Below are 56,322 nucleotides of genomic sequence, written 5' to 3' on the forward strand. Positions count from 1 at the left end.
GGGGTCTCCTCGCGAAGCCTGAATCAGATCGCGACACTCACATCAATGGGTCCTGACCCTAAAAAGTGCCAAGAACGGTGCTGCATAGACGGCGTCCGGCGAGTCTGCTGGCGGCAGCAGGTTTTGAAGAGCTGGCGGCCATTCGTTCTGGTGCGCCAGCCACTGCACAAACCATTTGTGCATCGCCGGAGAAATCTCGGCGCGCAGCAGATCCTCGAACCCGGCATAGGGCTGCTCGAAGGCCCGGTCGGATGCTAGCTGGATCACCGCCGCCGCTTCTGGCGTCTGCTGGTCGAAGATTGTCGCGACCGTTTTGCCGACGCTGCGGAAGAAACCGGCGAAGGAGGCGACATTGGTCTCACCGCCCGCGTCGAACGGCACCCAGCCGAGCGAGTCGAGCCTTTTGTACTGGCCAGGCGCGAGTTCGGCGGCGCGCCTCGCTACGGTGCTATAAGCGACGAACTCGGTCTTGCCCTTAACCACGAGGACGCGGCGAGCAAGCAACGCCTCGCAGAAGCGGGTGCGAAAGCCGTCCCGGAAGATCTTGAGGCGCAGGCTCGGCGGCAGGACCACCGCGGATGCCTGAAGCAGCGCCGTCGGATCGCGCTGCAACACCGTCATCTGCTCGGGCTGGAATTGCTCGATCACGTAGGGCGAATGCGAGGTGAAGAGCGCCTGGGATGCCAGTCCGCGCACTTTGTCGACGACACGCTGCTGAACATGCGGCGGAAGCGACAGCTCCGGTTCTTCCATCGCGAAGATGACCCGGCCCTTGCGTCGCTCCGCAATCAACCCGAGCATCGCGAGGACGAGCGCGTTGATCGTGCCAGAGCCTTGGTGCTGGAAGGGCGCGGCATAGCCCGGCACGCCGGTCGCCAGAAACGACTTGAGCACGCGGCGCAGATCCTCTCGGGTCAGCTCGGACACGCGCAGATGCGGCGCGTCCGCCCATTCGCCGGGCACGATCTCGCGCATCGCATCCTGGATCGCGGTCAGGATCTTGCCGAACTCGGGATCGCTCGCACCGACAACATCGAGGTTGCGCAGCTGGTGGAGCAGCGTCTCCCACATGCGCGTGCGCACCTCATAGGTCTTGAGGATCACATCGAGCAGCGAGCCGCGCTCCATGGACAACGCACGGCTGCCGGTGCGCAGCGCGCGCAGGTGCAGGAAACCGAATTCGCGCTTGTCGCTCGACCGGCACTCGCTCGTTGGCGTACCGTCGTCTGTCCGCGGCACCGCAAACCAGGTCTTAGCTGTGAACTCGTCACCATCCGGGTCATAGGCGCCTTCGAAGCGAATGCGGACCGCCGGCTCGACGTCGGGCGTTGTAATGTAGTTCGCGCCGCCTGGGCCGATCAACGTGCGGTCGGCGTGGCGCCAGAACTCAATATTGTTTCGAAAGCGGTCACAAAGCTGCTGGTCGAGCCCGGCGACAACCACCTCGGCCACGATTTTTGGCGCGGGCTGATCCTCTGCGGCAAGGTAGCGGCCGCCGTGGAAATCATGCTCATCAATCGCCTGTGCGCGCGCCAGCCGATCGGCGCCGATGGCGAGCTCAATTGCCTCAAAAACAGTCGATTTGCCGGTATTATTATCACCCAGGAGGACGGTTGTTCCATCGAAATGCAGATCGGCGAGCCTTATTCCCCGGAAATTCTCGATATGGACACGAACAATTCGCACGAACCCCATCCCCCGGCTCTGTCGTCTTCAAGGTACGTCCCATATCATCCACTCATGCTTAAGCCGAGCGGGCTTAGATCGTTGGTCAAAATGAGTCGGTCCGCTTTGGTGGCGGGGTGAGCGTCGCTGTCATCTACAAAGTTTTATTTCTGCATCGGCAACAGCGGTTCGCGTTCATCTTCTTAGAGCGGAAAGACTCGCTTTGCGGACAGGCTGTATATGAGAAATAACTATCTGGCGCGCATGATCAGGCGCATCGTCGTCGCGTCGGTCCCGAAAGGCTGGGTGCACGGCAATTTGTTGGTTGTTGCATCGACCCAGCCATGATCAATGAGGACCGCTAGACACCAGCGAGCGCCATCAAGAGATTAGCCCATCCCACTCGTCCTGCCCGATCTGCGCCGCCTGCCAATGCTGCACCTCGGTCGAGACCCAGAATCGCCTGCTGGGACTTTCGCGATAGGCATGAGGCGCCGGGAACGTGCCAAGGCGTATCAAGCGGTATATCTCCGACTTTGATAAGCCAGTAACCTCTATCACGCGAGGTAGGCGCCAGAACTCCATGGCAGCGGCGGGTGCAACATCAGTCATTTGGAGTGCTCAGCAATGATCTCGCACGAACTATAGCACAGGGCGGAGATCAGGCTAAGGGAATACAATCTAAGGCGTAGAAGCAAAATCACTAGATTGTTGAATCTGATTGAACCGCCGATCTTTTGAGCCGTTTGTTACTCGCCGATCGTAATACCCAGCCGGTCCGATATCATGTTTTTAGCAACCGCTTTTCCGATTTCCCAGATCAGCGCGACGCTGGCGGTTCCTGCCTTTTCCGCGCCCTGCTTCGTCGCCTGCCAAACGGCACTATCTCGCACGGTTTCTAGGAACTCGTGCCCACGATAGGTAAGCGCCTGTGGCTGCCACTCAAAGCCATCCGGTCCAAGCGTGCTTAGATCCTCGGCTTCAAGAAAACCGGCGTCGTCTAAAATCTTCACATGGTAGGAAAGCTCGGCTCTTGTCCGGCCTTCGATCTCGAGTTCCATGAAGCCGCGTGGGTCGTGATCACTGGCTTCGACCGCCAGCAGAATATCGCGAATCAGGTCCTTATCGAGCTTCATACGGCCTCCACGGAACGGTGGATCTAGTCAGCTCATGCGGCGACTACATTCAGCGCGCAATTGCGGTGGCGACTCTGTGGCGACTCGTCATGCAAGCCGTAACGATGGGCGCACGCAAGGCCACCGTAAGTCGTTGAAGATGTTGGTTTTCTCTGGTCGGGGCGACAGGATTCGAACCTGCGACCCCCACACCCCCAGTGTGATGCGCTACCAGGCTGCGCTACGCCCCGACCGAGACGCGCGGCCCTACGCGGGCCGCGCGGCTTATGCAAGCCGCGTCAGATCAGCTTGCGCCAATGCTGCCCGTCCCACGCATCGATCGACATGGCGGAGGGCGAATGCGCGCGCAGGTTGCGACCGAACGCCTTCTGATGCTCGGCCTGGCCGTGCGCGCCCAGCGCTTCGGGGCTCGCCCAGCGCTCGGCAACGCGGACGAGATCGGGATCGCCGGCGTCGAACGCGAAGCTGTACTCCTCGCACCCCTCTTCGGTCTTCACCACCTTGGCATGCTCGGCGAACAGCGAAGCGGCCTTCGCGCCCTCGCCCTCGCCCAGCTTGATCGTGCCCATCACCAGGATCGTCATCGCTCTGTCTCCTCTCGCGCGCCCCGCGCGGGCGGCCTCGCGCGGCGAGACGTACCCGCGCGCGCCCGTTGCGCCAAGGGCGCAGCGATGGTAGCGGCACGCGCTTCACGCAGGGTGTGGTTTCGCGCCCCGCGCCCCCTGTGCACGCAAGGACGGCATGTTCATTTCCCCAGCTTACGCCCAGACGGCGAACGGCGCCGCGGCGCAGGGCGGGCTCGGCGGCTTTCTCAGCCTCGCCCCGCTCGTTCTCGTCTTCATCGTCTTCTACTTCCTGATGATCCGCCCGCAGCAGCGCCGCATGAAGGCGCTGCAGAATGCGGTCGCGGCGGTGAAGAAGGGCGACAGCGTGGTCACCGCCGGCGGGCTCGTCGGCAAGGTGACCAAGGTTGAGGAGCAGTTCGTCGAGGTCGAGATCGCGCCGAACACGCGCGTGCGCGTGGTCAAGGCGACGCTCGCCGAAGTGACGCCGCTCGGCGCCAAGCCCGCTAACGACTGAGCCCGCCATGCTCGATTTCCCGCGCTGGAAGGTCGTTTCGATCTGGTTGACGATCGCGGTGCTGTGCGCGCTCGCGGTCCCCAGCCTGCTCCCGCAGCGCATCACCGACAGCTGGGGCAGCTTCCCCCATCCGCGCATCAACCTTGGCCTCGATCTCGCCGGCGGCAGCTATCTGCTGCTCGAGGCGGACGTGAACGACGTCGCCACCACGCGGCTCGAGACGATGCGCGAGCAGGTGCAGACCGAGATGCGCCGCCAAGACCCGCGGATCGAGATTGGTGACATCTCGACGCGCGGCGGCCGGCTATCCTTCCTGCTGCGCAACCCGGCACAGGTCGATGCGGCGCGCGAGCGGCTGCTGGCCATCACCGGCGGCGGCGTCGGCATGACGGGGCAGCGTGAATGGGACATCCAGGTGGTCGATTCGAGCCGCCTCGTCCTCACCCCGACCCAGGCCGGGCTGACGCAGGCGGTCGATACCGCGATGGGCGACGCGACCGAAGTCGTCCGGCGCCGCATCGACGAGCTCGGCACGCGCGAGCCGACGATCATCCGCCAGGGCACCAACCGCATCGTCGTCCAGGTTCCCGGTCTGCAGAACCCGCAAGCGCTGAAGGATCTGCTCGGCAAGACCGCGAAGCTCGAGTTCAAGCTAGTCGACGAGACCGCCTCGCCGCAGCAGCTCGCCGCCAAGCAGGCGCCCGCCGGCAGCCAGGTGCTCGCCTATCCGACCAATCCCGCCGGCATTCCGTTGATCGCGGTGAAGCGCTCGGCGATCCTGACCGGCGATCAGCTCACCGACGCGCGGCAGGAATTCAGCCAGCAGACCAACGAGCCGCAGGTCGCGATCACGTTCGACAGCCAGGGCGGGCGAAAGTTCGCGCAGGTAACGCGCGAGAACGTGAACAAGCCGTTCGCGATCATCCTCGACAATCAGGTGATCTCGGCGCCAAACATCAACGAGCCGATCCTGGGCGGCCGCGCGCAGATCTCGGGCAGCTTCACCACCGAAAGCGCAAACGCGCTGGCGATCGCGCTGCGCTCGGGCAAGCTGCCGGTGGCGCTGAAGGTGGTGGAGGAATCGACCGTCGGCCCCGATCTCGGCGCCGAATCGATCCGCGCCGGCATCCTCGCCTCGGCCGTCGCTGTGGCGCTGGTCGTCGCCTTCATGCTCGTCACCTACGGCCGCTTCGGCGTCTATGCGAACCTCGCGGTCGTCATCAACGTGTTCGTCATCGTCGGCGTGCTCGCGCTGATCGGCGGCACGCTGACGCTGCCGGGCATCGCTGGCTTCGTGCTGACGATCGGCACCGCGGTCGACGCCAACGTGCTGATCAACGAGCGTATCCGCGAGGAGCGGCGCCGCGGGCGTACCGTGTCGCAGGCGATCGAGCTCGGCTATTCCGAAGCCAGCCGGACGATCTTCGAGGCGAACATGACGCACGCTATCTCGGGCATCATCATGTTCATCCTCGGCTCGGGCCCGGTGAAGGGCTTCGCGGTCGTGCTGCTGATCGGCATCGCCACCAGCGTGTTCACCGCCGTGTTGTTCACCCGCATGCTGACGGTGCAGTGGCTGCGCCGCACCAAGCCGAAGACGATCAACATATGATCGCTCACATGCTGTTTAATCGTCGCGACCGCGCTGCGGGACCGACGGAGGTCGTCGCATGAAACTGCTCAAGCTCGTTCCCGATCATACGAACATCGATTTCGTCCGGCTGCGCGGCTGGGCGTTCGGGCTCACGCTGCTGCTGTCGGTACTCGCCGTCGGCGTCACCTTCTACAAAGGGCTCAATTTCGGCGTCGATTTCGAAGGCGGCCTGATGATCGAGGAGCGGTTCGCTACGCCGCCCGATCTCGATCGGCTGCGCGACGTCGTCGATGCGCAGGGCCTGGGTGAGGCCTCGCTCCAGCAGTTCGGCGATCCGCGCACGCTCACCATCCGGCTGCCGGTGCAGGAGGGCGCCGACGAGGGCGCCACCAACGCCGCGGTGAAGAAGGTCGAGACCGCGATCGGCCAGGCGTTTCCTGGCGCGACGTTCAGCCGCTATTCGACCATCTCGGGCAAGGTGTCGGGCGAGCTGATCCGCAACGGCGTCCTCGCCGTCGTCCTCGCGGTGCTCGGCATCGGGCTGTTCGCGATCGTGCGGTTCGAATGGCAGTTCGGCGTGTCGACGATTGCGGCGATCGTCCACGATCTTGTCATGACGTTGGGCTTCTTCGCGCTGACGCAGTTCGAGTTCGACCTCAACATCGTCGCCGCGGTGCTCACCATCATCGGCTATTCGATCAACGACAAGATCGTGATCGACGACCGTATCCGCGAGAACATGCGCCGCTATCGCAAGATGGACATGCGTGAGATCGTCAATCTATCGGTCAACGAGACGCTGCCGCGCACGGTGATGACGTCGGTGACAATCCTGCTTGCGCTCGCCGCCTTGCTGTTCCTCGGCGGCCACGTGCTGCGCGGCTTCACCGCGGCGATGATCCTCGGCATCGTCGTCGGCACCTATTCGTCGATCTACGTCTCGTCCTCGCTGCTCATCACGCTCGGCCTGCGCGCCGATCCGGCACTCGAGAAGGTGAAGGCGAGCGCGATCGACAATGCCGAGCGGGTCGCCCCGCGCACGCCGCGCTCCTGATGCGCCGCCCGCCACAGGCCGATCCGGCGTGAGGATGGATCGCGCGCGCGACGGCGGCGGGCCCATCGTCCGCGCGCTGGGCCCGGGTGGCTTCCGGCTCGACGATACGACGGTCCTTGCCGCCGCGCTGCTGACGGTGAACGAGGCGCGCGCCTGGAACCCCCCGCCGCTCCCCGAGCTCGACGAGGCGGCGCTGGCTGCGATCCTCGATCCCGCGCCCGAGTTCGTGCTGGTCGGCACCGGCGACACGCTCGTCCGGCCACCGCGCGTACTGGTGGAGGCGCTCGAGGCGCGCGGCATCGGCCTCGAGCCGATGGACAGCCGCGCCGCGGCGCGCGCCTGGGGCGTCTTGCGCAGCGAAGGGCGCCAGATCGCTGCCGCCCTCTATCCTCTCGACGCCTGAAGACGCGAACCGCTTCGGCCTAAGTCAGCACGCGGCGTTGGTCAGGACGGCCGCGAGTAGCCCTGGAAAACGACGGTCGAATGCGTCGCGCCGCAGCGTGTTGATCATCTCGCGCCCCGACTGCGTCGTCTCGATCAGCCCCGCCGCGCGCAGGACCCTGAGATGGTTCGACAAGGTGCTCTTGGGTATCGAATCGCACGGCGCGGCACCGGCGCAGGTCAGCCGCTCGTTCGCCGCAAGCCTCGCCACCATACCCAGCCGATTGGGATCGGCGAGCGCATGCAGTGCCAGCGCGAGCGGAACGTCGTCGAGCCGGGGGGTGGGTGAAGCGCGACATGCAGCCAACATAGGATCACTTAGTCGATTTAATAGTTCGGGAATATTGAACTATTGAAGCGGGGCCCCATCTGCCGTTCTGGCCGACGGCGCACGATGGCGTGATCGCGGGCCGCCTTTTTGGAGTTTTCCCCCATGTCCCTACAGGCAACTCTCCAGGGCAAGAAAGCGCTCGTCACCGGCGGGTCGCGCGGTATCGGCGCCGCGATCGCCAAGCGCCTCGCCGCCGATGGCGCGACCCTTGCGATTACCTATGCAGGCAACAAGGCGGCGGCGGACGCCACCGTCACCGCGATCGAGCAGGCCGGCGGCACCGCCTTCGCGTTTCAGGCTGACGCCGCCGATCCCGCCGCGCAGCGCGCCGGGATCGAGCAGGCTGCCGCTGCGCTCGGCGGGATCGACATTCTCGTCCACAATGCCGGCGTCGCGGCGTTCGCCTCGCTGGGTGAGGACAGCGACGCGCTGTTCGATCAGCAGTTCGGCGTTAACGTGAAGGGCCTGCACGTCGGCACGCGCGCAGCGCTGCCACATCTGGCCGACGGCGGACGCATCATCCTGATTGGCAGCGTCTCGGGCGAACTGGCGTTCCCGTCGACCGCGACCTACAGCGCGACCAAGGCGGCGGTGGCGGCGCTTGCGCGCGGCTGGGCAAAGGATCTCGCCGCGCGCAACATCCTCGTCAACACCGTCCAGCCGGGCCCTGTAGATACCGACATGAATCCCGCGAACGGCGATTTCGCGCAGCAGATGATCGCCGCGATCCCGCTGCGCCGCTACGGCACCGCCGACGAGATCGCCGGCGCGGTCGCCTTCCTCGCCGGTCCCGACGCAAGCTACATCACCGGCACGACGCTCAACGTCGACGGCGGCGTCGCCGCCTGATGGCAGGGCGCGCGGCGGACGATCCGCCGCGCGCTCACCCTGCCCGGCGCGCGAACAAGCCGTATCCGGCGATCACCAGGTAGCAGATCACCGGCAGCACCAGTGCGAGCGATAGGCTGCCCGACACGTCGGCCAGCGTACCGTAGAGCGGCGGGACCACCGCGCCGCCGACGATCGCGGTAGCGATCACGCCCGACCCTTCCGCCGCGCGCTTGCCGAGCCCTGCCGACGCGATGCTGAAAATCGTCGGGAACATGATCGAGTTGGTCAGGCCAACGGCGATCAGCAGCCACCCCGCGACGACGCCGCTCGCGTTGGCGGAGAGGGCGATCAGCGCGATCGCCGCGGCACCGGCGACCGCCAGCACCTTGCCCGGCGAGACGACGCGCAGGATTGCCGAGCCGGCGAAGCGCCCGATCAGCGCGCCGCCCCAGTAGAAGGGCACGTAATTGCCCGCCACCTGATGCGGCACGTTCCACACGGCTGGCTGCGACAGATAGGCGACGAGGTTCGATCCGATCGTCACCTCCGCCCCGACATAGAGGAAGATGCACAGCACGCCGAGTGCGAAGCGCGGCTGCCCAAGCAGCGTCAGCGCGTGGAAGATCGATCCTGTCTGCTCCTGCTCCTCCTGCAGGCGATTGCGCCGGGTCCACACGACGCCGGCGATCACCAGCAGCGCGATGGCGAGCGCGATGTAGGTGTGGACGATCGCGCGCGACGCTTCCACGCGATAGGCGTCGAGCGCAGGGCCGCTCAGCGCTGACGCGCTGACGCCTGCCAGCCCGCCGAGGATCAGCGTCGAGCCGACGCGCGGAAAGATCGTCGTGCCCAGCGAGTTGAATGCCTGCGCGAAGGTCAACCGGCTGCTCGCCGTCGCCGGCGGCCCGAGCAGCGAGATCAGCGGATTGGCGACGACCTGGACGATCGTGATCCCCGCACCGAGCACGAACAGCGCACCAAGGAACATCCCGAACGTCGCCGAATTAGCCGCCGGAATGAACAGCAGGCACCCCGCCGTCATCGTCACCAGGCCGATCGACGCGGTGCGCATATATCCCATCCGCCGCACGATCCCCGCGGCAGGAAGCGAGAAGAGCAGATAGGCGAGAAAGAACGCCGAATTGACGAGGTTCGCCTGCGCGTGGCTGAGCGTGAACAGCTCCTGCAGCTTCGGCATGACGATGTCGTTGAGGCTGGTGATCCCGCCGAAGATGAAGAACAGCGCGAAGACGAACCAGCGCAGGTCGGGGGCATCGACATAGACGGCATCGTCGTGGTCCGATCCCGGACTAGATCCGTCCGCCCTCGCCGGCCCCTGCGCAAACGCCATTCCCCCGTCCCCCTCATGCCCGTCGTTCGCCGCGTCGACGGCGCCGGACCATCGCCTACTCGTAGCGCGGAAACCACCACATTATCGTGACCGGCAGCGGCGTCCACGCGCCGACGCGTATGCCCGCGAAGCGCAGCGCGTCGCCAACCCATGCGTTGCACGTGTCCACGGCGTCGTAGCGCCCGCGCGCAGCGTAGAAGGCATCATAGGCGAAGTAGCCGCGATACCGCTCGCCGCCCTCGACCAGCGATGCGCGGACGTACGCGGCGAGCCGGCGATATTGCGCGGGCGTGACGACCAGCCGCCGCACCGACCCGTCGCGTGCGGGCCGCGGCAGGTGATCGACGTGGATTAGCGTGCGATCGCTGCCGAGCGCTGCCGCGAGCACCGTTAACGGCTTCACATCGGCCCAGGTCGGGGTTTCCAGATAGAAGGCGCGCTCCCCCCATCCGACCGACACGTGATCGTACGCGCCGTAGCGCGGATCGGCGAGGTCATGCGCTGGAAAGCTTTGCCGCCAGTCCACCCCCGCGGCGATTTTGGGCATGATGATCCCGGTGTGGACGCCGTTCGTTTCGAGAAAGAGCGTGATTCCCCGCTCCGGTGCGCGCCACGCGTCGTTGCTTGGCATCGATCCGCCGATCAGCGCAGCGAGCGGATAGGCGAGCAGCAGCGTTGCCAGGGCAACTATGGACAAGACGATGCGACGGGGCATGCTACCCGATACGCTTCCATCGCCGCTGCGACCACCACGTGCAGTTCGATGCCGCTGCCCGTGACGCTCGCGTGGCGCGGGATTACCACGCATCAACGATCAATCTGGCGTCACGCAATCGGCAAACGAAAAAGGCCGCCCTCATGCGAGAGCGGCCCCAACAGTCACCAGCGATGGCGGGCTTCAGTTGAAGCGGCCGAGCCCCGCGATCGTGCGATCGACCAGCGCCTTGTCGGCGTCCGCGCCGTGCCGCTGCGCGATCAGCGATGCCGCCGCAGCCGCCGCCGCCTTGGCGGTGGTCGCGCGAACCTCAGCGATTGCCGACCGCTCGGCGGCTGCGATCTTATCTTCTGCCATACGCGCGCGCCGCTCGACCAGCTCGGCCGCGTCGCTGCGCGCCTGCGCGACAATCGCCTCGGCCTCATGGTTTGCCTGCTGCGCCATATCCGCCGCGCTCTTCTCCGCGTCGGCGATCTTGCGCGCATACTCATCGCGCAGTGCCTCGGCCTCCGCGCGCAGCGCCTTCGCCTCATCGAGCTGGCGGCGGATATCCGCGATCTGGCGATCGAGCCCACCGACGATCAGCGCCGGCACCTTCTTCACCACCAGCACGATCAGCAGCACGAGCATCGCCAGCGAGACGATCACCGTCCCGTTGGCGAAACCGAACAGCGACGGATCCACGTGGTGGTCAGGACCGCCCTCGGCGATCGAGGTCGACAGCGCCTCGGTGCCGCGCGCCGACATGCCCTCGGCCTCGGCAGCGTCCGCCAGATTCTCCGCCACCTGTGCGGAGCCCGGCGACATCGTGGTCATGATGATGAACTCAGCCATGCGCCATTGCCGCCTGAACGGCGCCCCTTGCCTCGTCGGCACTCACCTGCACGCCCGACACGCGCGTGACGATGTCCTGCGCGGCCTCGGCCGCGACCGACTCGATCTCAGCGAGTGCCCGCGCCGTGGCGGCGCGGATGTCCGCCTCGCGCGATGCGACGTGCTTCGCCTGCTCGGCCTGCGCTGCGCTGAGCGTCTCGGCACTCGTTGCCTGCGCACGCTGACGCGCGTCGGCGACCAGCGCCTGCGCCTTTTCCCGATTGGCCTGGTCGCGCACGCGCCACGCCTCTTCGGCCCGATCGGCCTCGTCGCGCGCCTTGGAGGCGGCGGCGAGATCGGACGCGATCGAGCGATCACGCGAATCGATCGTCTTCTGTACCTTGGGCAGCATGCCGCGGCCCACGACGAGGAAGACGATGCCGAACGTCACCACCAGCCAGAACAGCTGGGATGCCCATGTCGCGGCAAGTTGGGAAATCTGAGGCATCGGTGATCCTGCCCGATCGGAGCGACAGTCAAGGCCGCTCCGTCAGTGGATGTTAGGCGACGAAGACCAGGATCATCGCCACGACGAACGACAGCAGGCCGAGAAGCTCGGCGCCGGCGAAGCCGATGAAGAGACGACCCTGCTGCGCGTCGGCCGCACCCGGATTGCGCAGCGCACCTTCGAGGAACTTGCCGAACACGTTGCCCACGCCGAGCGAGGCGAGACCGGCACCCACAGCGGCCAGACCGGCGCCGAGCAGCTTTGCGGCTTCTGCGTCCATTTCTATAACTCCCTTATCAAATCAAACGGTTGGACTGAACAATCGAGAACTTAGTGCAGGTTGACCGCATCGTTGAGATACAGCGAGGTCAACAGCGCGAAGACGTAAGCCTGGATGCCGGCGACGAGCAGCTCAAGCGCCGAGATGCCGACCATCAGACCGAAGCTGGGGATGCCGACCAGCAGGCCGACGCCGAGCCCGGCATTGCCGGCGTTGACCACGAACCCCGCCAGCACCTTGAGCAGGATGTGCCCCGCGGTCATCGCGACGAACAGTCGCAGGCCGAGGCTGAACGGGCGCACCATGAACGAGACGAACTCGATCAGCGGGATCACCGGCAGCAGCCACCACGGCGTGCCGTGCGGCACGAACAGGCTGAAGAAATGGAGCCCATGGCGCCAGAAACCGACCACGAGAACGATCGAGAACGACAGGATCGCGAGGATCCCGGTGATCGTGAAGTGGCTGGTGAAGGTGAACGGGTGAACGCCGACGACGCCAAGCGGCAGCAGGCCCAGCACGTTGGCGAACAGGATGAACATGAATAGCGAGAAGACGTACGGGACGTAGCGCTTCCCCTCCGGCCCGATGTTCGACGCGAGCATGTTGTCGATGAAGCGAACCGTGCTTTCGACCATCAACTGACCGCGCGTCGGGATCGTCTTGCCCGCGGTGCCGAGCGACATGAAGCCGATCAGCACGATCGTCGCGACCGCCATCCACATCGCCGAATTGGTGAAGGCGATATTGTAGCCCGCGATCTGCCAGTTCTGGGTGCCGAACAGCGGCTCCACCAGGAACTGGTGCATCGGATCGATCTTGCCGCCGCCTTCCGCCACGTTCACTGCTTCCCTAACGAAAGCGCCCGATCATCACGGGCGCTTGGTCGAAATCCGAATGATGTTCCTGAACGCGGCGCCCGTCCCGAGGGCGAGCATCACGAGCAGGCCCCAGGGCTGCGTGCCGGCAAATCGGTCGATTACCCAACCGATCAGCGCGCCGCCCACCATGCCACCGATCAGTTCGGCCAGCACGCGATTGCCGAGACGCGAACCGTCGTCGGCAGCCGCCTTGCCCGCCCCTGTCCGGTGCGCCTCTTCCGCTTGCGCCGCCGTCAACCGCGCGTCGAGCGAGGTGATGCGAGCATCCTGGCCGAGGGTGTCTGGTCCGGGCTCGTTCTCGGCCATCCGCGCGCTCTCCCCTTGTTCCGGGCAGGCGCGAAGAGTGCCAAGTGGCGAGCCCGCCAAGGCGCGGTCCGGTTAGCCGGGGGGTCGGGGGGTGTCAACCGTTGCGGCGGCTTCACCGCGCGGCGCCTTCCGTTCGATCAGCCGCTAAGTCGCGGACGCAGCGCTCAGACGCAGCGCGGATCGCGCGTCGGCGCGCCGCCGCCGCGCGTCGCCCACGCACCGTCCGGCGTGCGATATTTTTCGCCCGGCGCGGTCTGCTGGATGAGGTTGCAGCCGCTGGTGAACGCGAGCTGCTCCACCGTCGCGCCCGACGCCTGCGCCTTCTGTGTATAGGCCGCCTTGCGCTGGATGTTGATCGCGTTGACGAGCGCCCGAAGATCGGCTGATCCGCCCCCGACGACGCCGAGATAGCCGTCGGGCTGCTCGCCCACCTGGCCCGCGGCACGCGCCGCGGCATAGGCGGGGTCGCGCTGCGCCCAGGCGGCAGCGGAAAAGCCCGTGGCGGCCACCGCCGCCGCGATCAGCGCTGCCTTCTTGGTTGCCAACTCGAACATGTCAAAAAATCCCCGGATTCTGCTTGATGAGCGACTTCGCCTCGTTGTCGAGCCGGTACACCACTTCCTGCGTCACGCTGATGTTGAGGTTTATCACGATCGGCTTGTCGGGGGCGGCGACGTTCACGCATCCGCCGAGCCCCGCCGCCACACCGATCGCCAGCCGCTTCACCATCATTGAGATCGTATCGTCATCGCGCTTCGTCAATCCTGCTGCTGTCATCGCATCGTCTCGCTTGCCGGGGGCTGAATGGTGGGCGGTGCCGCACGCTTCTCCTGCTCCTCGAGCAGCGCGGGCAGATTGCGTTCGATCAGCCGTTTGGGATCGTAGAAGCTCGCCGCCGAATCGATCAGCCCGCGAAAAGGCGCGGCGATACGGACGTTGAAGACGAACGGTAGCTTCTGCAGGCGCCGGATGAGAAAGTTCGACTTTGCCCCCTCGCCCTGGCTGACGCCGGCGAAGCGCACCTCGGTCACCATCTCGCCGGCCAGCGCGCCGTTCATCACGATCTGCAGATCCTGATAGCGCAGCGATCGCAGCGCCTGGAACGCGATGTTGCCCCAGGTACCAAGGTTCTTCTCGCTCAGCTCGCCTAGATAGGCGAGCGTCCCCCCGCCCTCGCGCACCACCAGCGTGCCGTTGACGATGCGTCCGCCGTTCTGATCGAACACCATCGGCAGCTCGCCGTCGAAGACGCCGGTCGCGTCGAGGTTCTTGAAGTCGAATTGCTGCAGGAATTGACGCGCGTCCATGCCCGCGACGCGGAACGTCATGCGCCGCGTCTGCGGCGAGGCGAAGTCGAGCAGCGTCGGCTCGAGCGTCAGCGTGCCGCCCGCAAACGGCCAGCGTCCCCCCGCCACTGAGACGCGAAGCCCGCGCAGCAATTGATATTCGATTCGCCCGTCCGTCACCGCGACGCCCGGATTGATCGACGCCACGGTCGCCACCTGTCGCGGCGCGCTCTCCAGGCCGAGCAGGTCGGTGAAGCGTATCTCTCCCCTGATCCCGGTGACCGGGCCGAAGGCGGCGGCAAGATCGGTCCCGTCGGTGCGAAACGTGCCGGTCGAGGTGACGCCTGCCGGGCTCCACGCGATGTCCCCGACGCCTGCTACCGTTCCCTTTACATCGGCGATGACGCCGAAGGTGAGCCGTGTCAGCTCCTCGGGTTGAAAGCCGTCCCCGAAGGTCAGCCCCGGCACCGTCAACCGCGCCGTTCCCGTGCCGCTCGATAAGCGATGGCGGATCGCGATGTCGGCGACGCGCACGTCCTTGGCCGGCTGCACCAACCCTCCGGTCGCGACGATCTCACCACCGGCGAGCCGCAGCGACAAGTCGCGCGCCGCAAGCGGCTGGAAGCGCGGTTCGCGATCGGCATCCGCGACGGTCAACGCCCCGTCGAGGGACAATACCCCGCCCGTCAATTGCCAGCCGCCCGCCGCTTCCGACAACAGGAGCGGGACCGCACCGATCCGCCCCGCCCCCCCGGCATATCTGCCGATTACGCCTCCTCCGGCGACCGTGCCCGACAACGAGGCGAGATCGACCATCGTCGGCCGATCGGACGCGCCGAGCTGCGTGGCGACCGATGTGGCGGTGAAGCCGCGCTGCTCGTGACGCCACGTCAGGCTGCCGGCTGCAACCGTCAGCGGGCTGCTGCCGAGCCGCCCGTCGAGGCGCAGCGCGCCAGTGCTTAGGCCGCCGCCGAGACGCCCGTCGCGTACCAGCGCCATCGCGCCGTCCACCGGGCATAACGGCACCGCAGTCGACCCGAGCGTCAGGCCCGCGATCGCCAACCGCTCGAACCGCATCGGGACGCAGCGCTCGTTGATCGCGATCACACCCGTGGCGGTTCGACGCAGCGCAACCGGCAAATCGAGCCCCTCGACACGTCCGTCGCCAAGTGGGCCGGAGAGCGTCGCGGTGGTGCGAAGCTGCACCGCCCCGCTCGGCGCGAGAACGAAGCGAACCGGCGCCAACCGCAAGCGCGCCGACCCCGCCGCCCATTCGGCGATCGTCGCGTTGCCGCTCACCGCGCCACCGGCGCGCGGCTGTGCGAGACGCACGTCGATGCGCGGGAAACCGCCGCCGCCGATCGCCAGCCGGCCATCGGCGCGCAACCCCGCCGGATCGCCGACCATAATGCCCGCGCCGTCGCCGAACGCGATCGCCGTGCCCGATGTCGAGCGGGCGCTTATCTGACCGACCGTCGCGAGGTAGCGCCCTGACGCATTGCCGAGCGCGAGTTCGCCGCCGATGTCGAACCGTGCCGCCGCCTGTGCCGCAGCACGGCCAAGGGCCGCCGCCAGCGGCGCGACCGGCGTGCCGGCAGCGGACGCGCCTGCACGCGCCACCTTTTCGACGAAGCTGCGCGACAGGCGGGCGCGGCTGGCGTCGAAGCGGCCGGCGACAATCGCGCGGCCGGTGGCGATGCGCCAGCGCACGGCGAACGCCAGCGTCTCGCTCTGCGCGGTTCGCGCGTCAACATCGGCGAGGCGCAGCTGCGCGCTGCCCTCGGTCCGGGCCGCGCTGCCGGCGAAGTCGATCTGTCCGCCTACGCTTCCCGCCACTACGCCAGGCACGGCGATGCGCGCCGTCCGGATCGCCGCGCCGCCGCGCCACCGATCGAGCGCGGGCGACAGCGCCACGTCGATCCGGCCCTCGGGCGCGCGCACCGTCGCATCGGGGCACGCGGCGCGGCTAGCGCGCATCGGCCCGGCAAGCTGCGGCGCCGCCGCGTCGATGCGCAGCGCGACCACGCCCTCGATCCCCTCGATCGTACAATCGCGCACCGCGAGCGGCGTCGCCACGACCGCCATCGTCCCGCGAAAGCCATCCGACAGCCCGCCGTTCCCCGCGAGGCGCAGTCCGAAGACGCCGATCGCAGTCTCGAGCCGCATGCGCCCGTCGGCGATCGACAGATCGATCTTGGGTAGCGCGAATGGCGCCCCCGACGGTGCGGGAAGCAGGCGATCGATCGCCCCCAGCCGCACGCGGCCGTCGATCACCCGGCCGCGCAGCCGTACAAGTCCTGCGCGGATGCCGGTGACCTGCGCGCCGGAGGGGCCAATGTCTGTCCGTGTCTCGATCCAGTCCGCGACGAGGTCGGGATCGGCCGGATCGCCGATGACCACGTTCGTCAGCCGTTGGCGGCCGAAGCCAAGATCAGCCACGCGGTATCGCGCCGGCACACCCTTCGCCGCGAGCGTGCGGTCGATCACGCCAGTCGCGATCGGCACCCGCGCCAGCCACGTGCCGAGCAGCGCCAACGCGATCAGCCCGACGGCAGCGATCAGAAGGCGGGTGCGGATCATGCGGCGGCGGGTCCGATCCTGTTCTGCCGCCGCCACGCAACCTCTTCTCGATACGATCCGATACAGCCCATCTACGCGGGTATGGCACCGCCTTGCAATTGCGCTGCCCCGCGCCGCCGCCTAGCCTTGCGCCATGGCCGACAGCGACCCGCCGCCCGATTATCTCGGCCACCGCGCCCGGATCCGCGAACGCCTGCTCGGGCAGGGCGGCGACACGCTGCTCGATCACGAACTGATCGAATATCTGCTGACGCTCGCGACGCCACGCATCGATACCAAACCGATCGCCAAGGCGCTGCTGCGCGAGTTCGGCGGCATCGGCGGCGTCTTCACCGCGGATCGCGCGGCGTTGTCGCGGATCAAGGGGATGGGCGACGTGGGCATCTCCGCGATCAAGATCGCGCAGGCGACCGCGCTTCGATTGCTGCAATCGGAAGTTGCCGCGCGGCCGGTGCTCGGCAACTGGCAGGCGCTGCTCGACTATCTGCGTGCCGACATGGCGCACCATTCGATCGAGCGCGTGCGCGTGCTTCACCTCAACACGCGTAACATGCTGATCCGCGACGAGGTGATGAGCGAGGGATCGATCGACCAGGCGCAGGTCCATGTCCGCGAGGTGATCCGCCGCGCGATCGATCTCGGGTCGGCGGCGATCATCCTGGTGCACAATCACCCCTCGGGCGACCCGTCGCCCAGCCGCGCGGATATCGAGATCACCCGCGCCATTGTCGCGGCAGGCAAGGGGCTCGGCATTGGCGTTCACGATCATCTGATCATCGGCACCAGCGGCCATACCAGCCTGCGCGCAAAGGGGCTGATGTGATGCGAAAACGGCCGCCGGATCGCTCCGGCGGCCGCTTTTGATCGATTGTCGGCGTGATCAGCCAGCCTTGGCCGGGCTGCCGAGGAAACCGGTCAATTCCTGCTTCGACACGGTGGTCGACTTGTCCTTGTCCGCCTGCGCGAACGCGGCCTCGTTCCACTTCGCGTCGCCCGGCTTCCCGGCGCCGCCCGGCGCCTTGGCCTTGAGCGCGTCCATCCACGCGGCAAATTCGGCCTTGTTCAGATCGCCGTCGCCGTCCTTGTCGTATGACGCGAATTCGGCATCGACAATCGATGTCACCTGATCGCCAGTCGCTGGCTGGGCAGCGGCGGCAGCAGTCTCCGCCGGTGCGGGAGTCGCCGTGGCGGAATCCATCGGCGTCGCCTGATCTGCGGGTGCCGCCTGATCTACAGGGGCCGCGGGCGCTGCCTGAGCGGTCGGCGCCGTCGTCGGCTCAGTGGCGGTTGCCTGCTGTGCAAGCGCCGGCGAAGCAACGGTCATGGCCGTAGCAAGAAGAGCGAATTTCAACATCTTTTCTCTCCAGTCGTAATTCTATCCGTCCGGTCGACAGGCAGCGCACACATCGTTGGGTACCGCCTCAGGAACTGGTCCGTCATCAACCGTCGATTGACAATATCGGTTCCTGCCCCGCGATTTGAAGCCTTGACATGAGCCTGCTAACGCCCGCGCCAGCCCCTCCTCTCGGCGGCTCGCGACGAGCCGTTCCCTGCGCACGACCAAGGAATTGCACATGGTTCCGCGTTATTCCCGCCCCGACATGACCGCGATCTGGACGCCGGAAGCCCGTTTCCGCATCTGGTTCGAGATCGAAGCGCACGCCACAGAGGCGCTCGCCGAACTCGGCGTGGTGCCCCGCGCCGCTGCCGACGCGCTGTGGGCGTGGTGGCGCACCAAACCGCGGATCGACGTCGATGCGATCGACGCGATCGAGGCGGTGACCAAGCACGACGTGATCGCCTTCCTCACCTGGGTATCGGAGCAGGTCGCCGCGCACTCCGGCGAGGATTGGGCGCGCTTCATGCACCAGGGCATGACGAGCTCGGACGTGCTCGACACCTGCCTCGCGGTTCAGCTGACGCGTGCGACCGATCTTTTGATCGCCGATGTCGACGCATTGCTGGCGGTGATCCGGCGGCGTGCCGAGGAGCACAAGCTGACGCCGACGATTGGGCGTAGCCACGGCATCCACGCCGAACCCGTCACCTTCGGGCTCAAGCTGGCGCAGGCCTATGCCGAATTCGATCGCGCGCGCGCACGGCTCGTCACGGCGCGCGCGGAGGTCGCCACCTGTGCGATCTCGGGCGCGGTCGGCACCTTTGCCAACGTCGATCCGCGCGTCGAAGCGCATGTCGCCGCCAAGCTCGGCCTCGCGATCGAGCCCGTCTCGACGCAGGTGATCCCGCGCGATCGCCACGCAATGTATTTTGCGACGCTGGGCGTCATCGCCAGCTCGATCGAGCGCCTCGCGACCGAGATCCGCCACCTCCAGCGTACCGAGGTGCTCGAGGCGGAAGAATATTTCTCGCCCGGGCAAAAGGGCTCGTCGGCGATGCCGCACAAGCGCAACCCGGTGCTGACCGAGAATCTCACCGGGCTTGCACGCATGGTCCGCGGCTATGTCACCCCGGCGCTCGAGAACGTCGCGCTGTGGCACGAGCGCGACATCAGCCACTCCTCAGTCGAGCGCTACGTCGCGCCCGACGCGACGATCACGCTCGATTTCGCGCTCGGACGGATTACCGGCGTGATCGACAAGCTCGTCGTCTATCCGGCCCGGATGCAGAAGAACCTCGATCGGATGGGCGGGCTGGTCCACTCGCAGCGCGTGCTGCTGGCGCTGACGCAGGCCGGCGTCAGCCGCGAGGACGCCTATCGCCTGGTGCAGCGCAACGCGATGAAGGTGTGGGAATCGGACGGCGCACTGTCGCTGAGCGAGCTGCTGAAGGCCGACGCGGATGTGACCGCCGCCCTGTCACCCACGGCGATCGATGCCGAGTTCGACCTCGGCTATCATTATAAGCACGTCGACACGATCTTCGCGCGCGTCTTCGGCTAAGTGTATCGGCCCTCGCCCGCGTATCTCGCGGCGCGAGGGCCATAAGAGTTCAGGCGGGGATCTGCTGCGAGATGCAGTGGAAGCTGCCGCCGCCCGTCAGGATCGCGTCGGCGCGCAGGCCGATCGCGCGCCGCTCGGGAAACAGCGCCTGGATCTCGCGCACCGCGACGTCATCGTCGGGCGCGCCGTAGATCGGCACTACGACGCTCGCATTGCCGATGTAGAAGTTCATGTAGCTCGCCGGCACGATCTCCTCGTCGCGCAGCACGCGGCCCGGCGACGGGACGGGCACCACCGTCACGCCGCCCGCGCGCGCGCGTTGCGCCGCCTGCTGATAGACCTGCCAATTGGGATCGTTCTCGCTGCCGACCGGGATCGCGAGCCGCCCCTCGCCGACGAAGCGCGCTAGGTTGTCGACGTGCCCATCGGTGTGGTCGTTATGCAGTCCGTCGCCAAGCCACAGCACGCGATCGTAGCCGAGATCGGCAGCGAGCCGCGCCTCGATCTCCGCGCGCGACAGGCCGGGATTGCGGTTGGGATTGAGCAGGCACTGCTCCGTCGTCACGACGAGGCCGGTGCCGTCGCCGTCGATCGCGCCGCCCTCCAGCACCCAGTCGTGCCGCTCGACGCGCTTGCCGCGCTGCGCCGCGAGCCGCTGGCCGATGTCGTCGTCGCCCGGCAGATCGTATTTGCCACCCCATCCGTTGAACCGGAAGCTGCGCGCGACACGGTCGCCGGCGATGATCGGGCCGGTGTCACGCAGCCAGATATCGCCGAACGGCTCCACCACGATCTGCGCGAAACCGGCGAGGCGCTTGGCCGCATCCGCCGCCTCGTCGTCGGCGGCGACGAGCAGCACCTGCTCGCCCTTGCCGCCGGCATGCACCGCCGCGGCAAAGGCCGCGACTTCGTCGCGTGCCTCGTCCAGATCTTCCTGCCACAGTTCGGGGTGGCTCGGAAAACCGATCCACACCGCCTTGTGCGGCGCCCATTCGGGCTTGGGCGTGCGGCTCACTTCGCGGCCTCGCGCGACTTGTCGCGGATCGCCTTGAACTCGGCGGTGGGATACCAGTTCGGCCAGGCGGTGCCGTCGGCGAGCTGCCGGCCGAGCTGATAGTAGATCGTCAGATCCTGGATCGCGCCGTCCCAATTCCAGTTGGGATCATATTCGTCCTTGGGCCCATGATAGCGGTTGGTCGTATAATCCTCGGCGGCCTTCTTGCCCGCCGCGACGCCGCCGGTGACAAGATCCTCGCCGCTGCCGCCCGACAGCATCGGCACGCCGAGCTTGGCGAAGCTGAAATGATCCGAGCGATAATAATGCCCCTTCTCGGGCGTCGCCTCGGCCGACACGCGGCGCCCCTGCGCGGCGAGCAGCGGCTTCACCATGTCCTCAAGCTCGGACTTGCCCGCCCCACTGATCTCGAAATCGCGTACCGGGCCGAGCACGTTGAGCCCGTCCATGTTGACCCCGCCGACGGTCTTGCCGAGCGGAAACACCGGATGCTCGGCATAGTAGCGGGAGCCGAGCAGCCCGCTCTCCTCCGCCGTCACCGCGACGAAGCCGATCGAGCGGCGCGCCGGCCCCGCCTTTCGGTACGCCTCCGCCATCGCGATCAACCCGGCGATCCCCGTCGCATTGTCGACTGCGCCGTTGCAGATGTCGTCGCCCGCCACCGCATCGCAGCGACCGAGATGGTCCCAGTGACCCGAATAGAGCACCACCTCGTCAGACGCCGCCGTGCCGGGGATCACGCCGACGACGTTCTTCGACATGCTGCGCTTGATCTGGTTCGAGAACCCGCCGGACAGCTTGAGGCCCAGCGGCACAGCGCGGAAGCCCTTGCTCTTCGCCGCGGCGGCTAGCTGGTCGAAATCCTTGCCCGCGGCGGCGAACAGCTCCTTCGCCTTGGCAAGCTGGATCCAGCCGATCACCTCGCTCTGGTCCATGTGGTTGCCCGGCTCGTCGAGCTCGTACTGCGGCCCGGTCCATGACGATTGCACCACCGACCAGCCGTAGGCTGCGGGTTCGGTGTCGTGGACGATGATCGCGCCCGCCGCGCCCTGCCGCGCGGCCTCCTCGAACTTGTACGTCCAGCGACCGTAATAGGTCATCGCCCGTCCCTCGAACGGCCCCGCATCGAGCCCGGCAGCCGGCGTCTGCCAGTCGGGATCGTTGACGAGGATGACGACCGTCTTCCCCTTCACGTCGAGCCCGGCATAGTCGTTCCAGCCCTTTTCCGGCGCGTTGATTCCGTAGCCGACGAAGACGAGGTCGCTGTTCTTGAGCGCCACCTTCGGCGCCACGCGATAGGTGCCGGCGACGATATCGGTGCGATAGTTGAAGGTGACGGGCGCCTTGCCGCCGGTGGCGGTGAAGGGCGAGACGTCGGTCGCGGTGATCTCCACCATCGGCACGTCCTGCGTCCACTGCCCCTTCTTGCCCGGCTTCACCCCAGCCACTGCGAGACGCTTGACGATATAGTCGATCGTCTTGGTTTCCCCCGCGGTGGTGGGCGCACGACCCTCGTAGGCGTCCGACGACAGTTCCTGCGTGACCGATTTCAGCGTCTCGACCGAGAAGCTTGGCTGGGTCTGTGCCCCCGCAGGCAGCGCAGTGGCGAGCAGCAGGAGAGTGGCAAGGCGACGCATCGGATATCCTCGTGAACGGCAATGTGAACGGTGATGCGACGGACCTTACAGTTTCGCCCGCCCCCCGCAACGACCGCTTGCCACGTGACGCAGCCTCGGGAACATAGCTGCGGGTTCAGGGGGAAAAACAGATGATTAGCGGAATTGCGCGTACGGCATTGTTGGCGGGCGTCGCGGCGCCGGCGGTCCTGGCTGCGCAGACGGTGCCGCCCGAGGTCGCGTTCGGCGCGCGCGAGGCCGTCACCTCCGCGTCGCTATCGCCGCGCGGCTCGCGTATTGCCTTTCTCGCGCCGACCAAGGGGCAAGGAAATGCGCTCTACACTGTGCCCGTCGATGGCAGCACCCCGCCGGTTCGCGCGCTGGTGGCAAGCGGCGATCCCGAACGTCTCAGCCGCTGCGGCTGGGTGTCCGAGGATCGGCTGGTCTGCACGGTCTACATGGTGCGCGAGGGTGCGCTGCGCTCGGTCGGCAGCTCGCGCCTGATCGCCACCGATTTCAACGGTGGCAACCTGAAGGTCGTCAGCCGTCGCCAGGGCGTAGATGCGCAATACGTCGCGCAATATGGCGGCGCGATCCTCGACTGGTTGCCGGGCGAGGACGGACAGATCTTGCTCGACAATTGGTTCGTGCCCGAAGCGCGGATCGGCACGCTGGTCGAGAAGAAGGACGAGGGGCTCGGTGTCGAACGCGTCGACACCCGCACCGGCAGCCGCAAGATCGTGCTGCGCCCGTTCCGCACCGCTGCCGAATTCATCACCGACGGCGCCGGCAACGTGCGCATCTCTGGCACGCGCGACATCGTCGCCGACGGCTATGACACCGGCAAGATCACCTATCGATTTCGGGGCAAGGACGGCGGCGACTGGCAGCCACTCGGCGCCTACGACACCAACAGCCGCGAAGGCTTCAATCCTTATGCCGTGGATGCCGAAAAGAACGTCGTCTACGGCTTCCAGAAGGTCGACGGTCGCCGGGCGCTGATGCTGCGCACGCTCGACGGGCAGATGAAGGAGGGCGTGGTCCTCGCGCATCCGCAGGTCGATGTCGACGGGCTGATCCGGCTTGGCCGCCGCCAGCGGGTAATCGGCGCCACCTATGCGACCGACAAGCGTGTCGCGGCCTATTTCGATCCCGCCTTTGTCACGCTGCGCGCGCAGCTCGCCAAGGCCATCCCCGGCACCGGCCTGGTCAATTTCGAAGGCGCGACTGACGACGAAAACAAGCTGCTGCTGTGGACCGGCAGCGATGTTGATCCGGGCCGCTACTTCTTGTTCGATCGCCAGTCCAAGCAGCTTCGCCCGCTGATCCTCTCGCGGCCCGAGCTCGATGGCTACACGCTCGCCTCGGTCAAATCGGTGTCGTTCAAGGCTGCCGACGGCACCAACGTCCCCGGCTATCTCACGCTCCCGCCCGGCAGCAGCGGCAAGGGGCTGCCCGCAATTGTCATGCCGCACGGCGGCCCCGCCGCGCGCGACGAGTGGGGCTTCGACTGGCTGGCGCAATATTTCGCGCATCAGGGCTATGCCGTGCTTCAGCCCAACTTCCGCGGGTCGGACGGCTATGGCGACGCCTGGTTCCAAACCAACGGCTTCCAATCATGGCGCACCGCGATCGGCGACGTGACCGACAGCGGCCGCTGGCTGGTCGCGCAAGGTATCGCAGACCCCAAGAAGCTCGGCATCTTCGGCTGGTCGTACGGCGGCTATGCCGCGCTGCAATCGGGCGTCGTCGCGCCCGATCTATTCAAGGCGGTCGTCGCGGTCGCCCCGGTCACCGATCTTGATGATCTGCGCGAACAATATCGCGACACCACCGCGCAGCGTACCGCCCGCGACTTCATCGGCACGGGCAAGCACATCGTCGAGGGATCGCCGACGCGCAACGCCGGCAAGTTCACCGCGCCGGTGCTGATGTTCCACGGCACGCTCGACATGAACGTGCGCTACCGCGCCTCGCAGTTGATGGACGACGCGCTCAAGGATGCGGGCAAGCACCACGAACTGGTGACATACGACAAGCTCGACCATTATCTCGAGGACAGCGCCGTACGCGCGGATCTGCTGAAGCGCAGTGACGCGTTTCTGAAGGCCGCCTTTGCCAAGTAACACGAACGAAAAGGGCGGCCCCACACGGGACCGCCCTTATCAATAGGTCTGAACGCTGCGTACCCGATCGAATCGGGGCGACGGATCAGCGGCTGTAGAACTCGACCACGAGGTTCGGTTCCATCTTCACCGGATACGGCACTTCGTCCAGCGTCGGTACGCGGATGAAGGTCACCTTAGTGGTGCCGTCCTGCGCGACATATTCCGGCACGTCACGCTCGGCGAGGCTCTGCGCCTCGAGCACCAGCGCCATCTCCTGCGCCTTCTTGCCGATGGTGATCTCGTCGTTCACCGCGCAGCGGCGCGACGCGATGTTGCACTTCACGCCGTTGACGTAGACGTGGCCGTGGCTGACGAGCTGGCGCGCGGCGAAGATCGTCGGCGCGAACTTCGCGCGGTACACGATCATGTCCAGGCGACGCTCGAGCAGGCCGATGAGGTTCTGCGAGGTGTCGCCCTTCATCCGGGCGGCTTCGTCATAGCAGTGGCGGAACTGCTTCTCGGTGACGTCGCCGTAATAGCCCTTCAGCTTCTGCTTGGCGCGCAGCTGCAGACCGAAGTCCGACACCTTGCCCTTGCGGCGCTGACCGTGCTGGCCGGGGCCGTATTCACGCTTGTTGACCGGGCTCTTCGGGCGGCCCCAGATGTTCTCGCCGAGACGACGGTCGATCTTGTGCTTGGCGCTGTGGCGCTTCGACATGCTGTATCCTTCGATATGCTGACAACGGTGATCCCGGTATCGCACCGGCCATCTCGAAAACGGCCGGGCCGCCTGCTTCACCGGGGTGCAGGGGCAATCGCGAAGCGGCGCGCCTAGGCCGCGGCGGGATCGAAGTCAAGACGCGGCCGGGGTGCCGCCCGGCGCGCGGGCGCCATTCGACGCCGCGGGGTGGACAGCGCCGCCGCGCCTCGCCAAGGCCCGATGCCATGATCCTATCCGGGCCCGAATGCACGACCATGGCCGAGGTGCGCGCCGGCGTCGACCAGGTCGATCGCGAGTTGGTCGCGCTGCTGCGCCGCCGCTTCGACTATATGGACGCCGCAGCCCGCATCAAGCCGGAACGCGGCCACGTGCGCGACGAGGCTCGCAAGGCGCAGGTGATCGCCAATGCAGCCGATCATGCCGCCGCCGCCGGGCTGCCGGTACAGGCGATCGCGCAGCTGTGGGATGGGCTCGTCGAGGCGTCGATCGCCTATGAACTCAATGCGTTCGATCGACGGGTAACCGGATCTTAGCCTGAATCAAGCCATGGGGCGGACGAGAGGATCGTCCTGCCCATGAAGCGTCTGCCGCTGATCGCCCCGCACCCGCCCCGCCTGTCGACGATGGTCGAGGCGCTTGCCCGTGTCGAGGCCTCCGGTATTCTCAGCAATAACGGCCCCGAGCTGCGCGCGTTCGAGGCCAACGCGACGCAGCGGTTGTTCGACGGTCGCGGCGCGTGCCTCGCGGTTGCCAATGCGACGCTTGGGCTAATGATCGCGTTGCGCGATGCAGTGAACGACGGGCCGGCGGGTCGCTTCGCGCTGATGCCCGCACTCACCTTCGCGGCGACGGCACAGGCGGCGTGGTGGGCCGGGCTCACCCCACTCGTCTGCGACATCGATCCCGACGATTGGAGCGCCGCGGCGGACGAGGAGGAACGCCTACTCACGCGCCATGGCGCGCGCATCGCCGCCGTCGTGCCCTACGCGACCTTCGGCTACGGCATCGATCTGGAACGCTATCGCTGGCTGTCGCGTCGCCATGGCGTCGCAGTGGTCGTCGACGCCGCCGCGTCGCTCGGCACGATCGATGCGGCGGGCGTCGGCTTCGGCGCCGGCGCACCCTTCCCCGTCGTCTACTCGATGCACGCGACCAAGCCGTTCGCGACGGCGGAGGGCGGGCTGATCCACTGCGCCGATCCCGATCGCATCGAGCGGCTACGCGCCATGGCGAATTTCGGCTTCACCGCGCCGCGCACCGCGACGCTGCCGGGCCTCAACGCCAAGCTGCCCGAAGCGATGGCGGTCGTCGCACAGGCGCGGCTCGATACGTTCGACGCGGTGGCCCGGCATCGCGGCGATCTCGCGGATGCCTATCACCGCGCGATCGCCGGTCGCTACGTGGCCCAGCCGCAGGCACCGGGGCGCCAGGCGCTCGGCTTCTTTCCGCTGCTGCTGCCGTCGCAGCATACGCACGATCGCGACGCGATCATTGCGCGTCTCGACCGCCAGGGCATCGGCGCGGGCAAGTATTTCAGCCCGCACCTCGGCGAACAGCCGTGGGTGCGCAGCGTCGCGCAGATCGAGCCGACGCCAGTCGCCGACATGATCGGGAGCCGGCTGCTGTCGCTGCCGCTATCCGATACAATGACGGTCGCCGACGTCGGCCGCGTGATCGACGCGCTCGACAAGGTGATCGCTTCGACGCCGCGCGCGCCAGCGCGAACAGCTTCGCCGGTCGCTGAGACGATGATCGTCGGCGGCGGTCCCGCCGGCACCGCGATGCTGACGGCGGCGAGCCGGCACGGCCTGTTGCCCGCACTGTCGCGCGGGCTGATCGTCGTCGAGCGCGACGCGGCGATCGGCGGCGGCCAGCTCGGCCGCTACGCGATCACTTCCGATTCGACCGCGCAAACCTTTCTGTCGGTGATCGAGGGCAACGCCGATCCCGCGATCGCAGCGCTGGCCGATCACCCCGCCGCGCTCGCCGTCGCGCGGCACCGCGGCTCGCTCGGCGTGCCGCTTGCCGAGGTCGGCCCGCTGCTGCGCGCAATGGGCGATCGCCTCCACGCCACGGTCGCTACCAATGGTGGCACCGTGCTGACGGCGCACGAGGCGCTTTCCGCGCGGCTTGTCGACGGGCTGTGGCACGTGCGCGTGCGCGATCTCGCCACGCATCGCGAGAGCGAGCGAATCGTGCGCAACCTCGTCATCGCCACCGGCGGGCACCAGCCGCTCGACCGTTTGGTTGCGCAGCACGTCGCGGGCGAGCCGATCGTTGCGCTCGCCGGCGATCGGCTGATCCAGTCGGACGCAGTGCTCTCGCTCGGCGGATACGACATGGTCGCCGATCTACTGTCCACCAAACGCGCCCCGCGCATCGCGGTGATCGGCGGATCGACCAGCGCGCTGACGACGGTCGCGCTGCTGCTCAAAGGCCGCCCCGCGCTGCCGCTCGGCGCCGGGGCGATCACCCTTCTCCACCGTCGGCCGCTGCGGCCCTTCTACCCCTCGGTCGAGACGGCGCATGCGGAAGGCTTCAGCGATTTTGGTCCAGAAGACATCTGCCCCGTCTCCGGCTTCGTCTACCGCCTCGCCGGGTTCCGGCTCGAGGCGCGCGACCTTGTGCTGCGGATGCTCGGCGTTGACGGCCGCCAGCCGGATCCGCGCGTCGCGCTCCACCGCGTCACCGGGGACGACGATGTTGCGGCGCGTGCCTGCCTGCGCGACGCCGATCTGGTCATCGCCGCGATGGGCTATCGCCCGCGCGCGCTGCCGCTCGAGGATGCCGCCGGGCAACGCCTCGCGCTCGCCGCGCATCGCGGCGCGCCGATGGTGAACGGCGAATGCCGCGTTCGCGACGTCGACGGCGCGCCGATCCCCGGCCTGTTCGGGATCGGCCTTGCCGCCGGCTTCGTCCCGCACGGCAAGCTCGGCGGCGAGGCAAGCTTCGTCGGGCAAGCGAACGGGCTGTGGCTGTGGCAGAACGACGTGGGCATGATGATCGTCGATCAGCTGCTCGCCCGGCGCGCACGGGCCGCGGCATGACGGCGGCGCCCGTCGTCAGCGTGATCATGGCGGCGTACAACGGCGCCGAGCTCCTGCCCGCGACGCTCGCTTCGCTGCAACGCCAGACCTTCACCGATTTCGAGGTGATCGTCGTCGACGATTGCTCGACCGACGCGACGCGTTCGGTGCTGCGCGACTGGCCCGACCGGCGCGTACGGACGATCGCGCTACCCGCCAACGGCGGCCCGGTTCGTGCGCGCAACCGGGCCTTCGCCGAAGCGCGCGGCCGGTATGTCGCCGGGCTCGACCAGGATGATCTGTGCCTGCCCGATCGCCTCGCGCAGCAGGTCGCATACCTCGACGCCAATACCGACACCGTGCTCGTCGCCACCGCGACCGAAGTGCTCGATGGCGCGCAGCTGCTGCCCTCGCCGCATGTCGCGCACACCACGCCGGCACTGCTGCGCTGGCTGATCCGGATTGAAAACCCGTTCGTTTGGTCGTCGGTGATGATGCGGCGCGCCGCGGCGGCGCGGCTTGATCCGTTCACCCGCCCCGACATTCTCTACGCGGAGGATTTCGACCTCTATCATCGGCTGTCGGCGCACGGCGCGATCGCGCGGATCGATGCGCCGCTGCTCGCCTATCGCCGGCACGCCGGCGGAGCGTCGCAGCGGTACGAGACGGTGATGCTTGCCAATGCGCGCCGCGTGCTCGCAGCGGCGTACACCGCCCCGCTCGAGGAGCAGGCGAACGATGCCGCCGCGCTCGTCGTCGAACATCTGATGCACCGCCAGCCGGTGCCCGATCGCGCAACGCTGATGCGGCTCGGCGATCATCTCTCACGGCTGCAGCAGCACTTCCTCGCCGACGACGCGCTGACCGAGGCAGACATCCGCATGATCCGCTGGGCGACCGCGCGGCGCTGGGCCGATGTGGCGCGTGCATCGCTGCGGACGGGAACGATCGCACTGCGCGACGCGCTGCAGGTCCGCCCGCCGCATCTCGGACTCGGCCATGCCGGGATCGAACAATTGCTTTGGGCGCGGCTGGTCGGCCGCGCGCGCACGCTGCGCCGGCGTCAGACCTTGGCGGCGTAGATCATTCGGCCCTGGCCGAGACGCTCGAAGACCTCCGCCAGCTCGCGCTCGCCGACCGCGAAACAGCCCTGGCTGCGGCCCAGCCGGCCGTGCGTACGCAGCATGTCGGGGTTCGAATACCACGCGCCGTGGACGACGATCGCGCGCGACAGCGCATTATTGTTAGTGGGATCGAGCCCGATCAGCCGCTGCGACCGCCCGTGCTTGCCGACGTAATAATCGGACGCGAGGAAGGCGCCCTCGCACGACGCGTTCGACCCGTCTTGGTTCGAGAAGCGCTGCAGATAGCCGGTATGCGCCGGATCAGATCCGCTGCCGTGCGCGACGAGCTTCGACACGCTGGTGCCGCTGACGAGATCGATCATGTGGAAACGCGGCTGCGCCGACGATGCGGCGAAGTCGGCGATGACCATGCGGTCGCGTTGGACGCCGCGGCTGCCGTGCCGCTCGAGTGCCGCAAGCGCGCGCCGCATCAGCTCGGGGCGCACGACGCGCGGTGAGCTCGGCACCACGCGCGGCGCGGGGCGAACCGGCGCCAGCGCCGATGCCGGCAGCGGCGCTGGCCGCGCATCGAGCGGACGCATCGCGGCGGCAACCGCATCTGGCACGATCATCGCGCCGGCAAGTGCGCCTGCCGTCTTCAGCAAACCGCGTCGTGTCGGCGCCTTGCCTGCATCGATCGCACCTTCGTTCCCCGCCCCACGCGCCGTCATCGTCATCAGTCCGTCAATCCCATTCCCGCTTGGCCCCTCATACCAGCGAAATGGTGAACGTTCCTCAACCATTGCAGGCGTTTGGCCCGGCGCTTGCTTGGTACGTCGCAGATCCCGCGCGATTCGTCGCAATGGCACCAAATGCGCGATCGCCCGTTATGCCTGTCAAGATCCGAAAAGCCGGATTGAGTATCTTAATAAGGGGTCTGGATCATGCGCCTGATTCGTGCATTGACGCCGGCTGTCCTCGCGATGACAGCCTTCACCGCCACGCCAGCATTGGCCGAAAGCGCCGTCGGCAGCAGTGTTGCCCTCGTCGAAGCCGCTGCGAGCCTCGCACCGGGCAAGTACCTTTGGGAGGAGGACGTCGCGGCGGGGCCGATGAGCATCCTCATCAGTATTCCCGACCAGAAGGCCTATGTCTACCGTGGGGAGCAGCTCGTCGCCGTGTCGACCGTTTCCACCGGTAAGGAAGGAAACGAGACACCGGTCGGTCTTTTCACCATTCTGCAGAAGAAGCAGATGCACCACTCCAACCTGTACGACAACGCGCCAATGCCGTTCATGCAGCGGCTGACGTGGGACGGCGTCGCGATCCATGCCGGCCGCAATCCCGGCTTCCCCGCCTCGCACGGCTGCATCCGCGTGCCGACAGAATTCGCCAAGAAGCTGTTCGCGGCAACCGAAATGGGCGCGACCGTCGAGGTTACCGATATCTCCTACTCGCCCGAGACGCCCGCCCCGCGCAGCGATGCGCAACTGACCGCGGCGGCGAACGCCGCGCCGCCGAAGGATCTCGGCTCCTTCCTCGCGAGCCGCTGATCGCCGGCGCAGCCGATCACTTCTTGATCAGTCCGATCTCAACCAGCCGCTCATGAAGATAATCGTGCGCGGTGATGGGTGTCGGATAGCGGTTCGGATTATCGGGCGTGATCGTTTGCGGCAACGTTTCGATCAGGAAATCGGGCGCCGGATGTAGGAAGAACGGCATCGAATAGCGCGAGTGCCCGCGCCGCTCGGGCGGGGGATTGACGACGCGGTGCGTGGTCGATGGCAGCACATGATTGGTCAGCCGCTGCAGCATGTCGCCAACGTTGACGACCATCGCGCCCGCTGGCGGCTTGACCGCGAGCCACTTGCCCGAATCGCGGTCGAGCAGCTCGAGCCCCGCCTCCTCCGCGCCAAGCAGCAGCGTGATGAGGTTGATGTCCTCGTGTGCGCCGGCGCGCACCCCCTCGGCATCGACCGGGATCGGCGGGTAATGCAGCAGCCGCAGCACCGAATTTCCGTCGCGCACCGCCGGATCGAACCAGTCGGCGGCTAGGCCGAGATGCGTCGCGATCGCCGACAACAGCCGGTCGCCCGCTGTGTCGAACGCCTGAAACAGTTCGAGGAATGTGTCCTTGAAACCTTCCGGGCGCGCCGGCCAGATATTCGGCGCCATCGATCCCGCGAAGCGATGGCCTGCCGGCAATTCGCGTCCGACGTGCCAGAATTCCTTCAGATCGACGTGCTTTGCGTCCTTGGCGATTTCGGTCTTGAACGGCGTGTAGCCACGCGCCCCACCCGCGCCCTCGACGAAATACCCGCGCTTCTCCTCTTCCGGCAGCGCGAACAGCGCCTCCGTCTCGGCCCACGCGCGCGCGATCAGATCATCCGGCACGCCGTGATCGGCGACCACCGCAAAGCCGAAGCGACGGAAGGATCCGCCGAGATCGGCGGCGAACCGGTCGGGATCCCGCGCCTGATCGGCGAGGCTTAGGGTCGGCACGGCGGCCAGCTGGGAATCGAGCATCACATACGCCTTCGATCGAACGGTGGGTTGCCGCGTTACATAAGCGCAGCGCACGACCCCCGCCAGCCTCGCGCATCCCGCCAGCGCCGTGAACGGCCTCCGTGCTCCCTAGCCATTGATCGTCACGACGCCGTTCACGCGCTCGCCGGCAGGCTGCAGATCGATACGGAACCGCTCACCCTCGGCTTGCCCGGACAGGCTGTTGCCGTTGACCGTAACGCTGGTCCCCGCCTTCTCGAACTCGCTGCGGAACCACTCGCGTACCTTCTCGGCGCTGGCCGGGCTGTCGAACCGCACGCGCACCACGCCGTCCGATCCTTCTCCGCCGTCCTTGCCAGCATCGACGTTGACCGAGCCGATCTTCGATCCGGGATAAAGGTGGACGCCGTTCAGATCGAAATTGTCGGCCGTCATGGTGATTTTCGGTAGCTTGATCGCGCCCTTGAACAGCGGCGTGTCGACTTTCACCTCGCCGCTGTCGCCATCGACCAGCGCCGTGCCGTTGCCGCCGTTGATCGACACCGTGGTGCCCTCCCCGTCGGTCTTGCTGCACGCGACGAGCGACAGTGCGATCGCGGCGACGGCGGCGGACTTCACGATCATGGCGGCAACTCCGTGGTCAAGGTGTACGTGTCGCCTAATACACTAGTGGGCGTCGACTTCCGGTACAAGCCTAGCCGGGACGGCTTTCGACACAGTCCTCTCCTCGTCGACTTACCCCTTCCTCAACCGACCCGCGTCACCGCCTTTCCCGGAACCGGCTAGCGGCGATGGCCGTTTCGCATCGGCAATCAGGAGAAATGATCATGGGCGGCCATCAGGTAACGAGCCACGGTTCGGGCGACGACGGCTTCGACGAGGACGGCTATGACGAGAGCCAGCGCGCCGAAATCCTCGAGGCGACACGCGACGGCCCAAGCGACGGCACGATCATCACCGATCTCGATCCCGATCTCGACGTCGACGATGCGGACGACGAGCAAGAGGACGAGCTGTTGATGGCCGACAGCGAAGTCGCCGAGCAGGACGACGATGCCGAGCAGGACGAGGACGACATCGATGAAGACGATGCGCAGGAAGCGTTCGAGGATGGCTCGATCGATGAGGAGGATCTGAGCGACACTGACGAGGTAGCGATCAATCCGTGACGACCGAGGCGTGACAGCGCGCCTCGGCCTCGCCGCACTGGCGGCACTGGTCGTGGCGGCATGTTCTCCCGCGCCGCCGGGGCGCACCGAGGGAATGGCGGGGCGACCTGACGCGGCATCTTTGGGGCGATCGGCACCACTGGCTTCTGCCAACCCGGCTGATACCAGTGATCGCATCACGTCGATCGAGCGGCCATCGAACAGTGTCGAGGCCGCGGGTCGCGCAGGGGGTGTGGTCGCCGAAACCGATAATGTGCAGGAGAACGGCGAACGGGATGCCGCGGCGGCAGTCGCGGTGACACAGGCCTATTTCGGCGCGATCAAGCGCGGCGATTATCGAACGGCGTAGCGTCAGTGGGATCGCGATGGCGCCCAATCAGGCATGTCGGTCGCCGACTTTGCCGCAAGCTTCGCCAAGTTTGCCGACTATCGTGCCGACATCGGAACCGCGGGCCGTGTCGATAGCGGCGCTGGCCAGCGCTACGTCACGATTCCCGTACGCGTGGCTGCCACCTTGCGCGACGGCCGCACTCGCGGGCGATGTCGTGCTTCACCGCACCACCGCCATCGATGGCGCGACCGCGGCGCAGCAGCGCTGGCACATCTACCAGTCGAACCTCCGCCCGCGGTCCGACTGACCGCCGCTAGCGGCCGCCGGATAAGACCGGACGCTTACTTCGGCGCGTTGGCGCGCGCGTCCTGCCCATCGCCTTCCGGCGCGGCGATGATGTCGCGCGTCGTCTGCCCCTTGTCGACGACGTTGGTGCCGGGGTCGCCCGCCGACGAGCGGATGCCCGGATCCGCGGTCGCGCCGCCGGCCGACTGGACGACCGCAGCCTCGCTCGCGCTGCGCGGCGCGGAGCCGAACAGCGCCTCCAGCGTCTGCGCCTGCGCGCCCGTCACCGATTGCACGCGCGCGGCGCCCGGCGTCGGCGGTACCAACGCGAAATCGGGCGGGATGATCAGCGACGGCTGGCGCGCCACCGCGAACTCGTCAGGCCGATCGCGATCGAGCCCGCCGCTCGCGCATCCTGCCAAGAGCCCCGACATCAGCATTGCCGCCGCGGCTGCTCCAAGCGCCACCACTTTACGCATTCACATTCTCCGAAACCGTCTGAGCCGGCTGTTGCGCGGGTTTATCGCGGATCAGCAGCGCGCGCACCAGCAGAATGAGCACGCCAATCGTGATCGCCGCATCCGCCACGTTGAAGACGAGGAACGGCCGCCACTCGCCGAAATGCAAGTCGGCGAAATCGACCACATAACCAAGCCGCACGCGATCGAGGATATTGCCGAGTGCGCCGCCAAGCACCAAGCCGAGCGCCAGCTTGTCGGCCGCCTTCTCCTCGCGCCACATCCACCACGTGACAGCGACGGCGATCGCCGCCGTCATCGCGACAAGCGCCCAGCGCGCGATATCGCTCTCCGCGCGCAGCAGCCCCAAGCTCACGCCCATGTTCTGCACGAAACGCAGGTCGAAGAACGACACGATCTCGCGCGAGGCGCCGAGAAAATCGATCCCGAGCGGACCGGTGACGAGCCACTTGCTCAGCTGGTCTAGCACGAACACCGCCGCCGCGGCGGCGAGCCCCGTAACGGGCGCACCACGCGTCACGCCGTAGCCTCATCGACAACGGCAGCGCAGCGGCCGCACAGCGCGGTATCCTCGACCACTTCGGGCAGCAGCCGCCAGCAACGCCCGCACTTGTGATAATCGGTCCGGCTCACCGTCACCTCATCGCCCGGCGATACCTTCGCCACGATGAACGCCTCGGCCAACTGGTCGACCGGCAGCGGCGTGTCGGTGACGGTCACGTCGGCTTCCAGGCTCGAGCGTACCACCTTCTCACGGCGTAGCGGCTCGATCGCCTCGGTCACGCGCTCGCGCAGGCGGCGCACTTCGAGCCAGCGGGCGCTGACGTCCTCGCCCGCTTCGGCCGGCAGTTCGGGCCAGTCGAGGAAATGCACCGAGCTACCCTCATCGGGGAAGCGCGATTGCCACACTTCCTCGGCGGTGAAGACCAACACCGGCGCTGCCCAGCGCACCATGGCGTGGAACAGCACGTCCAGCATCGTACGATACGCCCGCCGCTTCACGTCGTCCGCGGCGTCGCAATAGAGCGAATCCTTGCGGATATCGAAGAAGAAGGCTGACAGGTCTTCGTTCGCGAAATCGCTCAGCAGGCGGACGTAGCCGTTGAAGTCGAAGTCGGCGATCGCACGCTTGAGTTGCTGGTCCAAGGCATGGCCCAGATGGAGCATATACCGCTCCAGCTCCGGCCATTCTGCCACCGGCAGCTTCTCCGCCGCATCGAACCCGTCGAGCGCACCGAGCAGGTAGCGGAACGTGTTTCTGAGCTTGCGATACTGGTCCGCGACGCCGGCCAGGATCTCCTTGCCGATGCGGTGATCCTCGGTGAAATCGACCGACAGCGCCCACAGCCGCAAGATGTCCGCGCCATAATCGCGCATCAGGTCGAGCGGGTTGATCGTGTTGCCGAGGCTCTTGGACATCTTCATGCCCTTGGCGTCCATCGTGAAGCCGTGCGTCAGCACCGCGTCGTACGGCGCGCGTCCCCGCGTGCCGCAGCTTTCCAGCAGCGACGACTGAAACCAGCCGCGATGCTGATCGGACCCCTCGAGATAGAGATCCGCGGGCCAGCTGAGCTCGGGCCAACGCCCGCTTTCCAGCACGAAGGCGTGGGTGCAGCCCGAATCGAACCACACGTCGAGTATGTCGGTGACGCGTTCATAGTCGGCAGAGTTACGCCCCTCACCGAGGAAGCCGGCCGCCGCCTCATCGGTCCAGGCATCGACGCCCTTCTCGCGGAAGGCCTCGACGATACGGGCATTAACCGCCGGGTCGACGAGCAGCTCGCCGGTCGCACGATGGACAAACAAAGCGATCGGCACGCCCCAGGCGCGCTGCCGGCTGATCACCCAGTCCGGTCGCCCCTCGACCATCGCGCCGATGCGGTTGCGCCCCTTCTCGGGCACGAAGCGGGTCGCTGCAATCGCGGCGATCGCCTTCTGCCGCAGCGTGTCACCGCCCTCGATCGGCTTGTCGACGGCAATGAACCACTGCGGCGTGCAGCGGAAGATCACCTTCGCCTTCGAACGCCAAGAATGCGGATAGCTATGCTTGAAATCGTCACTCGCGCCGACCAGCGCGCCAGCTTCACGCAGGTCGGTGCAGATCGGGCCATCGCTGGCGACGAACTTCTTGTTGATGACGCTGCCCTGCCCGCCGAGCCACGCCCAGTCGGAACGGTACATGCCTGCTGCATCGACCGCGAAGACCGGATCGATGCCGTGCGCCTTGCACAGCTCGAAATCGTCCTCGCCGTGGTCGGGCGCCATGTGGACAAGGCCGGTACCGGCATCGGTGGTGACGAAATCGCCCGCCAGAAACGGCCGCGGCCTGGCGAAGAACCCGCCAAGTTCATGCATCGGGTGGCGCGCGACGGCGCCCGCCAGCTTGTCACCCGTGATCATCGCCAGCGCGGTGACGGTGCCGGCTTCGTCGCCGACCTTCATCACCACGGGATGGCCGATGCGCGCGCCAAAGCTGTCGATCAGATCGCGCGCGACGAGCAGCGTGCGCGGTTCGGTCGCCATGTCGTCGAACCGTGCGAGGACGTATTCCACCTCCGGGCCGTAGGCGAGTGCTTGGTTGACCGGGATCGTCCATGGCGTCGTCGTCCAGATCACCGCGTGCGCGCCGACCAGCTCGGGCGCGTTCGGCGCTTCGACGATCTCGAACGCGACGTCGATCTGCGTCGACACCACGTCCTCATATTCGACCTCGGCTTCGGCCAGCGCGGTCTTCTCGACCGGCGACCACATCACCGGTTTCGCGCCGCGATACAGCTGCCCCGTCTCGGCGAACTTCATCAGTTCGGCGACGATCGTCGCTTCGGCGGCAAAGTCCATGGTGAGGTACGGCTTGTCCCAGTCGCCGTTGATGCCCAGCCGCTTCAGCTGCTCGCGCTGCGTGTCGACCCACTTCTGCGCATAGGCGCGGCACTCGGCACGGAATTCCGCCGCCGGCACCTCGTCCTTGTTCAGCTTCTTCTTGCGATACTCCTCCTCGACCTTCCACTCGATCGGCAGGCCGTGGCAGTCCCAGCCCGGCACGTAAGGCGCGTTCTTGCCCAGCAGCGCCTGCGTGCGCACCACCATGTCCTTCAGGATATGGTTCAGCGCATGGCCGATATGCATGTCGCCATTGGCATAGGGCGGGCCGTCGTGGAGGATGAACGTCTCGCGATCGGCGCGCTGCTCGCGCAGCCGCTGGTACAGGCCAAGCCGCTGCCACCGCTCCAGGATCGCGGGCTCCTTCTGCGGCAGTCCCGCTTTCATCGGGAAGTCGGTCTTCGGCAGGAAGACGGTGTCGCGCCAGTCCTTCTGATCGGGCGCGGATGCGGAGGGGGTTTCGTCGGCCATAGAGGCTCGCGCCCTTAGCCGAGCGTCACTCCGCCAGCAACGCCCGCGCCCGATCGCAATCCGCGGCCATCTGCGCCTTCAGCGCATCGAGGCTGTCGAACTTTGCCTCGGGCCGCAGAAAGTCGATCAGCGCCACCTCGATCGTCTGGCCGTAAAGGTTCTCGGAAAAGTCGAACAGATACGGCTCGAGAAGCTCCTTGGGCGGATCGAAGCTCGGCCGGATCCCGAGGTTGGCCGCCCCGTCGATCACCCGCCCATCGGCGAGCGCCACACGAACCGCGTAGATGCCGTAGGCGGGGCGAAGATAGTTGCCGAGATCGACGTTGGCGGTGGGATAGCCGATCTCGCGCCCCAGCTTGTCGCCGTGGCGTACCTCGCCGGCGATCGTGAACGGACGGGTCAGCAGCTGGGCCGCATTGCGCGGTCGCCCCTCGCGCAGCCCGGCGCGGATCCGTGTCGACGACACCGTCTCGCCGTCGAGCGTCACCGCGCCCACCGTGTCGGTCGAGAAGCCGTGATGGCGGCCGAGCGCCGCGAGGCTCGCGACGTCGCCGGAACGCGCCTTGCCGTAGGTGAAGTCAGCCCCCGTCACCAAGCCGGCGACGCCGAGCTGCCCGATCAGCCGCTCGGTGACGAAGGCATCCGCGTCAAGGCCGGCGAGGCGATCGTCGAAGTCGAACACGATCATCGCGTCGACCCCGGCGGCCTGCATCAGTGCTGCGCGCTGTTCGAGCGTCGTCAGCCGGAACCACGGCGTATCGGGCTTGAAATAACGCATCGGATGCGGATCGAAGGTCGCGACCAGTGCCGGTCTACCCTCTTCCCGCGCACGCTTCACCGCCTGGCCGACGACCGCCTGATGGCCGAGGTGGAAGCCGTCGAAATTGCCCAGCGCGACGATTCCGCCGCGCAAGTCCGGCGGCAGTATCTCACCCGCGTTCAGCCTGATCATTGCCTGCCGCTCCATCGTAGCGGCGCATAGCGGCGCGCGGTTCAGCGCACCAGCGTCACGAAACTGTACGCCGGGCGTCCTGCCTCGGCCGGATGATCTTCGCGGAAAATCTCACGCCAGCCTGTGAAAGGCGGCACGATCGTGTCTCCGTCAGGCGTGGCATGGACCTCGGTCAGCTCGATTCGGTCGGCCTCGTCCAGGAACAGTGCAAAGATGTCGGCGCCGCCGATCACTGCGGCATCGACACCCGCGAGCGCTAACGCGTGCGCCGGATCAGATGCCACTTCCGCGCCTGTGCGCTGCCATGCCGCGTCGCGCGTCAGCACGATATGGCGCCGTCCGGGCAGCGGCGCAGGAAAACTCTCGAACGTCTTGCGCCCCATGATCATCGCGCGGCCGAGCGTCTGCGCCTTGAAGCGCCGCAGGTCGGCGGGAAGATGCCAGGGCAGTGTGCCGTCGCGCCCGATGACGCCATTGTCGGCCCGCGCGAGATGGAAACTGATTGTCACCGCGCCGCGATGACGGTGCGCGCCGCAGGGTGCAAGCCCGTCGACGGCGGGGCACCCTGCTGCAGCAGCCAGGCGGCCAGTGTTGCGGTCGCGATCGTGATGACATACTCCCGCATAACGACGTCCTCCGTAACGACTACATGTGTAATCGTCAACGCTGAACGCCGCATGAACTTACCCCTCGGCTGCGCGCTCGATCCGCGCCAGCGGCGTTCCCTCGGGCACTTGCGCGCCCTCACTCGCTTTCAGGTCGGCGACGACACCGTCGAAAGGCGCAATCAGCGCCTGCTCCATCTTCATCGCCTCGAGCACCAGCAGCCGCTCGCCTTTGGTCACCGTTTGCCCGTCCGCGACGAGCACCGCGATGACGCGGCCGGGCATCGGCGACAGGATCGCCCCGTCACCCTCGCCGCTCCCCGCGACATGATCCGCGCGCCGCGGCCCGATCGGCCAGGCCTCGCCCTCAAGGAACAGGACGCCGTTGGCAATCGTCGCTCCCGCGTGATCGCCCCCAACGTCGATGAGATAGGGCTTGTCCCCCACCTCGACCTCGACGCGCGTTACCGACGGCGCATTGGCGCGAAAGCCGCGTAAGGCGGTCCAGGGATCGCCGCTCGTCGCCGGCAGGATCGCGGCGGCGGCTTCGGCCAGCACGAGTGGCGAGGGCTCGGTGCCCGGGATCAGCCGATCGGCATGACGCTCGATGAAGCCGGTATCGATCCGCCCCGCGACGAAGTCCGCATCCGACGCGGCGCGCGCAAGAAAGGCTGCATTGGTGCGCACCGGCCAGACCTGCGTACCGCGCGCCGCCGCCGCTAGCCGCGATGCCGCCTCGCGCCGGGTCGCGCCGTGTACGATCAGCTTGGCGATCATCGGATCGTAGAAGGGCGTCACCTCGCCCCCTTCCTCGACGCCGCTGTCGACACGCACGTCCGCCGGGAACCGCAGCCGATCGAGCGGACCCGTCGAGGGAAGAAATCCGGTCGCCGGATTCTCGGCATAGAGGCGCGCTTCCATCGCCCAACCGTCGATCACCAACTCCTCCTGCCGCTTCGGCAGCGGTTCGCCGCTCGCGACGCGCAGCTGCCATTCGACGAGATCCTGCCCGGTGATCGCCTCGGTCACCGGATGCTCGACCTGCAGGCGGGTGTTCATCTCCATGAACCAGATGTGATCGGCGCGCAGCCCGTCCGAACCGTCGGCGATGAACTCGATCGTTCCCGCCCCGACATAGTCGACCGCGCGCGCCGCCTTGACCGCCGCGTCGCATACCGCCGCGCGTGTCGCCGCATCCATCCCCGGCGCGGGCGCTTCCTCGATCACCTTCTGGTGCCGCCGCTGCAGCGAACAGTCGCGCTCGAACAGGTGGACGGCATTACCGTGCGTGTCGCCGAACACCTGCACCTCGATATGGCGTGGCGACAGGATGTACTTCTCGATCAGCACCTGCGTGTTGCCGAACGACGCCGCGGCCTCGCGCTGGCAGCTCTCCAGCATCGCGGCGAAGTCTGCTGGCGCATCGACCTTGCGCATGCCCTTCCCACCACCGCCGGCCACGGCCTTGATCAGCACGGGATAGCCGATCGCGTCCGCTTCCGCCTGCAATCGCGCTGTCGATTGGTCGGCGCCGAGATAGCCCGGCGTCACCGGCACGCCGGCGGCAATCATCCGCTCCTTCGCGGCGTCCTTCAGCCCCATTGCGCGGATCGCGGCGGGCGGGGCGCCGACCCACACCAGCCCGGCGGAGATCACCGCCTCAGCGAATTCGGCATTCTCCGACAGAAAACCGTAGCCGGGGTGGATGGCCTGCGCGCCCGTCTCCCGCGCCGCGGCGATCAGCCGGTCCTGCCGCAGGTAGCTGTCGGTCGCGGGCGCGGTGCCGATGCATACCGCATCGTCCGCCTCGCGCACGAACGGCATGCCGGCGTCGACATCCGAATGGACCGCGATCGTGCGGATGCCGAGGCGCCGCGCGGTGCGGATGATGCGGCGGGCGATCTCGCCGCGATTGGCGATCAGCAGGCTCTCGATCATGGCCATCACATCCGGAACAGGCCGAACTTCGGCGTTTGCGGGATCGGCGCGTTGAGCACCGCGGAATAGGCGAGGCCGAGCACGTCACGCGTCTGCACCGGATCGATGATGCCATCGTCCCACAAGCGCGCGGTGGCGTAGTACGGGTTGCCCTCGTCTTCGTATTTCTGGCGGATCGGCGCCTTGAACGCCTCCGCTTCGTCGGCGGACCAGCGCTCCGCATCGCGGTGCACCGTCGCAAGCACGCTTGCCGCCTGCTCGCCGCCCATCACCGAGATGCGCGCATTGGGCCAGGTGAACAGGAAGCGCGGGCTGTAGGCGCGCCCGCACATGCCGTAATTACCGGCGCCGAAGCTGCCGCCGATCAGCACGGTGATCTTGGGGACTGATGCGGTCGCGACCGCCGTGACGAGCTTCGCGCCGTTCTTGGCGATCCCTTCCGCCTCGTACTTGCCACCGACCATGAAGCCCGAGATGTTCTGCAGGAACAAGAGCGGCACGCGGCGCTGGCAGGCCAGTTCGATGAAATGCGCGCCCTTCAGCGCGCTTTCGGAGAACAGCACGCCGTTGTTGGCAAGGATCGCGACCGGCATCCCCCAGATCCGCGCGAAGCCACACACCAGCGTCGTGCCGTACAGCGGCTTGAACTCGTGCATCTCCGACCCGTCGACGATCCGCGCGATCACTTCGTGCACGTCGTACGGCGCGCGCACGTCCTGCGGCACGATGCCGTAGAGATCCTGCGGGTCCAATTTGGGCGGGCGCGGCGCGGCGACCTCGATGTCGATCGCTTTCGGTCGATTGAGCGTCGCGACGATATCGCGCACGATCAGCAGCGCGTGCGCGTCGTTCTCGGCGACGTGATCGACGACGCCCGATCGGCGCCCGTGCGTCTCCGCCCCGCCCAACTCCTCGGCGGAAATCACCTCGCCCGTTGCCGCCTTCACCAGCGGCGGGCCGGCGAGGAAGATCGTGCCCTGATCGCGGACGATCACCGTCTCGTCGGACATCGCGGGCACATAGGCGCCGCCCGCGGTGCAGCTGCCCATCACGCAGGCGATCTGCGCAATCCCCTCCGCCGACATCTGCGCCTGGTTGAAGAAGATCCGACCGAAATGCTCGCGATCGGGAAACACCTCCGCCTGATGCGGCAGGTTGGCGCCGCCCGAATCGACGAGGTAGATGCACGGCAGGCGGTTCTCGCGCGCGATCTCCTGCGCGCGCAGGTGCTTCTTCACGGTCAGCGGAAAATACGCCCCGCCCTTCACCGTCGGATCGTTGGCGACGATCATGCACTCGCGTCCCGACACACGGCCGATGCCCGCGATCATCCCGGCACCCGGCGCGCCATCGGTGTTCGCCGCGTCGCCGTACATCCCGTTCGCCGCGAGTGCGCCGACTTCGAGAAACGGCGAGCCGGGATCAAGCAGCCGCTCGACGCGGTCGCGCGGCAGCAGCTTGCCCCGCGCGACGTGGCGCGCGCGATGCTGCTCCGATCCGCCGAGCGCGGTGCGTGCCACCGTCTCGCGCAGGCTATCGGCGAGCGCGCGGTTGTGCGCCGCGTTGGCGGCAAAGGTGTCGGAACCGGTGTCGACGAGCGTCTGGATCGTGGTCATGCCGGTCGCCTCATTCCCCGCTTGCGGCGTTGCGCCCGATCAGCTCGCGCCCAATCAGCATGCGCCGCACTTCGTTGGTGCCGGCCCCGATGTCGAGCAGCTTGGCGTCGCGCCAGTAGCGTTCGACCGGCCAGTCCTTGGTATAGCCTGCGCCGCCCAGCGCCTGAATCGCCTCGCCCGCCACCTTCACCGCACTTTCCGACGCCAGCAGGATGCAGCCTGCGGCATCGAACCGCGTCGTCAGCCCGGCGTCGCACGCCTTGGCGACGGCGTAGACATAAGCGCGCGACGAACTGAGCGCGACATACATGTCGGCGACCTTCCCCTGCATCAACTGGAACTCGCCGATCGGGCGGCCGAACTGCTTGCGCTCGCGCACGTACGGCAGGACGACGTCTAGGCAGGCCTGCATGATGCCGAGCTGGATGCCCGACAGCACCACCCGCTCGTAATCGAGGCCAGACATCAGCACCTGGACGCCGCCGTTGAGCGGCCCCATCACCTGCTCGTCGCCGACGAAGCAATCGTCGAACACCAACTCGGCGGTCGGCGAACCGCGCATGCCGACCTTGTCGATCTTCTGCCCGATCGAGAAACCGGCGAACCCCTTCTCGATCAGGAATGCCGTGATGCCGCGCGATCCCGCGTCGGGCGTGGTCTTAGCATAGACGACCAGCGTGTCCGCTTCGGGCGCGTTGGTGATCCAGAATTTGGTGCCGTTGAGCCGCCAGCCGCCGTCGACCCTGTCGGCGCGCAGCTTCATCGACACGACGTCCGAACCGGCGCCCGCCTCCGACATCGCGAGGCTGCCGACATGCTCGCCCGAAATCAGCTTGGGCAGATATTTCGCCTTCTGCTCGGGCGATGCCCAGCGGCGGATCTGGTTGACGCACAGGTTGGAATGCGCGCCGTAGCTAAGCCCAATCGACGCGGACGACCGGCTGATTTCCTCGCACGCGATGAGGTGTTCGAGATAGCCGAGCCCGAGCCCGCCGTCCGCCTCTTCGACGGTGATGCCATGCAGCCCCAGCGCGCCCATTTCGGGCCACAGCTCGCGCGCGAAGGCATCCTCCGCGTCGATCCGCGCGGCGATCGGCTCGATCCGGTCAAGCGCGAAGCGCCGCGTGGTCTCGCGGATCGCGTCCGCCATCTCGCCGAGCCCGTGGTTGAGGTCGGTCACATCGCTCTCCTGTCAACGTCGCACGCGACGATAGGCGCCTGTGCAGCGCGCGCAAAATTGAAAGCGGCGCAACGATTGCATAGAGCGCGTCTATGATCGATCGTTACCACCTGCGCTATTTCCTCGCGGTGGTCGATACCGGCAATTTCTCGCGCGCGGCGGCGGCGTGCAACGTGTCACAACCCACCTTGTCGGTCGGCATCGCGAAGCTCGAGAAAGCGCTTGGCCATCCACTGTTCAATCGCACCAACCGGCGCGTCGCGCTGACGCAGGCGGGCGCGCGGCTGCTCGACCACGCACGCACGATCGAGAGTGGCTTCGCGGCCGCCGAACGCGCGGTTGCTGGCGCCGCGGCGACGCGGACGGTGCGTATCGGTGTCCTTTCAACGATCCCGCGCACCACGATCGAGGCTTTCCTCGTCGATCGCCGATCGCGCGGCAACGGCGATCGCATCGAAATCGTCGAGGGGCAGGATCGCGACCTGCGGGGACGGCTGGCGCGCGGGCGGATCGACGTCGCGCTGCTGGCGCTGCGCGATGCCGACGTCTCGGCAGGCGCGTCGGCGATCGTCAGCGAAGGCTATTCTCTCGCGCTCCCCATCGCGCACCCGCTCGCCGGCCGCGCGATCGTGGCGGCCGAGGAACTGGCGAACGACGCGATGATCGTGCGCCGCCACTGCGAGCTGCTATCGCAGACGAGCCGCTTCTTCACCGCGCGTGGCGTGCGCCCGTTCTTCGCGGCGCGCACGACCAGCGACGACAAGGCGCTGGCGCACGTGCGCGCCGGGCTCGGCATCACCGTCATGCCCGATCGCTTTCGTGAGTCCGGCGTCGCCCGCGTGCCGCTCGACGCGTTCGACTTCGTCCGCGCGCTCGGATTGGTCTTCGCACCGCACCACGACGCGGCGGCAATGGCGCGCAGCCCGACGATTGCCGCGCTGGTCGCGGCCGTTGCGGCGACCGAGACGTGAGCCGGCGCGCCTAAACCGCGACGTCGGCCTTGATCGCAGGGTGTGGATCGTAGCCGTCGACCACGAAATCCTCGATCCGGTAATCATCGATCGACGCCGCGCGTCGGACCAGCCGCATCGTCGGCGCGGCGCGCGGCGCGCGGCCGAGCAGCGTCTCGGCCTGATCGAGATGATTGAGGTACAGGTGAACGTCGCCGCCGTGCCAGATCAGCTCGCCCACCGCGAGATCGGCCTGCTGCGCGATCATCATCAGCAGCGCGCTTGCGCCAATCCAGTTGAACGGCGTGCCGAGGAATTGGTCGGCGCTGCGCTGGAACAGCAGGCAGCTCACGCGCCCGCCGCGCACGTGGAACTGATACACCATGTGGCACGGCGGCAGCGCCATGTCCCTGAGGTCGGCGACGTTCCAGCCGTGAAACAGGATTCGTCGGCTCGACGGATTAGTGCGCAGCAGGTGGATCACCTCGGCAATCTGGTCGATCGTCTCGCCGCGGCCATCGTCCCACCGGCGCCACTGCTTGCCATAGACCGGCCCCAGATCGCCCCAGCGCGCCGCGAAATCGGCGTCGTCGACAATGCGCTGCTCGAACGCCGCTTGGCTGATCGCCTCGCCCGTCTCGCGGCGGTAGCGGGCGAGCGGCCAATCGGTCCAGATGCCGACCTTTGCCGCGACCAGCGGCCGGATGTTCGTCTCTCCGGTGAGGAACCAGAGCATCTCCTTCACCGCCGTCTTCCACGACACTCGCTTTGTCGTCAGCAGCGGTACCGTTCCGTCCGACAGATCGAAACGCGCCGACGCGCCAAAGATCGATCGGGTGCCGACGCCCGTCCGGTCGATCCGCTCCTCTCCAGTGTCGATGATCGACCGCAGGATCGCGGCATATTGGTCGTCGGCGCTGAACAAAGGCGACTCCGGAAGCGGGAATGAGGCGTGGGGCGTAGCCGTAGCCGTCACGCCGCGCTGCGTCATCCGCGATCGCGCCACGAGTGCAGCGGCGTTGCCGGCGATCGGCAGTCTGGGCCGAAACGGAGGCGACCCGACGCGATCGTCATAGGTGTTGGGCACAGGCGCGCGATGCACGGACTGGCGCAACCGATATCGGCGTTCCTCGACGAGCTTGCCCGACAACGCGTCGAGACCGCGGTGTTCGTGTTCCTCGATCATGGCGGCGAGCCGCTAGGCTGGCATCGCCAATCATCGGATCATCCCGAGGTCGTCACTGTCCGCATCCGCTCGGTCGTCAACCGTGCGCTTGCGCTCGAGGCGGCGCAAGTCGTGATGGCGCACAACCACCCCTCGGGCGATCCCGAGCCGTCCGCCGCCGACCTGCGCTTCACCCGGCAGCTCGCCACCGTGCTCGAGGCGCTAGGAATTCGGCTGGTCGACCACCTCGTGCTGGCGCCGGGCGGCTCCGTCAGCTTTCGTGCGCGCGGGCTGCTTTGATGCGTCGAGCCGGCACGAGCGGATCTGTTCGGGCTCGGGCCGCGGCCCCTCGGTCCTGAAGGTCGCGAAATAGCCGCCCGCCGACGGCATCGACGTCAGCGTCACCAGCTTGTAGCCGACCGCCGCGAACTCGCAGCGCAGCAGCGCGGGCGGCGTGCCGTGATCGGCCGTGCGCCGATTCGCATCGACCACCACGACAAGCCCGTCGGGGCGGAGCGACGGGCGCATCCGCCACAGGAACTCGTACGGCTGCTCGATCTCATGGTACATATGCACCATGAAGATACGATCGAAGCTCGCCTCTGGCAGCTTCGGATCGGCCGGCGCGCCAAGCTTGACGCTGACATTGTCGAGCCTTCCGCGCGCCACGCGATCGGCGAGCATGTCGCGCGTCGCAGGCACGATATCCTGCGCCAGCACGCGGCCGTCGTCGCCCACCTTCTGCGCCAGACGGATCGTGTAATAACCCTCGCCCGCGCCGATGTCCGCGACCGTCATGCCCGGCCGGATCGCGGCGCGTGTCATCACCGTCTCCGCCTCGTTGACGCGATCGCGCGCTTCCTCATTCGACCAGCGCGCGGACACGATATGGGCGACCGGGCGGTCGGCGACGGGAAACGGGCCGGGCTGCTTGGGTTCGCGCTTGATCAGCGGCGCGCCGCCGTCGCACCCCGCCAGCAGCACCAGCGCCGCCGCCGCGGTCAGACAGGTGCCGGCGCGGCGGGGCGCTGCATGCAGGGAAGCGGCGCGGGGCACGCGCTTACTCCACGTCCTCGACGTCGACCGCCTCGCCCGTCACGCGCTGCGCCAGCGCGGCGGCCATGAATTCGTCGAGATCGCCGTCGAGCACGTCACCCGGCGAGGTGGACGTGGCGCCGGTGCGCAGGTCCTTCACCAGCTGGTATGGCTGCAGCACGTAGGAGCGGATCTGGTGCCCCCAGCCGATATCGGTCTTGGTGGCGTTGACGGCGTTCGCCTCTTCCTCGCGCTTGCGCAGCTCATGCTCGTAGAGCCGCGCGCGCAGCTGGTTGTACGCTTCCGCCTTGTTCTTGTGCTGCGAGCGCTGGTTCTGGCAGGCGACGACGATCCCCGTCGGCAAGTGCGTGATGCGCACCGCCGAATCGGTCGTGTTGATGTGCTGCCCGCCGGCGCCCGACGCGCGATACGTATCGATACGCAGCTCGCTGTCGTTCACCTCGATATCGATCGAATCGTCGATTACTGGATAGACCCACACGCTCGAGAAGCTCGTGTGGCGGCGCGCGGAACTGTCGTACGGGCTGATCCGGACAAGGCGGTGCACACCGCTCTCGACCTTGGCATAACCATAGGCGTTCTCGCCCTTCACCAGCAGCGTCGCGGACTTGATCCCGGCCTGCTCGCCGGCGTGATAGTCGATCAGCTCCACCCTGTAGCCGTGACGCTCGGCCCAGCGCGTGTACATGCGCTGCAGCATCTCCGCCCAGTCTTGGCTCTCGGTGCCGCCGGCGCCGGCGTTGATTTCAACATAGGTGTCGTTGGGATCCGCCTCGCCCGACAGCAGCGCCTTGACCTTGTCCTTCTGTGCGCGCTCGGCGAGCTGCGCGAGCGCGGCGGTCCCCTCGGACGCCATTTCCTCGTCGCCTTCGGCCTCGGCCATCTCGATCAGCTCGGCGGTGTCCGTCATCTCGGTCTGGATGCTGCGCGCAGCGGTGACCGCCTCATCGAGCCGGCGGCGCTCGCGCATCACGTCCTGCGCGGCCTTGGGGTCGTTCCACAGCGTCGGATCCTCGACCCGCGCATTGAGTTCATCGAGCCGCCGCAGCGCACGATCCCAGTCGAGGCTGCGCCGCAGCAGCGCCAGGGCCTCGTTGATCGTCTCGACATGGGCGTGCGCTTCGGCGCGCATGATAGTTCTCCAACCGTCGCAGCGAGCGGCCGGCGCTCAGGGCGCGCGGCGCAGGTGCGGCGTATGATCGTACGGGTCGCGGACTTAGGGCGAGAAACACGGCAGGACAATGCCGTGCCGCGCCCTCCCCCGCGGGGCCTCAGGCGGCGATCAGTAGATGCCGCCCTCGCGCTGCAGGAAGTCGCTTTCGGCAGCCTTCGCCTTCGCCGCTGCGGTCGGCGCCGCGGTGGGGGCCGCGGTCGGACGACGCGGGGCGCGGCGCGCCTCCGCCTGCGGCTTGAACGCTTCCCAGATCACACCGGCCTTGGGATCGCTGTCGGTCGGGAAGGTGCCGTAGACGGGTCGTCCGCTCGCGCGGTCGATCCGCACCATGCGGATGCCGGCGGGCGCGCGGAACGGCAGCACCTCCATTCCCTCATACGCCTTTGTCGCCCATTGCTTGAAGATCGGCGCCGCCAGCGTGCCACCCTGCGCATAGCCGCCGAGATTCACCGGCGAATCGTAGCCGATATATACGCCCGCCACCATCTGCGGCGTGCCCCCGATGAACCACACGTCCTTCGGCCCCGAATTGGTGCCGGTCTTGCCGAAGATCGGCCGGTTGAGATCGCGCAGCACCGTCGCGGTGCCGCGCTGGATCACGCCCTCGGCGATGTGCACCATCTGATACGCCGACATCGCGTCGAGCACCTGTTTGCCGCGCATCGACGGACGCGGCATCGCCTTGCCGTCCCAATCGGGCATGTTGCAGCGATCGCACGCGCGCCAATTCTCCGGCCAGATCACCTGCCCGCGCCGGTTCTGCACGAAATCGATCAACGTCGGCGCGTGCCAGCGCCCTTGGTTAGCGAGCACGCCGTAAGCGTTGACCATCTTGGTGACGGTCGTCTCGCCGGCGCCCAGTGCGTAGGACAGATACGGCTGATAGTCGCCGACATCCATCGCCTTCATCAGCCGCACGACGTTGGTCATGCCCGTCTGCGCCGCGGCGCGCACCGTCATCAGGTTGCGCGACTGTTCGACGCCCCAGCGCATCGTGTGCGGACCGGCGCCGCGCGAATTGCCAAAGTTGCGGAAGCATTTCTGCCCCAGCCGCGCACCCTGATAGACGCAGAACGGCCCATCGACGATGATCGACGCCGGCGTCATCCCGCGTTCGAGCGCGGCGGCGTAGACGATCGGCTTGATCGTCGACCCCGGCTGTCGCATCGCCTGCGTCGCGCGATTGAACGACTGAAGCGACGCGTCGAACCCGCCCTGCATCGCCAGGATGCGGCCGGTCTGCGGCTCCTGCACCACGAACCCGCCCGAGATCTTGGGCACCGATCGCAGCGCGAAGGCACCGCCTGACGGCGCAACGGCGATGATATCACCCACCTTCAGCGTCCCGAACGCCGGCGTGCCCTTGCCGCGCAGCGGCATCTGCGCGCCCCAGCGCGGCAGGCTGCCCTCGCTGCCGTCGGCGAAGCCGATCCGTGCCTCCGACGCGTCACGCGAAATGACGATCGCGGCACGCCAGTCCTCGTAATCGAGCATGATATTGGTATCGATCAGCGCGGTCTGCCAGCGATCGTCGCTAAACTCGACGTGCCGCAGCGGTCCGGAGAAGCCGCGCCCACGATCGTAGCGCAGCAGACCCGCGCGCAGCGCCTCGGCGGCGGCGTCCTGCACCCTGCGGTCGAGCGAGGTGCGCACCCACAGACCGCCCGAATAGACGCTGTACGGCCCGTCGCGCGCGCTCTCGCCGAACTTGTCGATCAGCTGGCGGCGGACTTCCTCGACGAAATAGCCGCCGATCCGCTCGAACTTGGGGATACGGCGCACGATCGCGCCGATCGGCTGCGCCTGCGCCTCGGATCGCTGCGCCGCGGTGATGAAGCCGTTGCGCTCCATCTCGCCGATCGCCCAGTTGCGTCGCTCGAGCGCGCGCTCGGTGCTACGGAACGGATCGTAATTGGCCGGGCCCTTCGGCAGGATCGCGATATACGCCATCTGCGCGAGCGTCAGCTCGTCGAGTTCCTTGTCGAAATAGGCGTGCGCCGCCGCCTCGACACCATAGGCGTTCCGGCCGAGGAAGATCTGGTTGAGGTAGAGCTCCAGGATCTGCGGCTTGGTCAGCGTATCCTCGATCCGCCACGCCAGGATCGCCTCGCGCATCTTGCGCGTCGGAGAATATTCGTTGCCGATCAGCAGGTTCTTGGCGACCTGCTGCGTGATCGTCGAGCCGCCGCGCGCGCGCCGGCCCGAGCCCAGCTTCGACACGTAATCGAACACCGCGCCGGCGAGCCCGGGATAATCTACGCCGTGATGCTCGAAGAAGGTCTTGTCCTCTGCCGCCAGGAAGGCACGGATGAGTAGCGGCGGATATTCGTTGAACGACAGTTCGACGCGCCGCTCGCGCGCATAGGAATAGATCGGCCCACCATCGATCGCGCGGACGTTGGTCGGCAGCGGCGGCTCGTAGGTGCGCAATTGCTCCACCGACGGCAGATCACGCGTCACGACGAACCAGAAACCGCCCAACGCGACGAGGCCGAGCGCGGCAAGTCCGGCGAGCACCTTGACCCAGGTTCGCGCCCACAGGCTAGCCGCGGTGTTGCCGATGCCGCCGCCGATACGACGCAGCCGGAGCTTCAAGGGTTCGGGGGATGTGGACGCCATACGCGGCGCCGGTGTTTAAGCAGCACCCCCGTCACTGGCAACAACGCTACGGCGGGTACGTCGCGGGAAACGCTCGCCCGACGCGGTTTCAGCGCGAAGCGGTCTGCGTCAGCCGCCGGGCGAAATACACCTCAACCGCGCGGCGCACGCTTTCCGCGATCCGCTGCCGCCCCTCGCGGCTGTCCAGGAACGCCGCGTCGTGCGGGTTCGAGATATAGCCGGTCTCGAACAGGATCGACGGCATGTCGGGCGCTTTCAGGACCAACAGCGACGCCATGCGGTGGAAATTGGGCTTAACCGGCATCAGCGGTTTCGCCTCGCGCCCGAGCAGCCGCGCGAAGCCGGCCGAGGCGTTCATAGTCTCGCGCTGCGTCAGATCGATCAGGATCGACGAGACGTCCGAACTTTCGTCGAGGTCGACGCCCGCGATGATGTCCGACTTGTTCTCGCGCGAGGCGAGCCGCGCGGCCTCCTTGTCGGACGCGACATCGGACAAGGTGTAGGCAGTCGCGCCCGACGCATCCCCGCTGCCCACGCTGTCGCAGTGGATCGAGATGAACAGGTCCGCGCGCAGCCGCCGCGCCACGCCGAACCGCTCGCGGTGCAGGATGTAGCGGTCGTCGTCGCGGGTCAGCGCCACGCGCGCCCGCCCCGACGCGATCAGTTCGTCGCGGATCGCCTTTGCGATCGCCAGCGTCACGTCCTTCTCGCGCAGCCCCGTCTCGGGGTTGATCGCGCCGGGATCGTTGCCCCCGTGGCCCGCATCGATCACCACCAGCGGCCGGCTCTCGTCACCGCGCACACGAGGCAGCACGATCTTGCGTGCCGGGGGCACTGGGATCGAAAGCTTGTACTTGGGCCGCGCCTCGCCCCAGCGGAACGGCAGGAAGCTGAGCGGAGACGCGCTGCTCGCGGCGCTGAAGCGGCGCTCGCTGACGTCGCGCAGCGACAGGTTCAGCGTACGCCCGTCATCCTCGAACGCGCCGCTCTCGACGATCATCGGCTGGGCTAGGTCGAGCACGACACGCGATCCGTCCTGCCCGCGCCAGCCCTGCCGCACCGCGGTGATGACGCCGTCGCCGTCGCTGCGACGCCCCGGCCCCGCTCCGTCGACGTCCACCGCGATCCGCTGCGGCGTATCGAGGATGAAGCTCGACGCGCCACGCACCGCCGCATCGAAATGAATGCGCACCTGACGCTCGCCGATCTCGACGCGCTCGATCGTCGCTGCCCAGCCGGGGGCACCGAACAACAAACCCGTCAGAAAAGCGGCGACGACCGACACGCGGCGCACATGCCGCGCGGGTGCCCCCCCGGTCCAGCGAAAAGCCATGTACGCAAACCCTTTGCCCTGTGCGCCAAGGTGTAGCGGGCGGCCCTCAAGCCGCGGTTGCCGGGCGCGGTTAACGGCGCGTTCGGCAATATTTTGCCGGCCGGCCGGCAACCTTGTTCCAGTTGCCGAATGACGATGGAGTTGCTAACCATCACCTTGATCGGAGTGTGCGCCCAATCGGCGCCTGCCCGACCCACCGCCCGACCGGCCGTTCGCGCCGGCGTGGGCCATCAGGTTGACGTTCGCATGCCGTATTTTCCCGCACCGCAGTTCCGACCGGCCCCCGCCGGCGGCGCGGACACGGGATCGCTCCAGGGCAGGCTGCCCGGAGATGCGCCGCGCACGAAGGCACTATTCACCACCATTCGCCTAGCCGGTCTCAGGGGGCCGGCGGCGCCTTATCATCGCGCGGACCCGCCGTCCGGCGGCGCGAGCCGTGCGCGGAGACATTTACATGACCATGCGTATGCTGATCGACGCACGCCACCGGGAGGAAACCCGCGTGGCCGTCGTCAAGGGAAACCGGATCGAAGAGTTTGATTTCGAGAGTGCCGAGCGCAAGCAGCTCAAGGGGAACATCTATCTCGCCAAGGTAACGCGCGTCGAGCCGTCACTGCAGGCCGCGTTCATTGATTACGGCGGCAATCGTCACGGCTTCCTCGCCTTCTCCGAAATCCACCCCGACTATTACCAGATCCCCAAGGAGGATCGCGAGGCGCTGCTGCGCGAGGAAGCGGAGCATGCCGCCGAAGAGGCGAAGCTGCGCGCCGAGCAGGAAGCGCACGAAGACGACGGCGACGTCGAGGACGCCGAGCATGACGTCGAGGACGATGCCGATCACGGCGATGACGCGGCCGACGAGGGCGACGGCGACGCGGAGGGCGATGCGCCGCGCGCACCGTCGTCGACCGGCATCAACGACGATCAGGTGGAGGCGCTGCGCCAGCGGCGCATGAATCTGCGCCGCCGCTACAAGATCCAGGACGTGATCCGCCGCCGTCAGGTGCTGCTGGTCCAGGTCGTCAAGGAAGAGCGTGGCAACAAGGGCGCGGCGCTGACGACCTATCTGTCGCTCGCCGGCCGCTACTGCGTGCTGATGCCCAACACGTCGCACGGCGGCGGGATCAGCCGCAAGATTTCGAACGCGTCGGATCGCAAGCGTCTGAAGTCGATCATGGCGGAGCTCGCGCTGCCGCCTTCGATGGGTTGCATCGTGCGTACCGCCGGGCTCAGCCGCACGCGTACCGAGATCAAGCGCGACTTCGATTATCTCGCCCGGCTATGGGACGGAATTCGCGAGAACACGCTTTCGAGCGCCGCGCCGGCGCTGATCTACGGCGACAGCGATCTCATCAAGCGTGCGATCCGCGACATCTACAACAAGGACATCGACGAGGTGATCGTCGAGGGCGACGAAGGCTATCGCCAGGCGCGCGAGTTCATGAAGCTGCTGATGCCGAGCCACGCCAAGCGCGTGAAGCATTACAGCGATCCGATCCCGCTGTTCCAGCGCAGTCACGTCGAGGATCAGCTCGCCGCGATGTACCACCCCGTCGTGCAGCTGAAATCGGGCGGCTATCTCGTCATCAACCCGACCGAGGCGCTCGTCTCGATCGACATCAACTCGGGCCGCTCGACGCGCGAGCACAATATCGAGCAGACCGCGACCGCGACGAACCTCGAAGCGGCGCAGGAGATCGCGCGCCAGCTGCGGCTGCGCGACATGGCCGGCCTAGTCGTCATCGACTTCATCGACATGGACAACAATTCCAATGTCCGGAAGGTCGAGAAGGCGATGAAGGAGGCGCTCAAGAACGATCGCGCGCGCATCCAGGTTGGCCGTATCTCGAGCTTTGGGCTGATGGAGATGAGCCGCCAGCGGCTGCGCACCGGCGTGCTCGAAGCGTCCACCCGCCCCTGCCCGCATTGCGAGGGCACCGGGCTGGTGCGCACCGCCTCGTCAGCCGGCCTCAGTGCACTGCGCCTGATCGAGGACGAGGCCGCGCGCGGCCGGGGATCGTATCTGACGCTGCGCGCCAGCGTCGAGGCGGCGGTTTACGTGCTCAACCGCAAGCGCGCCGACATCGCCGAGATCGAGGAGCGCTACGGCGTCAAGGTCGAGATCCTGCCCGATGGCGAGCAGGAAGGCGCGCGCATGGCGGTCGAGGCGGCGGGTCCGCCGCCGGCCTATGCGCCGCGCTTCGACCCGCCGGTCGAGGAAATCGACGACGACATCCCCGACGAGATCGAGGAGGAAGAGGACGAGGAGTTCGTCGCCGCCGAGGAGACCACGCGCACCGACGAGCCGCGTGGCGGCGACGAATCGCGCGAGGGCGGCCGCAAGCGTCGCCGTCGGCGTGGCCGTCGCGGTCGCAACGGCACCGAGGGTGAGGCGACGCCCGCGTCCAACGCCGATCTGGACGAGGGTGCGGACGACAGCCTCGCGGACGAGACCGACGCCGATGATGACGGCAGCGCCATCGCTGCCGTCACGCCGGGTGAGGAAGGTGCATCGACCGGAGAGGGCGAAGGTGGCCGTCGCCGCCGCAACCGTCGCGGCCGTCGCAACCGCCGCCGCGATGGCGACGCGGGTACGCAGGACGTCGCCGAGGTGCAGGACGCAGTAGCGCCTGCCGAGGCGCAGCCGGTAGAAACCGTCGCCGCCGCAATGCAGGCCCCGGTTGAGGCGTCAGTCGAACCGCAGGATGCCGTCGCGCCCGAGGCTGCCGAGCCCGAAGCACCGGCGCCGCGCACGCGCCGTCGTCCGCGCGCGAAGGTCGCGGCCGAGCCGGCGGTCGCCGCCGAAGTACCGGCCGAAACGGCACCTGCCGTCGACGCGCCGGTGATCGAGACGCCGGGGATCGAGGCGATCGCACCGGCGGCGGAGGAAGCCCCGGCCAAGCCGAAGCGGACACGCCGCAAGAAGGTCGACGCGATCGAAACGGCGGAGACGCCGGCTGTCGGGGCAGCCGCGCCGGCCGAGACGGCGGAAGCACCCGCCAAGCCCAAGCGGACGCGACGCAAGAAGGCGGACGTGCCGGCGGTCGACGTGCCTTCGGCCGATCTCCCCGCCCCGCAGGCGACCGAGACCGCGACGCTCGCGCCGACGCAGACCGATGGCGCTGCGCCGCCCGACGATGCCGCGGAAGGATCGACCGACGCAGGATCGGAAGCGGGTGAGCAGACCGATGCCGCGCCGCGCCGCGGTTGGTGGCAGCGCACCTTCGGAGCGTGATCGCATGGTCGTGTGCCGGGCTTCAGCGGCAGTTCAGCCGGCGGCGTGCTGAACCCGGCGCATGACCGTCCCCTTCACCCACCCTCCCCGTTCGGACGCATGACGGTGCCGCGCCTCACGCGCCGCATCGTCGGCGTCGCGCTCGCGGGCTTGGTGTGGGCACAGCCGGCGCAGGCTCAATCGATCCTGCGCGACGCCGAGACCGAGGCGCTGCTCGCCGACATGACCGCGCCGCTCATCACCGCGGCGGGGCTCAGCCCGCGCGACGTGAAGGTCGTGCTGGTCAACGATGGGTCGATCAACGCCTTCGTCGCGGGTGGGCAGATCGTCTACGTCCACTCGGGCACGCTGCAGGCGGCGAAGACCGCCAACGAGGTGCAGGGCGTGATCGCGCACGAGCTCGGCCACATCACGGGCGGCCACGTGTCGCTCTCGGGCCGCGGCTTCCAGGAAGCGACCGGCATCACCCTCCTCTCGGTCGTGCTCGGCATCGCCGCGATGGCGGCTGGCGCGGGCGAGGCGGGCGCGGGCCTCCTCGCGGCGGGACAGCAGGCGGCGATAGGCAAATATCTCGCCTTCTCGCGCCAGCAGGAAGCGTCGACCGACGCTGCCGGCGCGAAATATCTCAACGCGGCCGGCATCAGCGGCAAGGGGTATGTCAATTTCTTCAAGACGATGCAGCAAATGGAATATCGCTACGGCATCACCCGCAAGGTCGAATTCATGCTCGATCACCCGGTGTCGTCGGAGCGCGTCGCCGCGATCTCGGAAACGCTGCAATCCTCGCCGGCTTGGAACAAGCCGCTCAATGCAGAGTGGGAAGAGCGCTTCCGCCGCGTGCAGGCGAAGCTCGACGGATATTTGCTGCCGCCCGCGCAGGCGCTTCAGAAATATCCCGAGAGCAACCAGTCGATCTACGCGCATTACGCGCGCGCCTACGCCTATCACCGCAGCGGTTATCCGCAAAAGGCCGACGTCGAGGCCGCGGCGCTCGTCAAGGCCAAGCCCGACGACCCCTATTTCCTCGAGATCGAAGGGCAGATCCTGCTCGAGGCCGGCAAGCCGCGCGAGGCGCTC

The 56,322-nt window shown here is 67.3% G+C and carries 53 protein-coding genes and 1 tRNA gene (1 of these 54 only partly in view); 18 read left to right on the top strand and 36 right to left on the bottom strand.

Annotated features, from left to right (window positions below):
- Nucleotides 1-42: 42 nt before the first annotated feature.
- The 5 genes from B7L05_RS14330 to B7L05_RS14350 all read right to left on the bottom strand — a co-directional run bounded on the left by B7L05_RS14330 (nt 43) and on the right by B7L05_RS14350 (nt 3,385).
- The gene (locus B7L05_RS14330; RefSeq protein WP_218776035.1) at nt 43-1,695 is read right to left on the bottom strand and encodes an ATP-dependent endonuclease; all 1,653 of its coding nucleotides are present in this window, start codon (nt 1,693-1,695) and stop codon (nt 43-45) included.
- 351 nt (nt 1,696-2,046) lie between these two features.
- Complete coding sequence (locus B7L05_RS17890) at nt 2,047-2,277, bottom strand: AlpA family phage regulatory protein (protein WP_085810978.1); 231 nt, start codon at nt 2,275-2,277, stop codon at nt 2,047-2,049.
- Between the two features lie 137 nt (nt 2,278-2,414).
- Nucleotides 2,415-2,801: a DUF2513 domain-containing protein gene (locus B7L05_RS14340; RefSeq protein WP_085810979.1), complete on the bottom strand. Its 387-nt coding sequence runs from the start codon at nt 2,799-2,801 to the stop codon at nt 2,415-2,417.
- Nucleotides 2,802-2,954: 153 nt separating this feature from the next.
- Nucleotides 2,955-3,031: transfer RNA gene (locus B7L05_RS14345), tRNA-Pro, on the bottom strand.
- Between the two features lie 48 nt (nt 3,032-3,079).
- Entirely contained in the window at nt 3,080-3,385 is a 306-nt protein-coding gene (locus tag B7L05_RS14350) for a putative quinol monooxygenase (protein ID WP_085810980.1), read from the bottom strand.
- A 157-nt stretch (nt 3,386-3,542) separates the two neighbouring features.
- On the opposite strand from B7L05_RS14350, the gene yajC reads away from it, so the two are divergent.
- Genes yajC through B7L05_RS14370 form a run of 4 tightly spaced genes read left to right on the top strand, consistent with a single transcriptional unit; the run spans nt 3,543 to nt 6,932 of the window.
- The gene (yajC, locus tag B7L05_RS14355; RefSeq protein ID WP_085810981.1) at nt 3,543-3,881 is read left to right on the top strand and encodes a preprotein translocase subunit YajC; all 339 of its coding nucleotides are present in this window, start codon (nt 3,543-3,545) and stop codon (nt 3,879-3,881) included.
- A 7-nt stretch (nt 3,882-3,888) separates the two neighbouring features.
- Nucleotides 3,889-5,493 (top strand): protein translocase subunit SecD, encoded by a 1,605-nt coding sequence (gene secD, locus B7L05_RS14360; protein WP_085810982.1) that lies wholly within the window; start codon nt 3,889-3,891, stop codon nt 5,491-5,493.
- Nucleotides 5,494-5,551: 58 nt separating this feature from the next.
- Nucleotides 5,552-6,529 carry a protein translocase subunit SecF gene (secF, locus tag B7L05_RS14365; RefSeq protein ID WP_085810983.1) on the top strand — a complete coding sequence of 326 codons (978 nt, stop codon included), beginning with the start codon at nt 5,552-5,554 and terminating at the stop codon, nt 6,527-6,529.
- Between the two features lie 34 nt (nt 6,530-6,563).
- The gene (locus tag B7L05_RS14370; protein WP_085810984.1) at nt 6,564-6,932 is read left to right on the top strand and encodes an Mth938-like domain-containing protein; all 369 of its coding nucleotides are present in this window, start codon (nt 6,564-6,566) and stop codon (nt 6,930-6,932) included.
- A 24-nt stretch (nt 6,933-6,956) separates the two neighbouring features.
- Here the strand turns inward: B7L05_RS14370 and B7L05_RS14375 are convergent, their stop codons facing one another.
- Complete coding sequence (locus B7L05_RS14375) at nt 6,957-7,280, bottom strand: helix-turn-helix transcriptional regulator (RefSeq protein WP_256926762.1); 324 nt, start codon at nt 7,278-7,280, stop codon at nt 6,957-6,959.
- A gap of 123 nt (nt 7,281-7,403) precedes the next feature.
- Between B7L05_RS14375 and B7L05_RS14380 the strand changes: the two genes are divergently transcribed.
- Nucleotides 7,404-8,150 (top strand): SDR family oxidoreductase, encoded by a 747-nt coding sequence (locus B7L05_RS14380; protein WP_085810985.1) that lies wholly within the window; start codon nt 7,404-7,406, stop codon nt 8,148-8,150.
- A 34-nt stretch (nt 8,151-8,184) separates the two neighbouring features.
- Here the strand turns inward: B7L05_RS14380 and B7L05_RS14385 are convergent, their stop codons facing one another.
- The 10 genes from B7L05_RS14385 to B7L05_RS14430 form a co-directional block, all read right to left on the bottom strand.
- A complete protein-coding gene (locus B7L05_RS14385) occupies nt 8,185-9,483 on the bottom strand; it encodes a sugar MFS transporter (RefSeq protein ID WP_085810986.1) in 1,299 nt (432 codons plus the stop codon).
- Nucleotides 9,484-9,538: 55 nt separating this feature from the next.
- On the bottom strand, nt 9,539-10,180 hold the full coding sequence (locus B7L05_RS14390; RefSeq protein WP_256926763.1) for a TIGR02117 family protein: 642 nt from the start codon (nt 10,178-10,180) through the stop codon (nt 9,539-9,541).
- Nucleotides 10,181-10,381: 201 nt separating this feature from the next.
- On the bottom strand, nt 10,382-11,032 hold the full coding sequence (locus tag B7L05_RS14395) for a hypothetical protein (protein ID WP_375601266.1): 651 nt from the start codon (nt 11,030-11,032) through the stop codon (nt 10,382-10,384).
- Nucleotides 11,025-11,519 carry an ATPase gene (locus B7L05_RS14400; RefSeq protein WP_085810988.1) on the bottom strand — a complete coding sequence of 165 codons (495 nt, stop codon included), beginning with the start codon at nt 11,517-11,519 and terminating at the stop codon, nt 11,025-11,027. The genes B7L05_RS14395 and B7L05_RS14400 overlap by 8 nt, the downstream gene beginning before the upstream one ends.
- Before the next feature lie 52 nt (nt 11,520-11,571).
- Nucleotides 11,572-11,799: a F0F1 ATP synthase subunit C gene (locus tag B7L05_RS14405; RefSeq protein WP_046409264.1), complete on the bottom strand. Its 228-nt coding sequence runs from the start codon at nt 11,797-11,799 to the stop codon at nt 11,572-11,574.
- Between the two features lie 50 nt (nt 11,800-11,849).
- Nucleotides 11,850-12,638 (bottom strand): F0F1 ATP synthase subunit A, encoded by a 789-nt coding sequence (locus B7L05_RS14410; protein WP_085811168.1) that lies wholly within the window; start codon nt 12,636-12,638, stop codon nt 11,850-11,852.
- A gap of 33 nt (nt 12,639-12,671) precedes the next feature.
- Entirely contained in the window at nt 12,672-12,986 is a 315-nt protein-coding gene (locus B7L05_RS14415) for an AtpZ/AtpI family protein (RefSeq protein WP_085810989.1), read from the bottom strand.
- A gap of 164 nt (nt 12,987-13,150) precedes the next feature.
- Entirely contained in the window at nt 13,151-13,540 is a 390-nt protein-coding gene (locus B7L05_RS14420; RefSeq protein ID WP_085810990.1) for a YdbL family protein, read from the bottom strand.
- A gap of 1 nt (nt 13,541) precedes the next feature.
- Nucleotides 13,542-13,748 carry a YnbE family lipoprotein gene (locus B7L05_RS14425; protein ID WP_256926764.1) on the bottom strand — a complete coding sequence of 69 codons (207 nt, stop codon included), beginning with the start codon at nt 13,746-13,748 and terminating at the stop codon, nt 13,542-13,544.
- Nucleotides 13,749-13,759: 11 nt separating this feature from the next.
- The gene (locus B7L05_RS14430) at nt 13,760-16,888 is read right to left on the bottom strand and encodes a YdbH domain-containing protein (RefSeq protein ID WP_256926765.1); all 3,129 of its coding nucleotides are present in this window, start codon (nt 16,886-16,888) and stop codon (nt 13,760-13,762) included.
- Nucleotides 16,889-16,985: 97 nt separating this feature from the next.
- On the opposite strand from B7L05_RS14430, the gene radC reads away from it, so the two are divergent.
- Nucleotides 16,986-17,675, top strand: coding sequence for a DNA repair protein RadC (gene radC / locus B7L05_RS14435; RefSeq protein ID WP_085810992.1), 690 nt, complete (start codon nt 16,986-16,988; stop codon nt 17,673-17,675).
- A 57-nt stretch (nt 17,676-17,732) separates the two neighbouring features.
- Here radC and B7L05_RS14440 read toward each other — a convergent pair whose 3' ends face one another.
- The gene (locus B7L05_RS14440) at nt 17,733-18,050 is read right to left on the bottom strand and encodes an EF-hand domain-containing protein (RefSeq protein ID WP_256926766.1); all 318 of its coding nucleotides are present in this window, start codon (nt 18,048-18,050) and stop codon (nt 17,733-17,735) included.
- Between the two features lie 376 nt (nt 18,051-18,426).
- Between B7L05_RS14440 and purB the strand changes: the two genes are divergently transcribed.
- Nucleotides 18,427-19,752: an adenylosuccinate lyase gene (purB, locus tag B7L05_RS14445; RefSeq protein ID WP_085810994.1), complete on the top strand. Its 1,326-nt coding sequence runs from the start codon at nt 18,427-18,429 to the stop codon at nt 19,750-19,752.
- 49 nt (nt 19,753-19,801) lie between these two features.
- Here the strand turns inward: purB and B7L05_RS14450 are convergent, their stop codons facing one another.
- Nucleotides 19,802-20,767, bottom strand: a complete 966-nt coding sequence (locus tag B7L05_RS14450) for an agmatine deiminase family protein (RefSeq protein ID WP_085810995.1) — start codon at nt 20,765-20,767, stop codon at nt 19,802-19,804.
- Nucleotides 20,764-22,404 carry a M28 family metallopeptidase gene (locus tag B7L05_RS14455; RefSeq protein ID WP_085810996.1) on the bottom strand — a complete coding sequence of 547 codons (1,641 nt, stop codon included), beginning with the start codon at nt 22,402-22,404 and terminating at the stop codon, nt 20,764-20,766. Before B7L05_RS14455 ends, B7L05_RS14450 begins: the two co-directional genes overlap by 4 nt.
- Nucleotides 22,405-22,535: 131 nt before the next feature.
- Here B7L05_RS14455 and B7L05_RS14460 point away from each other — a divergent pair, with 131 nt between their 5' ends.
- Nucleotides 22,536-24,509 (top strand): S9 family peptidase, encoded by a 1,974-nt coding sequence (locus tag B7L05_RS14460; protein WP_085810997.1) that lies wholly within the window; start codon nt 22,536-22,538, stop codon nt 24,507-24,509.
- A gap of 85 nt (nt 24,510-24,594) precedes the next feature.
- Here the strand turns inward: B7L05_RS14460 and rpsD are convergent, their stop codons facing one another.
- Nucleotides 24,595-25,209: a 30S ribosomal protein S4 gene (gene rpsD / locus B7L05_RS14465; protein WP_085810998.1), complete on the bottom strand. Its 615-nt coding sequence runs from the start codon at nt 25,207-25,209 to the stop codon at nt 24,595-24,597.
- A 227-nt stretch (nt 25,210-25,436) separates the two neighbouring features.
- On the opposite strand from rpsD, the gene B7L05_RS14470 reads away from it, so the two are divergent.
- From B7L05_RS14470 to B7L05_RS14480, 3 genes are read left to right on the top strand one after another with little or no spacing between them, the layout of a single operon-like run.
- Entirely contained in the window at nt 25,437-25,745 is a 309-nt protein-coding gene (locus B7L05_RS14470) for a chorismate mutase (protein ID WP_256926767.1), read from the top strand.
- A 42-nt stretch (nt 25,746-25,787) separates the two neighbouring features.
- Entirely contained in the window at nt 25,788-28,259 is a 2,472-nt protein-coding gene (locus B7L05_RS14475) for a DegT/DnrJ/EryC1/StrS family aminotransferase (RefSeq protein ID WP_085810999.1), read from the top strand.
- Entirely contained in the window at nt 28,256-29,320 is a 1,065-nt protein-coding gene (locus tag B7L05_RS14480; protein WP_085811000.1) for a glycosyltransferase, read from the top strand. The genes B7L05_RS14475 and B7L05_RS14480 overlap by 4 nt, the downstream gene beginning before the upstream one ends.
- On the opposite strand, the gene B7L05_RS14485 is transcribed toward B7L05_RS14480, so the two are convergent.
- Complete coding sequence (locus tag B7L05_RS14485; protein WP_256926784.1) at nt 29,302-30,033, bottom strand: murein L,D-transpeptidase catalytic domain family protein; 732 nt, start codon at nt 30,031-30,033, stop codon at nt 29,302-29,304. The two genes, B7L05_RS14480 and B7L05_RS14485, sit on opposite strands and share 19 nt — an antisense overlap.
- A gap of 213 nt (nt 30,034-30,246) precedes the next feature.
- Here B7L05_RS14485 and B7L05_RS14490 point away from each other — a divergent pair, with 213 nt between their 5' ends.
- Nucleotides 30,247-30,855 carry a L,D-transpeptidase family protein gene (locus tag B7L05_RS14490; protein ID WP_085811001.1) on the top strand — a complete coding sequence of 203 codons (609 nt, stop codon included), beginning with the start codon at nt 30,247-30,249 and terminating at the stop codon, nt 30,853-30,855.
- A gap of 16 nt (nt 30,856-30,871) precedes the next feature.
- Here the strand turns inward: B7L05_RS14490 and B7L05_RS14495 are convergent, their stop codons facing one another.
- Both B7L05_RS14495 and B7L05_RS14500 read right to left on the bottom strand, forming a co-directional pair.
- On the bottom strand, nt 30,872-31,828 hold the full coding sequence (locus B7L05_RS14495; protein WP_085811002.1) for an isopenicillin N synthase family oxygenase: 957 nt from the start codon (nt 31,826-31,828) through the stop codon (nt 30,872-30,874).
- Nucleotides 31,829-31,936: 108 nt separating this feature from the next.
- Entirely contained in the window at nt 31,937-32,431 is a 495-nt protein-coding gene (locus B7L05_RS14500; RefSeq protein WP_085811003.1) for a hypothetical protein, read from the bottom strand.
- A gap of 203 nt (nt 32,432-32,634) precedes the next feature.
- On the opposite strand from B7L05_RS14500, the gene B7L05_RS14505 reads away from it, so the two are divergent.
- Nucleotides 32,635-32,976: a DNA primase gene (locus tag B7L05_RS14505; RefSeq protein ID WP_085811172.1), complete on the top strand. Its 342-nt coding sequence runs from the start codon at nt 32,635-32,637 to the stop codon at nt 32,974-32,976.
- 10 nt (nt 32,977-32,986) lie between these two features.
- Nucleotides 32,987-33,325, top strand: a complete 339-nt coding sequence (locus B7L05_RS17020; RefSeq protein WP_144037315.1) for a hypothetical protein — start codon at nt 32,987-32,989, stop codon at nt 33,323-33,325.
- Nucleotides 33,326-33,648: 323 nt separating this feature from the next.
- Here the strand turns inward: B7L05_RS17020 and B7L05_RS14515 are convergent, their stop codons facing one another.
- The 8 genes from B7L05_RS14515 to B7L05_RS14550 all read right to left on the bottom strand — a co-directional run bounded on the left by B7L05_RS14515 (nt 33,649) and on the right by B7L05_RS14550 (nt 43,683).
- The gene (locus tag B7L05_RS14515; protein WP_085811005.1) at nt 33,649-34,071 is read right to left on the bottom strand and encodes a DUF3035 domain-containing protein; all 423 of its coding nucleotides are present in this window, start codon (nt 34,069-34,071) and stop codon (nt 33,649-33,651) included.
- Nucleotides 34,064-34,591, bottom strand: a complete 528-nt coding sequence (gene lspA / locus B7L05_RS14520) for a signal peptidase II (protein ID WP_085811006.1) — start codon at nt 34,589-34,591, stop codon at nt 34,064-34,066. Before lspA ends, B7L05_RS14515 begins: the two co-directional genes overlap by 8 nt.
- Nucleotides 34,588-37,422, bottom strand: coding sequence for an isoleucine--tRNA ligase (ileS, locus tag B7L05_RS14525; RefSeq protein WP_085811007.1), 2,835 nt, complete (start codon nt 37,420-37,422; stop codon nt 34,588-34,590). The genes lspA and ileS overlap by 4 nt, the downstream gene beginning before the upstream one ends.
- A gap of 25 nt (nt 37,423-37,447) precedes the next feature.
- Nucleotides 37,448-38,374 carry a bifunctional riboflavin kinase/FAD synthetase gene (locus tag B7L05_RS14530; protein ID WP_085811008.1) on the bottom strand — a complete coding sequence of 309 codons (927 nt, stop codon included), beginning with the start codon at nt 38,372-38,374 and terminating at the stop codon, nt 37,448-37,450.
- Between the two features lie 41 nt (nt 38,375-38,415).
- Nucleotides 38,416-38,883, bottom strand: coding sequence for a dihydrofolate reductase (locus B7L05_RS14535; protein ID WP_085811009.1), 468 nt, complete (start codon nt 38,881-38,883; stop codon nt 38,416-38,418).
- A gap of 174 nt (nt 38,884-39,057) precedes the next feature.
- Nucleotides 39,058-40,917, bottom strand: a complete 1,860-nt coding sequence (locus B7L05_RS14540; RefSeq protein ID WP_085811173.1) for a biotin carboxylase N-terminal domain-containing protein — start codon at nt 40,915-40,917, stop codon at nt 39,058-39,060.
- 5 nt (nt 40,918-40,922) lie between these two features.
- Nucleotides 40,923-42,533: a carboxyl transferase domain-containing protein gene (locus B7L05_RS14545; protein ID WP_085811010.1), complete on the bottom strand. Its 1,611-nt coding sequence runs from the start codon at nt 42,531-42,533 to the stop codon at nt 40,923-40,925.
- A 10-nt stretch (nt 42,534-42,543) separates the two neighbouring features.
- Complete coding sequence (locus B7L05_RS14550) at nt 42,544-43,683, bottom strand: isovaleryl-CoA dehydrogenase (RefSeq protein WP_085811174.1); 1,140 nt, start codon at nt 43,681-43,683, stop codon at nt 42,544-42,546.
- 122 nt (nt 43,684-43,805) lie between these two features.
- On the opposite strand from B7L05_RS14550, the gene B7L05_RS14555 reads away from it, so the two are divergent.
- Nucleotides 43,806-44,684: a LysR family transcriptional regulator gene (locus tag B7L05_RS14555; protein ID WP_085811011.1), complete on the top strand. Its 879-nt coding sequence runs from the start codon at nt 43,806-43,808 to the stop codon at nt 44,682-44,684.
- Between the two features lie 10 nt (nt 44,685-44,694).
- Here B7L05_RS14555 and thyA read toward each other — a convergent pair whose 3' ends face one another.
- Nucleotides 44,695-45,588: a thymidylate synthase gene (thyA, locus tag B7L05_RS14560; RefSeq protein ID WP_256926768.1), complete on the bottom strand. Its 894-nt coding sequence runs from the start codon at nt 45,586-45,588 to the stop codon at nt 44,695-44,697.
- Between the two features lie 171 nt (nt 45,589-45,759).
- Here thyA and B7L05_RS14565 point away from each other — a divergent pair, with 171 nt between their 5' ends.
- Nucleotides 45,760-46,128 (top strand): JAB domain-containing protein, encoded by a 369-nt coding sequence (locus B7L05_RS14565; RefSeq protein WP_085811012.1) that lies wholly within the window; start codon nt 45,760-45,762, stop codon nt 46,126-46,128.
- Here the strand turns inward: B7L05_RS14565 and B7L05_RS14570 are convergent.
- From B7L05_RS14570 to B7L05_RS14585, 4 genes are all read right to left on the bottom strand, one after another.
- A complete protein-coding gene (locus B7L05_RS14570) occupies nt 46,051-46,833 on the bottom strand; it encodes a class I SAM-dependent methyltransferase (RefSeq protein WP_085811176.1) in 783 nt (260 codons plus the stop codon). The genes B7L05_RS14565 and B7L05_RS14570 overlap by 78 nt on opposite strands.
- 55 nt (nt 46,834-46,888) lie before the next feature.
- A complete protein-coding gene (gene prfB / locus B7L05_RS14575) occupies nt 46,889-48,016 on the bottom strand; it encodes a peptide chain release factor 2 (RefSeq protein ID WP_085811013.1) in 1,128 nt (375 codons plus the stop codon).
- Nucleotides 48,017-48,166: 150 nt separating this feature from the next.
- On the bottom strand, nt 48,167-50,677 hold the full coding sequence (locus B7L05_RS14580; RefSeq protein ID WP_085811014.1) for a penicillin-binding protein 1A: 2,511 nt from the start codon (nt 50,675-50,677) through the stop codon (nt 48,167-48,169).
- A gap of 88 nt (nt 50,678-50,765) precedes the next feature.
- Nucleotides 50,766-52,010: an N-acetylmuramoyl-L-alanine amidase gene (locus B7L05_RS14585; protein ID WP_085811015.1), complete on the bottom strand. Its 1,245-nt coding sequence runs from the start codon at nt 52,008-52,010 to the stop codon at nt 50,766-50,768.
- Nucleotides 52,011-52,476: 466 nt separating this feature from the next.
- On the opposite strand from B7L05_RS14585, the gene B7L05_RS14590 reads away from it, so the two are divergent.
- Both B7L05_RS14590 and B7L05_RS14595 read left to right on the top strand, forming a co-directional pair.
- Complete coding sequence (locus B7L05_RS14590) at nt 52,477-55,245, top strand: ribonuclease E/G (RefSeq protein ID WP_085811016.1); 2,769 nt, start codon at nt 52,477-52,479, stop codon at nt 55,243-55,245.
- A gap of 99 nt (nt 55,246-55,344) precedes the next feature.
- Nucleotides 55,345-56,322: the 5' portion of a M48 family metalloprotease gene (locus B7L05_RS14595; protein WP_085811017.1), read on the top strand. The gene runs 381 nt beyond the window's last position; only the first 978 of its 1,359 coding nucleotides appear in the window; it begins with the start codon at nt 55,345-55,347; its stop codon lies off the right edge, out of view.

Source organism: Sphingomonas sp. TZW2008, from assembly GCF_002117915.1.
Classification (GTDB): domain Bacteria; phylum Pseudomonadota; class Alphaproteobacteria; order Sphingomonadales; family Sphingomonadaceae; genus Sphingomonas.

Bases quoted from the DNA above. Each gene is read 5' to 3' on its own strand.
- B7L05_RS14330 (WP_218776035.1), bottom strand. From the start codon at position 1,695: ATGGGGTTCGTGCGAATTGTTCGTGTCCATATCGAGAATTTCCGGGGA.
- B7L05_RS17890 (WP_085810978.1), bottom strand. From the start codon at position 2,277: ATGACTGATGTTGCACCCGCCGCTGCCATGGAGTTCTGGCGCCTACCT.
- B7L05_RS14340 (WP_085810979.1), bottom strand. From the start codon at position 2,801: ATGAAGCTCGATAAGGACCTGATTCGCGATATTCTGCTGGCGGTCGAA.
- B7L05_RS14350 (WP_085810980.1), bottom strand. From the start codon at position 3,385: ATGACGATCCTGGTGATGGGCACGATCAAGCTGGGCGAGGGCGAGGGC.
- yajC (WP_085810981.1), top strand. From the start codon at position 3,543: ATGTTCATTTCCCCAGCTTACGCCCAGACGGCGAACGGCGCCGCGGCG.
- secD (WP_085810982.1), top strand. From the start codon at position 3,889: ATGCTCGATTTCCCGCGCTGGAAGGTCGTTTCGATCTGGTTGACGATC.
- secF (WP_085810983.1), top strand. From the start codon at position 5,552: ATGAAACTGCTCAAGCTCGTTCCCGATCATACGAACATCGATTTCGTC.
- B7L05_RS14370 (WP_085810984.1), top strand. From the start codon at position 6,564: ATGGATCGCGCGCGCGACGGCGGCGGGCCCATCGTCCGCGCGCTGGGC.
- B7L05_RS14375 (WP_256926762.1), bottom strand. From the start codon at position 7,280: ATGTTGGCTGCATGTCGCGCTTCACCCACCCCCCGGCTCGACGACGTT.
- B7L05_RS14380 (WP_085810985.1), top strand. From the start codon at position 7,404: ATGTCCCTACAGGCAACTCTCCAGGGCAAGAAAGCGCTCGTCACCGGC.
- B7L05_RS14385 (WP_085810986.1), bottom strand. From the start codon at position 9,483: ATGGCGTTTGCGCAGGGGCCGGCGAGGGCGGACGGATCTAGTCCGGGA.
- B7L05_RS14395 (WP_375601266.1), bottom strand. From the start codon at position 11,032: ATGGCTGAGTTCATCATCATGACCACGATGTCGCCGGGCTCCGCACAG.
- B7L05_RS14400 (WP_085810988.1), bottom strand. From the start codon at position 11,519: ATGCCTCAGATTTCCCAACTTGCCGCGACATGGGCATCCCAGCTGTTC.
- B7L05_RS14405 (WP_046409264.1), bottom strand. From the start codon at position 11,799: ATGGACGCAGAAGCCGCAAAGCTGCTCGGCGCCGGTCTGGCCGCTGTG.
- B7L05_RS14415 (WP_085810989.1), bottom strand. From the start codon at position 12,986: ATGGCCGAGAACGAGCCCGGACCAGACACCCTCGGCCAGGATGCTCGC.
- B7L05_RS14420 (WP_085810990.1), bottom strand. From the start codon at position 13,540: ATGTTCGAGTTGGCAACCAAGAAGGCAGCGCTGATCGCGGCGGCGGTG.
- radC (WP_085810992.1), top strand. From the start codon at position 16,986: ATGGCCGACAGCGACCCGCCGCCCGATTATCTCGGCCACCGCGCCCGG.
- B7L05_RS14440 (WP_256926766.1), bottom strand. From the start codon at position 18,050: ATGGATTCCGCCACGGCGACTCCCGCACCGGCGGAGACTGCTGCCGCC.
- purB (WP_085810994.1), top strand. From the start codon at position 18,427: ATGGTTCCGCGTTATTCCCGCCCCGACATGACCGCGATCTGGACGCCG.
- B7L05_RS14455 (WP_085810996.1), bottom strand. From the start codon at position 22,404: ATGCGTCGCCTTGCCACTCTCCTGCTGCTCGCCACTGCGCTGCCTGCG.
- B7L05_RS14460 (WP_085810997.1), top strand. From the start codon at position 22,536: ATGATTAGCGGAATTGCGCGTACGGCATTGTTGGCGGGCGTCGCGGCG.
- rpsD (WP_085810998.1), bottom strand. From the start codon at position 25,209: ATGTCGAAGCGCCACAGCGCCAAGCACAAGATCGACCGTCGTCTCGGC.
- B7L05_RS14470 (WP_256926767.1), top strand. From the start codon at position 25,437: ATGATCCTATCCGGGCCCGAATGCACGACCATGGCCGAGGTGCGCGCC.
- B7L05_RS14475 (WP_085810999.1), top strand. From the start codon at position 25,788: ATGAAGCGTCTGCCGCTGATCGCCCCGCACCCGCCCCGCCTGTCGACG.
- B7L05_RS14480 (WP_085811000.1), top strand. From the start codon at position 28,256: ATGACGGCGGCGCCCGTCGTCAGCGTGATCATGGCGGCGTACAACGGC.
- B7L05_RS14485 (WP_256926784.1), bottom strand. From the start codon at position 30,033: ATGACGGCGCGTGGGGCGGGGAACGAAGGTGCGATCGATGCAGGCAAG.
- B7L05_RS14490 (WP_085811001.1), top strand. From the start codon at position 30,247: ATGCGCCTGATTCGTGCATTGACGCCGGCTGTCCTCGCGATGACAGCC.
- B7L05_RS14495 (WP_085811002.1), bottom strand. From the start codon at position 31,828: ATGCTCGATTCCCAGCTGGCCGCCGTGCCGACCCTAAGCCTCGCCGAT.
- B7L05_RS14500 (WP_085811003.1), bottom strand. From the start codon at position 32,431: ATGATCGTGAAGTCCGCCGCCGTCGCCGCGATCGCACTGTCGCTCGTC.
- B7L05_RS14505 (WP_085811172.1), top strand. From the start codon at position 32,635: ATGGGCGGCCATCAGGTAACGAGCCACGGTTCGGGCGACGACGGCTTC.
- B7L05_RS14515 (WP_085811005.1), bottom strand. From the start codon at position 34,071: ATGCGTAAAGTGGTGGCGCTTGGAGCAGCCGCGGCGGCAATGCTGATG.
- ileS (WP_085811007.1), bottom strand. From the start codon at position 37,422: ATGGCCGACGAAACCCCCTCCGCATCCGCGCCCGATCAGAAGGACTGG.
- B7L05_RS14530 (WP_085811008.1), bottom strand. From the start codon at position 38,374: ATGATCAGGCTGAACGCGGGTGAGATACTGCCGCCGGACTTGCGCGGC.
- B7L05_RS14540 (WP_085811173.1), bottom strand. From the start codon at position 40,917: ATGATCGAGAGCCTGCTGATCGCCAATCGCGGCGAGATCGCCCGCCGC.
- B7L05_RS14545 (WP_085811010.1), bottom strand. From the start codon at position 42,533: ATGACCACGATCCAGACGCTCGTCGACACCGGTTCCGACACCTTTGCC.
- B7L05_RS14550 (WP_085811174.1), bottom strand. From the start codon at position 43,683: ATGGCGGACGCGATCCGCGAGACCACGCGGCGCTTCGCGCTTGACCGG.
- B7L05_RS14555 (WP_085811011.1), top strand. From the start codon at position 43,806: ATGATCGATCGTTACCACCTGCGCTATTTCCTCGCGGTGGTCGATACC.
- B7L05_RS14565 (WP_085811012.1), top strand. From the start codon at position 45,760: ATGCACGGACTGGCGCAACCGATATCGGCGTTCCTCGACGAGCTTGCC.
- prfB (WP_085811013.1), bottom strand. From the start codon at position 48,016: ATGCGCGCCGAAGCGCACGCCCATGTCGAGACGATCAACGAGGCCCTG.
- B7L05_RS14580 (WP_085811014.1), bottom strand. From the start codon at position 50,677: ATGGCGTCCACATCCCCCGAACCCTTGAAGCTCCGGCTGCGTCGTATC.
- B7L05_RS14585 (WP_085811015.1), bottom strand. From the start codon at position 52,010: ATGGCTTTTCGCTGGACCGGGGGGGCACCCGCGCGGCATGTGCGCCGC.
- B7L05_RS14590 (WP_085811016.1), top strand. From the start codon at position 52,477: ATGCTGATCGACGCACGCCACCGGGAGGAAACCCGCGTGGCCGTCGTC.